The following is a 56657-nucleotide window of genomic DNA, read 5'->3' as shown; positions in this document are numbered from 1 at the left end:
CTACGACATGCGGCGCCTGCCCAAGGCCCGCGTCCTGGTCGGTTCCCCGATCTGCACCGAGGGCAGCCCCGCTGATGGCATCAGCCGCCCCAAGCCCCCGCCCACACCGGGACAGCTGGACCTGCTGGAAGAAGGACCCATCCAGGACGCCGCCTGGGAGCGCACCCGGGCCACCGCCTACGACATCCTGCGCGCTGCCGAGGTCCACAACTTCGACGCCGTCGTGTGCGAGAACGTCCCCCGGTTCGCCACCGCCTGGCCGCTGTTCTCCTGGTGGCTGCACGCCTGGGAAATCCTCGGCTTCCGCCACCAGATCGTGTCCGTCACCGCCGCCCACATCGGCGCCGCCGACAACCCCCACGCCCCGCAGTGGCGGGACCGCATCTTCATCGTCTTCACCCGCCGAGAGCTTCGCGCACCGAACCTCGACGTCCGCCCGCCCGCCTGGTGCACCGGCTGCGAACAAGACGTCCTCGCCGTCCAGTCCTGGCGCAACGGACGGAAGATCGGCAAATACCGGCAGCAGTACGACTTCCGCTGCCCCAACACCGGCTGCCGCCACCAGATCGTCGAACCGTACGTACGCCCCGCAGCCGGTGCGATCAACTGGACCGACCCCGGAATCCGGATCGGCGACCGCCCCACCCGGGGCATGAAGCCCCTCGCCGCCTCGACCCTGCGCAAGATCCGTCTCGGGCTGGACAAGCACCGGGTGCCGTCCGTGGTCACGGTCAACCACGCCGACCAGGGCGACGGCCGTGCCTTCCCCGCCTCGGCGGCGCCGCTGCCCACCCGCACCGTGCGGATCGGCGACGCAATCGCCATCCCGCCCCTGCTCGTCCCCACCGGTGGCAGTTGGAACACCGACGCTGCCGCCGTCACCGTGCCGATGCGGACCCGCACCACTCGCGAGAGCGAAGCCCTCTTGGTGCCCGGCCCGTTCATCACCGAGCACCGCGGCGGCGGCTCCACCACCCGGAGCGTCGGTGACCCGCTGGCCGCGATCACCGCCGGGGGAAATCACCACGGGCTGGTCATCCCCTACCGCAGGGGCGGCCCGACCACCACCGCGGTACCGCTGCACACCATCGCCACCCGCGAATCGGCCGGCTTAGTCCTCGGCACGGACAGCACCCCCCAGCCGATTGATGTGGAGGACTGCTACTTCCGCATGCTGTCCGCCCGCGAGCACCTGCGCGCCCGGCGCTTCACTGACGACTACACCGTCCTCGGCCACGGAGGCGAGCAGACCAAGCAGGCCGGAAACGCCGTACCCGCCAACGTCGCCCAGTGGATCGCCTCCGCCCTCCTGGAGGTCCTCTGATGCCCCAGATTCCTGAACTGGTCCCCGCGCCCGAGGTCCTGGCGCTGACCGTGTGGCAGCCCTGGGCGAGCGCCATCGCCTACGGCACCAAGCGGATCGAGAACCGCACCTGGCCCACCGACCACCGCGGCCTGGTCCTCATCCACGCCGGCCGCACCCTCGACCCGAACGCCCACGATGCCCCGCTGGCACGGCCGTTCCTGCGCCGCCCCTTCCCCCGGGGCGCGATCGTCGCCGTCGCCCGCCTCGAGGACTGCCACACCGATGACGGCTGGTGCACCCTCTGGTCCGCCCGCGGCCGCTACCACTGGCGACTGACCCAAGTCACCCCGCTCCGGACGCCGCTGTCCTGGCCCGGTGCCCGTGGTCTGTGGACCCCGCCGCCCGGCCTGCTCACCGCACCTCTCCTCGCCGACGCGATGGAGGCGGCCCGTGGCTGACACGCTCGATCCGACCACCCTGGGCGACCTGCTCAGGGTGGCCTCGGCCCCCGACTTCGACCGCTGGCAAGACCAGATCAAGAAGACCGGCGGATGCTCCCAGCCCATCCACCTCACCGGCTGGTCCCTCACCCGCGACAAGACCACCGGCCAGGTCCTGCACACCTACTCCACCCAGGACGAACCCGGCGGCCGGCTCCGTATCGCCTGCGGCAACCGCCGCGCCTCCCGATGCCAGCCCTGCGCCTACCTCTACGCCGGAGACGCCTACCGCCTCGTCCGGGCGGGCCTGGCCGGCGACGAAGCCATGAACATCCCCACCACGGTCCGCGAACGCCCCCGCGTCTTCACCACCCTCACCGCCCCATCGTTCGGCCGCGTACACAACCGGCCCGACACCGGACGCTGCCGCTGCGGCACCCGCCACCATGAGGACGACCCCGCCCTCGGCACGGCCCTCGACCCAGAGACGTACGACTACGCGGGCGCAGTGCTGTTCAACAACCACGCGGGCGAGCTGTGGCACCGGTTCATCAACCGGCTCCGCCGCGAACTCGCCGCGAGAGCTGGCCTCACGCAGAAGGCGTTCAAGGAATCCGCCCGGCTGTCGTTCAACAAGGTGGCCGAGTTCCAAAAGCGCGGAGCGATCCACTTCCACGCCGTCATCCGCATCGACGGACCCGACGGGCCGGGCAGCCTGCCGCCGCGCTGGGCCACCACCGAACTCCTGACGCGATGCATCGAGACCGCAGCCGCTCACCCCTACGTCACTGCGAAAGTGCCCGCCGCGGAAAACCAGCCCGCGCGCACGCTGTCCTGGGGCAAGAAGCTCGACGTCCAGCCCATCACGGCCTTCGACTCGGATGACATCACCGAACAGAAGGTTGCCGCGTACGTCGCCAAGTACGCCACCAAAGCAGCCGAGGCCACCGGCACGCTCGACCGCCGCATCGGCGAACTCGCGGAACTCGACCAGCACCGCGTACCCGACCACGCACGCCGCCTCATCCGCGCCTGCTGGGACCTCGATGCCCTCTACCCGGACCGGAAGCTGTGGGCCTGGGCGCACATGCTCGGCTTCCGCGGCCACTTCCTCACCAAGTCCCGCCGCTACTCCTCCACCTTCGGCGAGCGGCGTCAAGTCCGTGCCGACTACCGCGCCGAAGAACAACGCCGAACCCTCGGCCTGCCCGAGCCCGACACCACGCTCGTCCTCGCCGACTGGCGCTACGCCGGCCACGGTCTACACCCGGCGAATTCGCCCTCGCCGCCTCCATCGCCGAAGACATCCGCATCAACAGAGAAACCGCCAGAGAAGCCATGCAAGACCAACGAGCACAGGAAGGAGCGCCAGCATGAAAGACCGTCTGCTGACCGTGGGCCAGGCTGCCGAGTTCTTGGGCACCACCGAGAGGTTCCCTCGACGACTCATAGCCGAGCGCCGCATCGTCTTCGTGCGAGTCGGGCGGCATGTGCGCATCCCTGAAAGCGCGTTGGCGAGCTTCGTGAATGCCCACACGGTGCAGCCGATCGTCGTCGATCGCCGACCCTTTGGCGCGGTGGCCTGATGGCGAACAACAAGGGAAAGCGGCGGCGCTTCGGTGCTGTGCGCAAACTGCCCTCAGGACGATTTCAGGCTCGCTACCAGGCCCCGGACGGACTGCTGCGATCGGCACCCGAGACGTTCCCGTCGCAGACCGATGCCAACCGGTGGCTCGTCCGCAAGGAAGCGGAGATCCTCGACGGCCGATGGAAGAACCCGGACGACAAGGTTCTCTTCGGCGTGTACGCCGACGCCTGGTTCAAAGAGCGCGACTACGCGGCGACAACCCGCGAACGCAACGGCAGCGCGCTGCGGCTCCACATCCTGCCGACGTTCGAGAACGTGGTGCTGAGTGAGATCACGACGCCGCAGATCCGCCGCTGGCGTGCCGGGTTGCTCGAGTCCGGTGTCGGTGAGCCGACGGTCGCCAAGGCGTATCAGATCCTCCGAGCCATCATGAACACCGCGGTGGACGACGAGGTGATCCAGCGGAACCCATGCCGGATCAAGGGTGCGGGAGCGGCCAAGACAGCGGAGCGCCCGTTTCTCGACGTCTCCGAGGTCTTTCAGCTTGCCGCCGCCGTCCCGCCCCGCTTCCGGGTGTTCATCCTCCTGGCTGCCTTCACCGGGCTCCGTTTTGGGGAGTTGGCCGGCCTCCAGCGCCATGACATCGACCTCGAACGGCGAACTGTCGCCGTGCGGCGTGCTCTGGCCGAGACAAGGTCGGACGGCATCGTGGTCAAGGGGCCCAAGAGCGCGGCCGGCGTGCGTACCGTGGCTTTCCCGGCCTCGCTGACGTCAGACCTGTCCGCCCATCTCGCCGCGTACGCCGAGTCGGGTCGTACCGGGCTGGTGTTCACCGGGGCACGGGGCGGGCAGCTGCGCCGGAACAACTTCCGTCGCCTGTGGTTGCGTGCGCTGAAGGCGACCGGCCTGGGGGACGTGCACTTCCACGATCTTCGCCACACAGGGAACACCCTCGCCGCGACCGGCGGTGCCACGACGCGTGAACTGATGCAGCGAATGGGGCACTCCTCAGTGCGGGCCGCGCTGATCTACCAGCACCTGGTGAACGGCCGTGACCATGCCATCGCCGACCACGTCGACCGTCAGATCAGGAAGGCCCAAGATCGGGACGGGTGATGTGGACTCGTCGTGGACTCGATCTGGCACGAATCTGGCACGACGCCCATCATCCGCCCCCGTGGCTGAGGAACGAGGAAGGCCCAGGCTCCCGGTTCAGTACCGGTGACCTGGGCCTTTGTCGTGCTTCCTACTGGTGGGCGCGGACGGTTTCGAACCGCCGACATCTGCTTTGTAAGAGCAGCGCTCTACCCCTGAGCTACGCACCCGTGGATGAAGCAACAGCCTACATGCCGCACACCACCCGGCCGCAAACCCCTTCCCCGGCCGGTGCTGGTACGGGGGATAGCCCCACCCCGGACTCGGTGGGCCGCCGCATCCATCCGGTCAGGGTGTGCCCCTAGCCTCGAGGCATCACCGAATCCGCTGGGGGAATGATCACCATGGCCACACAACATCACGGCACCCGCGCCCTTCTCGCCGCCGGGCTCCTCGGCGTCGTCGCGTTCGGGGTCACCGGGTGCGGGCGCGCCGATGCCGATGATGCCCCCGTGGAGCGGAAGTCGTTCGCGTTCAGTGGGGAGACGCTGACCATCGACTCCGATGATTCGGCCATCACTCTCGTCCCCGCCGACGTCAAGGACGTGCAGGTCGCCCGGCAGATCGACGGGTGGGCCGTCTTCGGGGGCGGACCGGAGGCGACCTGGAAGATGAAGGACGGGACCCTCACCCTCCGGGTCGACTGCGACGGCATCTCCAGTGACTGTGCGTCGCGGCACACGGTGAAGGTGCCCCGCGGGGTCGCCGTGAACGTGAACGACGACAACGGGAGCGTGACCGCGAGCGGGTTCGACACCGCACTGAGGATCCGGTCGGACAACGGAACGGTGAGGATCACGGACTCCAGTGGGCCGCTCGAGCTGGACAGTGACAACGGCGAGGTCGTCACCGAGGGTGTGACCGCCAAGCGCGTCGTCGCGACGTCGGACAACGGATCCGTACGTCTCGGGCTCACGGCCGTGCCCGACCGGGTGGAGAGTGCCAGTGACAACGGCGAGATCCTGATCGAGCTGCCCGGCGCCGGCGCGCCGTACGCAGTTTCCGCGAAGAGCGACAACGGCGACATCGATGTGGACGTGCCGACCGACGACAGCAGCGCGCACATCGTCTCCGCCCGCAGCGACAACGGCAAAGTCATCGTGCGAACCGCGAACTGACAACCCGGTGTGTTCGTCCTTACCTGGTGGGAGAATTGACCAGGCAGTACGGACACGGCACGGGAGAGGGATGTGACGGCGAGAGACGCGCGGCCGTACGAAAAGGCACGAGCGAATGCCGTCCGGGGTGTCCAGGGGGTGCGCGATGTCCTCACCCTCGTTCTGCTGCCTCTGCCGCTGATCGTGGCCGCGCTGCCGGCCACCTTCGCCGGCGGTGGGACGCGTCGCTGGTTCGGCGGGCGCGGCGAGAGTCAGCGGGCCGAGGCGCAGGCCGCGAAGGACGCCGCCGCCGCTGCCTTCTACGAGCTGGACACCGCGCAGCGCGATCTGCGGATCTCGATAGAGACGATCACCGCCGTGGACAGTTCACCCGGCGCGCGCCGCGCCGTGGAGGACTTCGCGGCGCTCGGGCTGCGGATCGACGAGGTCAGCCGTGCGTACATCACCGCCGTCGACGCGTACGACCTCGACCGTGTCGATCTCGAGGCGTCCGTCGCCGTACGGGCGCGCGACGAGCTGAGCCGCGCAAAGGACGAGCTGGTACGGGTCAAGGGCGAGCTGGACCGCTTCGAGCAGGGGCTCGGGCCGCTGCTCGACAAGGCCGAGACCCAGCTCGCCCGGCTCGCCCCCGCCGTGGAGCGGGCGCGGCAGGCGCTCCGTTCCGCGAGCGATGCTCTCGATTCAGCGCGCGGCTCCGGTCTGCGGGCGGACGATCTCGCCGCCCGCCTCGCCGCCCTCGGCCCCGAGCTGACCAAGCTCAACGAGGGCGCCGGGCGCCACGGCGTGGCGGAGACCCTGCAACGCGCCGACCGCGTGCTGCGCGACGCCGAAGCCGTACGGACCGAGGCCGAGCGGCTGCCCGAGCGCGCCGCCGAGACCGACAAGCGCCTGGTGTCCCTGCGTACCCGGGCCCAGGCGCTCACCACCCGAGCCGGTTCCGTCGAGCCGGTCCTGTCCGAACTGCGCCGCCGTTTCTCGGCCGCCTGCTGGCAGGATCTGCAGCCCGTCCCCGAGCAGGCGGCGGCGAGCGTCCATCAGGCCGAGGAGAAGCTGAGGGAGGCGGGAAAGGCACGCGACGAGCAGCGCTGGGCGGACGCCACGGCCCTGCTCAGCACGGTCCGGGCACTGCTGAACACCACCGACGAGGCCGTCTCCGCCGCCGGCGACCGGCTGCAGCGCCTCAATGCCGTCGCGAAGGACCCGCAGCAGGAGATCGAACGCACCCGGTTCGCCATCCGCGACGCCCAGCGCCTCGCGATGGCCGGGCGCAACACCCCCGACCCCCGTCACGCCCGGCCGCTGGACGACTCGGTGGCCCGGCTGGACCGGGCCGTCGAAGGGCTGGAGAGCCGGCATCCCGACTACTGGCACTTCCTGACCGAGAACGAGGCCGTGCGGCGTACGGTCGCCCACGTGGTCGAGCAGATCCGTGAGGAGCGGGGCGCGGGCCGCGCCTGAGAAGCAGGAGGGCGGGGCGCCGGCCGGGGGCGTACGGCGTCCCCTCGGCGGGCTTCCGTCGCCGGGCCTTCGTCGGCGCGGCTCCACCCCGGTTGTACGGCTCCGGGAGACGGCGGATCCTGGATGGTGGAGTACGCGTACGTACGAAGGAGGCCGAGATGGCCGCACACGTACTGCACTCGAAGACCGGCCCCATCAGACTCGACGAGCATCTGCCCGTCGATCACAGGCTCAGCCGCTTCTACCGCATCGGTGCGGCGCTGATGGGCCTGGTGCTGGTCGCCTTCGGCATCCTCGGTCTGATCGACCAGATCGGCTTCTTCGACACCCGTGGCGACACCGTCGCCGGCCTGAACACCAACGGCGCGCTGAGCGTCCTGTCCATCTGTGTCGGCGGGCTGCTCTTCGTCGGCATGGTGATCGGCGGCAACTTCGCCTCGACGCTGAACATGGTCCTCGGCATCCTGTTCATCCTCAGCGGCTTCGTGAACCTCGCCCTCCTCGACCGAAGCTTCAACCCGCTCGCGTTCCGCATCCAGAACGTGATGTTCAGCTTCGTGGTGGGCGTGATGCTGATGTTCTTCGGCATGTACGGGAGAGTCAGCGCGACCCTGCCGCACGACAACCCGTACTGGAAGGCCCGCCACCCCGAGCAGGCGGAACGCGAGCAGCGCGCCCGTCGGCGTACCGAACTCGGGGCGATGCGGCCGACGGCCTACCAGCCACCCCCACTCGCCCCGCCCAGCTCCCCGCAGGGGCAAGGGCGCCGCTAGCCTGGGGCGCATGCCTCGTTATGAATTCCGCTGCCGGACCTGCGGCGACACGTTCGAAGTCAACCGGCCGATGGCCGAGTCCTCCGCCCCCGCAAGCTGCCCCGCCGGTCACGACGACACGGTCAAACTGCTGTCGGCCGTCGCCGTGGGCGGTACGAAGTCCGCACCCGCGCCGAGCTCCGGCGGCGGTGGGGGCGGGGGCTGCTGCGGAGGCGGCTGCTGCGGCTGAGCAGCGGCACCGGCGGACGACCAGGGGCTCGGTGCGAGCCGGTCGATGACCGCGCTGCGACAGCACATGCCGTACGTGGGTACGTGTCGGTGGGTGTGCACCCCGAGCAAGCGCCTGCCCCCGCCCGGCGGGCGAAGCACGCTCAGCAGTGCGGCCGCGTCCCGTGATGCACGGGGCGCGGCCGCAGGTGTTCAGCGCTGGGCCGGGGGCGCGACGGGCCCGGCCGGCGATGCCGGGGCGGGGCCGACCGGTGCAGCGGGGCCGGCCGCCGCAGCGGGAACGCCTGCCGTCATGGTGGGAACTCCCGCTCGGCGGCGCGCCTGCTCACCCACCCGGCCGCGCTTCATGCCGCGCCGGAAGTCGCGGCTCGCGTTGCGGAACCGGCGCAGGATCTCCTCGCCCGCCGCGACGCCCTGCTGCGGCAGCGCCTCGATGTGCGGGGCGTGCCAGTCGGCGTCGGCGAGTTCGCCGTGGCCGGGCCGCCAGCCGCGGTGGGCGGCGAGCAGCAGATCGGCGTCGAGGAGGGAGTCCCCCGCGGTGAGGATGTGCTCGGCCCCTACGCGGCGCGCCACTTCGCGCACCGCGGCGCTCTTGGTGAGCGGCTTCGGTACGGCGTAGATCTTGCGGCCCTGCAGTGACACGGTCCAGCCGCGCTCCTCGGCCCAGGCGGTCAGTTCGGTGACCCATCCCTCGGGCAGCAGCTGGCGCTCGACGACGAGATAGGCGAACAGGTCCTCGGCGACCCGCTCCTTGCGCAGCCAGGCCGGATCGGCGGTGGCGGACAGATGGGCGCGGATCTCCTCGAGCGGGGCGCACTCCTGCGCGAGCCGGGCGGCGACCTGGTCGCGCCAGTCCTGGTCGGAGACGCCGTCGACGAGCAGATGCCCGCCGTTGGCGCAGATCGCGAACCGGGACGGGGCCCCGGGCAGGCTGATGCGCTGGTACTGCTTGCGGGTGCGGGTCGTCGTCGGTACGAAGACGGCGTCCTCGCTGACCCGGGACAGCAGTGCGGCCGCCCGCTCGGTCATGTACGACAGGGGCTTGTGCTCGTGCACCTCGACGCAGAGCAGCCGGGGGGCCACGGCGTCGGGCATGGTCAGCGCGAGGGCGGCGTTCGAGTAGATCAGCGTACGGTCGAGGTCGCTGGCAATGAGGACGGTCACTGGTCCGCCACCGCCTTGCCGTCGGCACCGGTGGCGCCGCGCGTGAACCGAGGGTGGATCAACCCGACGCAGCTGTACGGCAGTTCGTCGGCCTCCTCGACCGGGACGCCGCGCTGGTCGGCGAGCAGCCTGATGTGGTCGAGGTCCGCGCCCGCACCGCGCTTGGCGAGGATCTTCCAGGGGACGCGGCGCAGCAGGACTCGGGTGGTCTCGCCGACGCCCGGCTTGACGAGGTTGACGTCGTGGATGCCGTACTCCTCGCTGATGCGCTCCACGGCCGCCCAGCCCTCCCAGGTCGGGGCGCGGTCGGTGGCCAGCAGCTCCTTCACGTCGGCGTCGACGGCGTCCAGGACCTCGTCGAAGCGGGCCTCGACGGTGTCGAGGAAGTGGTTGGACACATCGGCGTCCGCCAGCTCGCGGTAGAACTTCGCGCCGTGGAAGTCGTACGGGCCGACCAGGTCGGCGCGCAGCACCGTGCGCGATATCAGGCCGGAGACGGTGGAGTTGAGGCAGGCGGAGGGGATCAGGAAGTCCTCGCGGGTGCCGTACGTGCTGACGCAGCCGCCGGGGTCGGCGAGGACCGCGATCTCGGGGTCGAAGCCCTGGAACTCCCGCAGCGCGTCGGCCAGTTCGCGGGTGATGGCGCCCTTACCGGTCCAGCCGTCGACGAAGACGACATCGGCCGGGTCGTGGTGGGCGGCCAGCCAGCGCAGGGCGTTGGCGTCGATACCGCGGCCGCGCACGATGGACACGGCGTAGTGCGGCAGGTCGAGGCCGTGCCGGTGCTGGGCCCAGCGGCGCATCAGTACGCCGACGGGGGTCCCGGCGCGGGCCAATGAGACCAGCACGGGGCGGGGCGAACGCTCGGCGAGCACCGTCTCGGTGACGGCACCGACGGCCCGTGCGATCCGAGCGGCGGAGGTGTCCAGCGCGGCGCGGAACAGCTGCTGGTACTCGGCGCTCGGCTGGTACTCGACGGGCAGCGACTCGGCGTAGTGCGCGCCGCCGCTCTGGATCGCCTCCTCGCGCTCCTCGGTCGGGGCTTCGAGCTCGGCCTCGGACAGATCCTGCAGCAGCCAGCCCACCTCGTCCGCCGCATAGGAGGAGAAGTCGGGGCCGCGGAGGGGCTCGGGCAGCATGGAAGCCCTTTCAGGTGCTTCGGGTACGTACGAGGGGACGACAGCGAGCACGACGCGCGGTATGTGCGCGGCGAGCTGGGCGAGCAGGCCGTCGGGGGCGTGCAGCCGGTCGGTGTCGGCGGTGGAGTCGACGACAGCGACGACGGCGTCGAAGCCGGCGCCCGCGACGTTGTAGGCGTAGCGCTCGCCGGGGCCGTCGGCCGGGTCGTCGTGGGCGGGGAAGACCAGCCGGCTGCGTATCGCGTAACCGGGGTCGTCGAGGGCGAGGACGGGTGAGCGGGTGGTGGTGGAGTAGTACACGTCCGCGTCGCCGCGCTGGTGCAGGGAGACGGCGAGACGCAGGGGTGCGTACATGAGCTCCTCGAAGCCGAGGACGAGCACGCGGCGGGGCCGCGCGGCAGCGTCTGCGGCTGCCCCGTCCCGGGCGGCGCCCGGTGCCTGCCTGCCGGACACGCTGTCGTCGGGCACGGATACGCCGCGGGCCGATGCGCCACCGGCCAGGGCGCGGTCCACCGCGGCGTCGCCGCCCGGCGTGCCATCGGCCGGAGCACCGCCGAAAGCCGCCCCGATGTGAACGGCTCCGGCCGGACCGCCGTCGCCGTCGCCCGGTGCGCCGCCGGTGTGAACGGCGTCGGTCGGAACGGCACCGGACGGACCATCGCCCGAAGCCGCGCCCCCGGCGGGAGCAACGCCGAAGGGAGCGCCGTCGGCCGGCGCGTCCGGGGCCTGAACGGCGTCGGCCGACTGCGCGCCCACCGCCTCGGCGAGCCTCGCCGCCATGCCCGGCAGTGCCGCCTCCAGCGCGCTGCGGTGCCCGGGTGTGAATCCGTGCCTGCCGCCGTCCGGGACCCCGGCGGGCCAGTCCAGCTCCACCCGGATGTGGCTCGCCTCCGTGACGGGGTGAGCCGGGACGACGGCGGCCGCCTGCCGCTCGTACCGCGCGACCAGCTCCTGCCCCTTCTCCAGGACACCGTCCGGCAGCCGGACCGTGCCCGTGGCCAGGGCGACCAACTCGATGTCGGCACCGATCTCGCCGGCGAAGGCGGCGAACCGCTCCCGGTCCCGCGCGGAGCGCATGTCGACCAGCGCCACGATCACGTACCGCTTGCGCGGGTGGCGCAGGTGCAGGTCGCGGATGGTGTTCAGCACGGTGTTGCCCGTGGAGAACTCGTCGTCCACGAGGATCAGCGGGCCGTCGCCCGCCAGCAGCTCCGGGTCCTCCGGCAGCAGAAGATGCGAGGTCGCGTGCGAATGGGACTCCTCGAAGCCGCCGGCCGGGGTGACGCCGTCGACCGGGCGGCGGGTGGAGTGCAGATACGGGGCAAGGCCCACTCCGTCCGCCACCGAGTGGCCGAGACCGGTGGCGGTCTCCGCGTACCCGAGGACCACCGCGCGCCGCGACTCGGCCTCGCCGAGCAGCTCACGCACCCGAAAGCCGAGGTCGTAGCCGGCCTGCCAGACGACCTGCGGGTTCTGCGGCACATGCTTGCCCAGCACGTTCGACACGAGCAGATGCGCCCGCTTGGGGTTGCGGCGCAGTGCGAGGCCCAGCAGCTGCGGCAGCTCCCCGTCGCCGTCGAAGGAGACTCCGAGCCTCTCGGCGACCCAGCTGCCCGTCCAGACCACGTCCGTGTTCTTCCTCTCCATCAGTCGGTGAGCCCTGCCGTCAGCAGGTCCACGAAGCCGACGTCCTCCTTGGCGACGCCGAACACCTCGGCGCGGCGCAGGGTGCGCTCCGCCCAGGCGCGGTGGGGCTTCACCTCGTTCATCTTGTTCGTGTAGGCCGAGCGCAGCACCCCGCCGCCGCCCCGCTCGGGCCGCAGGATGTCCTGGGCGTCGCTGAACTCCTCGTGGCTGACCACGGACAGTGCGTGCACCGGCAGCACGTGCGAGGGGTGGATACAGGTCTTGCCGAGCAGTCCGTTGGCCCGGTCGAGTTCGATCTCGCGCAGCAGGCCGTCCAGATCGTGTTCGATCAGGGCGTTGCGCAGCTCCTCGGCCCGTCCTTCGAGGAAGGGGCTGCGGCGCAGCTGTGGCTTGAACATGCGCTCCTGGGCGCGGAAGTACTCCCACACCGGTCCGGTGATGGTGTAGCCGGTGCCGTCGGAGCGGCCGAGGACATTGACGACGTCGGCGATCACGGAGGTGACGATCCGGACGTCGTACGCGGTCATGTCGGGCGTGCGGCGCAGGCCGTAGGCGGAGCAGAAGTCGGTGACACCGAGCCGCAGGGCGAGTACGCGCTCGCGGTACTTGTCGACGGTGTGGGCGATTCCGGTGAGTGTCGCGGTCCTGGTCTCCAGGTAGAGCAGTTCCGGTGACTCCAGGACGGGCATGGCGAACAGCCGGCGCCCGCTGCGGGCCTCCGCGGCGGTGAGCGCCTCCAGGAAGGGCACGCCGCGTTCCTCGGTGAACTTGGGCAGCACGAATCCGGACAGCAGGTCTCGCGCGGGCCCCAGCCGCTTGACCAGGTCGGCGATCTGGTCGGGCTGGCGGACCCGGACGAACAGCAGGGGCACGTCCTCGCCCCGTGCGGTCAGGTCGGTGAACTGCCTGACCAGGTTGGCCTCGGCCGCTTCGACGTCCGCGTCGTCGATGGAGTCCTCGAGGCACAGCACCATGGAGACGACTCCCCGCCCCGCCTGCTTGATCACGTCGTCGGCGAGGCGCGGCCGCGTGGCCGGGCTGTAGAGCGTGGCGCCGAGAGCGGCGGAGAGCGTCTGGGCCGGGGAGTCCGCATCGAACTCGGTCGGCTGCTGGTGGAACAGCCTGTCCCGGACAGCGGGCGGGATGTGCCCGAAATGACGCATGAATTATCCCCCGTACTGCCGTAGCGGCCCTCACAACATGTGGCCGGTAATAGTACGTAAGTGCAGGTGTCAAGAGTTCCCCAAGTTCATGAAATCCAGGTAACTCGTCTGCTTGTCGCCCCCCTCGTGTGCGTGGCGGCCGTGGCATCCGTACCACCGGTACCGGTACCCGCGTTGTCCTGGACACGGTCGGGCAGGCAGGATGACGGGCATGACGCACGCGATGCTGAAGGGCTCGAACGTTCCCCTCGACGCCACGGCCGTACGGGCCGTGCTGCGCTGGACCCCGGGCACCGGGGTCCCCGATGTGGACGCCTCGGCCCTGCTGCTCGGCGGCGACGGGCGCGTGCGCTCCGACGAGGACTTCGTCTTCTACAACCAGCCGCGTCACCCCTCGGGTCTGGTCAGGCGGCTGCCGAAGAAGCGGATCGCCGAGCACCTGACCGACACGGTCGAGGCGGATCTGGCGGCGCTGGATCCGACCGTCGACCAGGTGGTGCTCGCCGCCTCCTCGGACGGTGACACCTTCCAGCATGTCCGAGACCTGCGGATACTGCTCTACGACGCTGCAACGAGCGGCGGGGAGCCGCTGGCCGTCTTCGATGTGAAGCCGGAGACCGGCGAGGAGACCGCGATCATCTGCGGTGAGCTGTACCGGCGCGGCGAGGGCTGGAAGTTCCGCGCCGTCGGCCAGGGCTATCCGACGGGTCTGGTGGGGCTCGCCACCGCCTTCGGCATCTCGGTGGACGAGGCGGAGGCGGCGGCAGAGCCGCCCGCTCAGCCCGAGCCCCAGGCCGCACACCCGCCCGCCCCGGCACAGCCGCCCGCCCCCGGTTACGGGTACCCCGAGGCGGACGCCACCCGGCCCGCGTACGGCTATCCGCACGGCGCCCCGGCGCAGCCGGGGACCGCTCCGGTCCAGCACGGTTACGGCTACGGATACCCGCAGCCGGCCGCGGCGGCGTACGCGCCCGACCCGAACTTCCAGCTGCCCCCGATGGGACCGCAGTTCCTGCGCCGGTGACGGAGCCTGCGCGGCGCCGGGCGGGGGCACCTCAGACACGGCTCTTGTAGCCGCGGCCCCACTGCAGGCCCCACCCGTACAGCCGGTCCAGCTCGGCCTGGAAGCCGTACACGAACTTCACCTCGCGGCGCACGACCAGCTCGCCCTTGATGTTGTCCACGGAGAAGACCGCGCAGGAACGGGCCTGCGGGGCACGCTCGTCGAGCTCGATCTCGACCCGCGGGCCGTTGCTCGGATAGAGCGTGACATGCGCATGCGTGCGGTCGAAGGCGGGCGTCTGGTCGTAGATGTAGACGAAGAACAGCAGCCGCTTGATCGACTCACGGTGGTCGAGATTGACGAAGATCGTCTCGCCGGAGGGGGCGCCGAACCGGTCGTCACCGCTGAGCCGGACATAGGGCGCTTCGTTCAGACTGCCGAAGAAGCTGCCCAGCGGCTGTACGACGCCCTTGCTGCCGTCCGTCATCTCGTACAGACAGCCGAGGTCGAGGTCGACATTGACCACACCCTGGGTGTGGGCCTGGACCACATCGGGCTGGAAGAGCTTCAACGGGTGGCGCAGCAGCCTGCCGCTCTGGCGCGACCGCCCCTCGATGTCGGAGCTGCGCATCCGCCAGGAGAGATTGACGCGCAGGTTTCCGCTCGCCGCGCCTTGCTTGGTGAGCGAGACGGTCGGGCGCCGCTTGGTCAGCTCGATGGAGTTGCTCGCCGCGCTGCCCGAGTCGAACTGCGCCGCCCTCCCCCGCCACAGGTTGTCCCAGAAGGCCATGCCCCACCCCTATTGGTCCGTCGGTCCCCGCGCACAAGCAGCGGGGCGGCCCCGAGGCTCAGGAACCTCGCGACCGCCCCGTTCAGAGCGTTCCTCACCCGGGAGGGTGTCACACCCCGGACGACACTCCGGCTTCGTCGTCCGAGGTCTCAGCTTTTCCCTCGGCTGCCGCGAGTGCCTTGTTGCGCCGCACCGAGGACCAGAAGGACCAGGCGATCAGGGCGACACCGATGAGGCCGGTGACGACCTCGGGGATTTCGTACTGGATGGTGATCAGCAGGATGACCGCGAGCGCACCGATCGCGTAGTGCGCGCCGTGCTCGAGGTAGACGTAGTCGTCGAGGGTGCCCTGCCGGACCAGGTAGACCGTGAGCGACCGGACGTACATGGCGCCGATACCGAGGCCGAGCGCGATGACGACCGGGTCGTTGCTCACGGCGAAGGCACCGATGACGCCGTCGAAGGAGAACGACGCGTCCAGGACTTCCAGGTACATGAACATGAAGAACGCGGCCTTGCCGACGAGCTTGACGGCGGAGACGGGCTTTCCGGCCTTCCTGGCCTCCTCCTCGGCCTCCTGCTCGCGCTCCTCCTCTTCCTCGAGCTTGTCCTCGAAGTAACCGGACAGTCCGCCGACGATCATGTAGGTGATCAGACCCGCGACACCGGAGAGCAGTACGGTCGCCGACTTGTCCGTGTGCACGCCGCCGTACTGGTGGGCGTGGACGGCGAAGGTCATCGAGGTGACCAGCAGGACGATCAGCGCGATGCAGGCGGACAGCATGTCGACCTTGCCGAGCTTGGCCAGCGGCCGCTCCAGCCAGCCGAGCCACTTGATGTCGCGGTCCTCGAAGATGAAGTCGAGGAAGATCATCAGCAGGAAGATGCCACCGAAGGACGCGATGGCCGGGTGGGCGTCGGTGACGAGCTGCTCGTACTTCTCGTGGTCGTTCAGTGCGAGGTCGATCGCCTCGATCGGCCCCAGCGACGCGGTGATCGAGACGATCACGACGGGGAACACGAGGCGCATGCCGAAGACGGCGATCAGGATGCCGATGGTGAGGAAGATCTTCTGCCAGAACTCACTCATCTTCTTCAGCACGCCGGCGTTGACCACCGCGTTGTCGAAGGAGAGCGAGATCTCCAGGACGGACAGGATCGCGACGAGCCCGAAGGCCGTCCACCCCCCGTAGAACACCGCAGCGACCAGGCCGAGCGCAGTGACTGCGAACGACCAGCCGAAGGTTTTCAGTACCACTGGCTACCCAATCGTTGTGTACGGGCCTCCCGCCGGAGCGGGCCTCCCCCGAGCCGCACGCGGCTTGCGCTGCAATCTCCCGGAGGACACCTCCGGCCCCCAGCAGAACCTCTGGGGACCGACTCCCGACTTTGCAGTGCGCCGCACATGGCTTTACGAAACATTGACCCCGAAGTCTAGAGCGATGCCCCGCAGCCCCGACGCGTACCCCTGCCCCACGGCTCGGAACTTCCATTCGCCCCCGTAGCGGTACAGCTCGCCGAAGATCATCGCGGTCTCCGTCGAGGCGTCCTCGCTCAGGTCGTAGCGGGCCAGTTCCTGGCCGTCTGCCTGGTTCACCACGCGGATGAAGGCATTGCTGACCTGGCCGAAGGTCTGGCCGCGGTTGTCGGCGTCGTGGATCGAGACCGGAAAAATGATCTTGTCGCAGTGCGCCGGCACGGCGGGGAGGTCCACGATCAGCGACTCGTCGTCGCCGTCGCCTTCACCGGTGAGATTGTCGCCGGTGTGGGTGACCGATCCGTCCGGGCTCGTCAGCTGGTTGTAGAAGACGAACCAGTCGTCGCCGAGGACGCGCCCGTCCTGGCAGAGCAGCGCGCTGGCGTCGAGATCGAAGGGCGCCCCTGTGGTGGAGCGTGCGTCCCAGCCCAGTCCGATGAGGACCTGGCTGAGATTCGGTGCGGCCTTGGAGAGGGAGACATTGCCTCCCTTGGCGAGCGTGACGCCCATGACGGTGGTCCTCCCCGAAGTGGTGTTACGGACAAGCAGGCGCGTCCGGCGCCGCACACGGGAGTGCGGCGCCGGACACGGTCGTACGGTCGGCGTACGGTCAATTCCGCGGTGCGAAGGCGGATCAGACGTTGACGCCGAAGTCCTGCGCGATGCCGCGCAGGCCCGAGGCGTAACCCTGGCCGATGGCACGGAACTTCCACTCCGCCCCGTTGCGGTACAGCTCGCCGAAGACCATCGCGGTCTCCGTCGAGGCGTCCTCGCTCAGGTCGTAGCGCGCGAGCTCGTTGTTGTCGGCCTGGTTCACCACGCGGATGAACGCGTTGCGCACCTGGCCGAAGGACTGCTGACGGCTCTCGGCCTCGTAGATGGAGACCGGGAAGACGATCTTGTCGACGTCGGCCGGGACGCCGGCCAGGTTGACCTTGATCTGCTCGTCGTCACCCTCGCCCTCACCCGTCAGGTTGTCGCCGGTGTGCTCGACGGAGCCGTCCGGGCTCTTGAGGTTGTTGAAGAAGACGAAGTTGCCGTCGGTGGCGACCTTGCCCTCGGCGTTGGTCAGCAGGGCGCTGGCGTCGAGGTCGAAGTCGGTGCCGGTGGTGGTCCGGACGTCCCAGCCCAGGCCCACGGTGACGGCGGTCAGGCCGGGCGCGGCCTTGGTCAGCGAGACGTTGCCGCCCTTGCTGAGGCTGACTCCCACGAGTCCCTCCATTGGTTTTCAGGGGCAGCGCCCCCGTAGTGCGTTGGCAATCGGATCAACGAATGGATCCTAGTGACCGGTTCCCGGTCAAAACAGGTGTTGCGCGGTGGTTGCCCGATGGATCAGGGCGGTTGCCCGGTGGATCAGAGGGTGTCGAGCGCCTTGACGTACTCGTTCAGGTCGCGGGCGTCCGGCAGAGCGTTGACGACGGTCCAGCGGACCACGCCTTCCTTGTCGATGATGAAGGTGCCGCGCACCGCGCAGCCCTTCTCCTCGTCGAAGACGCCGTAGGCGCGCGAGATCTCGCCGTGCGGCCAGAAGTCCGAGAGCAGCGGGTACTCCAGACCCTCCTGCTCGGCGAAGACCCGCAGGGTGTGGATCGAGTCGTTGGAGACGGCGAGCAGCTGCGTGTCGTCGTTGACGAACGCCGGCAGCTCGTCGCGCAGCGCGCACAGCTCGCCCGTGCACACTCCGGTGAAGGCGAACGGGTAGAAGAGCAGCACCACGTTCTTCTCGCCGCGGAACTCGGAGAGCGCCACGGTGCGGCCGTGGTTGTCCTTCAGCTCGAACTCCGGGGCCTTCGCCCCGACCTCGATCGCCATGGAAAACGCCATCCCTTCGGTAAGCCGATCCGGTGAAGGCCCAGCCTACGCAGAAGGCGCCCGCCGGAGCGCAGAAGGCCCCCGCCGGTCTCCTGTGCCGGCGAGGGCCTCGGTTCTGCTGCTGCGGCTCAGCGCTTCGACTTCGCCGCCTTGGGAGTCACCAGCCTGCTGCCGGACCAGTCCTTGCCGGCGTTGATGCTCTTGGTCTGGGAGAGTCCCGCGGTCTGGGCGGCCTCGTTGATGTCACTGGGCTCGACATAGCCGTCACGGCCTGTCTTCGGAGTCATCAGCCAGACGGCTCCGCCCTCTTCGATCAGACCGATGGCGTCCACCAGTGCGTCCGTGAGATCGCCGTCCTCGTCCCGGAACCACAGCACGACGACGTCTGCGACGTCGTCGTAGTCCTCGTCGACGAGTTCCTGGCCGGTCACGGCCTCGATGCCTTCACGGAGCTCCTGCTCGACGTCGTCGTCGTAGCCGATCTCCTGGACCACCTGTCCGGGCTCGAACCCCAGCCTTGACGCCGGGTTGGTCCGCTCCTCCGCGTGGTCCGCGGTCGCGCTCACGGCTTGCCTCCTGATCGTTTTCGGAAAATGCTGCGGCCGCGCGCGTACGCGCGGCGTTGGCCGTAGTCCACACGGGCGGGGCGGATCGCGCAAGTACCCGGCCGTTCAGACCGCCGAAACGGTGACGTTTGCTGCCGTCTCGGCGCATCTCCAGGCGAGCACGAGGGCTCCGTCGCGTGAGGGATGGGACCTTTCAGCCATCTTTGCGCCATTCCTACCCGTCGGGCCACCCATCGGAACCGAACGGCCGAACGAAACACTTGCGCCCCTTGGGCGTAAGGTTGCGATTTGGCCCTCTCCGGACACGGGCTTCGGACCGGATGCCAGGAAGATCCGGGGTTACCCCTCGGTAGAGATGACGTACGCCTTCCCGCGGTACACGATGGAGGCGGTGCGACACAGCGCAGACATCCCAGTGGCAGATCCACCGAACAGCGAAGGAACAGCGTGGCTTCCGGATCCGATCGCAACCCGATCATCATTGGCGGCCTTCCCAGCCAGGTCCCGGACTTCGATCCAGAAGAGACCAAGGAGTGGCTGGACTCCCTCGACGCCGCCGTCGACGAGCGGGGTCGCGAGCGTGCCCGCTATCTGATGCTCCGCCTGATCGAGCGGGCGCGCGAAAAGCGTGTCGCCGTGCCCGAGATGCGCAGCACGGACTACGTCAACACCATCGCCACCAAGGACGAGCCGTTCTTCCCCGGCAACGAGGACATCGAGCGCCGGATCCTCAACGCGACCCGCTGGAACGCCGCGGTGATGGTCTCCCGCGCACAGCGCCCCGGCATCGGTGTCGGCGGCCACATCGCCACCTTCGCCTCCTCCGCATCGCTCTACGACGTGGGCTTCAACCACTTCTTCCGCGGCAAGGACGAGGGCGACGGCGGCGACCAGATCTTCTTCCAGGGCCACGCCTCGCCCGGTATCTACGCCCGCGCGTTCCTGCTGGACCGGCTGAACGAGACCCAGCTCGACGCGTTCCGCCAGGAGAAGTCCAAGTACCCCAACGGCCTGTCCAGCTATCCGCACCCGCGGCTGATGCCGGACTTCTGGGAGTTCCCGACCGTCTCCATGGGCCTTGGCCCGCTCGGCGCGATCTACCAGGCACGGATGAACCGCTACATGGAGGCGCGCGGCATCGCGGAGACCTCCAAGTCGCATGTCTGGGCGTTCCTCGGCGACGGCGAGATGGACGAGCCCGAGTCGCTCGGCCAGCTGTCCATCGCCGCCCGTGAGGGCCTGGACAACCTGACCTTCGTCGTCAACTGCAACCTGCAGCGCCTCGACGGCCCGGTACGCGGCAACGGCAAGATCATCCAGGAGCTGGAGTCGCAGTTCCGCGGCGCCGGCTGGAATGTCATCAAGCTGGTCTGGGACCGCTCCTGGGATCCGCTGCTGGCGCAGGACCGTGACGGCATCCTGGTCAACAAGCTGAACATCACGCCGGACGGGCAGTTCCAGACGTACGCCACCGAGACCGGCGCGTACATCCGCGAGCACTTCTTCGGCGACGACCACCGGCTGCGCGCCATGGTCGAGAACATGACCGACGACCGGATCCTGCACCTGGGCCGCGGCGGCCACGACCACAGGAAGATCTTCGCTGCCTACTCGGCTGCCCGCGAGCACAAGGGCCAGCCGACCGTGATCCTCGCCCAGACGGTCAAGGGCTGGACCCTGGGGCCGAACTTCGAGGGCCGCAACGCCACGCACCAGATGAAGAAGCTCACGGTCGACGACCTGAAGGGCTTCCGCGACCGGCTGCACCTGCCGATCACCGACAAGCAGCTCGAGGACGGCCTCCCGCCGTACTACCACCCGGGCCGCGACTCGGAGGAGATCCAGTACATGCACGACCGCCGCAAGGGCCTGGGCGGTTACGTCCCGACCCGTGTCGTGCGGTCCCAGCCGCTCGTGCTGCCGGACGACAAGACGTACGCGGCCGTGAAGAAGGGCTCGGGTCAGCAGTCGATCGCCACCACCATGGCGTTCGTCCGCCTGCTCAAGGATCTGATGCGGGACAAGGAGATCGGCAGGCGTTTCGTGCTGATCGCGCCGGACGAGTACCGCACCTTCGGCATGGACTCGTTCTTCCCGAGCGCGAAGATCTACAACCCGCTGGGTCAGCAGTACGAGGCCGTGGACCGCGAGCTGCTGCTCGCCTACAAGGAGTCGCCGACCGGCCAGATGCTGCACGACGGCATCTCCGAGGCAGGCTGCACCGCCTCGCTGATCGCCGCCGGTTCGGCGTACGCCACGCACGGCGAGCCGCTGATCCCCGTCTATGTCTTCTACTCGATGTTCGGCTTCCAGCGCACCGGCGACCAGTTCTGGCAGATGGCCGACCAGCTCTCGCGCGGCTTCGTGCTCGGTGCCACCGCGGGCCGTACGACGCTGACCGGTGAGGGTCTGCAGCACGCGGACGGCCACTCGCAGCTGCTGGCCTCGACCAACCCGGCCTGTGTCGCCTACGACCCGGCGTTCGGCTACGAGATCGCGCACATCGTCAAGGACGGTCTGCGCAGGATGTACGGAGGGGACGCCGAGCACCCGCACGGCGAGGACGTCTTCTACTACCTGACCGTCTACAACGAGCCGATCCAGCACCCGGCCGAGCCGGCCGACGTGGACGTCGAGGGCATCCTCAAGGGCATCCACCGCTACAGGGCGGGCGAGTCCGGTGCGATCCCCGCGCAGATCCTGGCGTCCGGCGTGGCAGTGCCATGGGCGGTGGAGGCCCAGCGGATCCTCGCCGCCGAGTGGAACGTCCGGGCGGACGTCTGGTCGGCGACCTCCTGGAACGAGCTGCGCCGCGAGGCCGTCGAGGTGGAGAAGCACAACCTGCTGCACCCCGAGGAGGATCAGCGCGTCCCGTACGTCACGCAGAAGCTGTCCGGCTCCGACGGCCCGTTCGTCGCGGTCTCGGACTGGATGCGCTCGGTCCCGGACCAGATCTCCCGCTGGGTGCCGGGCACGTACCAGTCGCTGGGCGCGGACGGCTTCGGCTTCGCGGACACCCGCGGCGCTGCCCGGCGCTACTTCCACATCGACGCCGAGTCGATCGTGCTGGCGGTGCTCACCGAACTGGCGCGTGAGGGCAAGGTGGACCGCAGCGTGCTGAAGCAGGCGGTGGACCGCTACCAGCTGCTCGATGTGACGGCGGCGGACCCGGGCGCGGCCGGCGGCGACGCGTAACCCGCCTGCGGTGGGCGCCACCGAGGGCGGCGGGACCGGGCCACCGGACCGCCGCCCTCGGCGCGCCGCTGGGTGAGGGGCCGCCCCTTACGATGCCGGGCATGAAGGAACGAACCGCGCAGATGCGCTGGGAAGCGCGCACCCAGGGACCGCTGCTGTGGCTGGCCGGCGCGTTCGGTCTCGCGTACGCGGTACCGATCGTCACCCCGGACGCCGGCCGCTGGGTGCACACGCTGTGCACGGGCGTCGAGTGGGCGGTGTGGGGCGCGTTCGCCTTCGACTACCTCGTCCGCCTTGCCCTGGCGCCCGGCAAGCGGCTGTTCGTGCGCAGCCATCCGCTGGATCTGCTGGCGGTCCTGCTGCCGCTGGTGCAGCCGCTGCGGCTGCTGCGGGTGGTGGCCACGCTGCTGCTCGTCGGGCGGCGGGCCCGGATGGCCCCGCAGATCACGCTGACGACCTATGTCGGCGGCGCCGTGGTGGGGCTGATGATGTTCGGATCGCTGGCGGTGCTCCGTGTGGAGCGGGACGCGCCGGGCGGAAACATCAAGACACTCGGCGATGCGGTCTGGTGGTCGTTCACCACCATGACGACGGTGGGGTACGGCGACCATGCGCCGACGACCGGGCTCGGGCGGGTGCTCGCCGTAGGGCTGATGCTGTCGGGCATCGCGCTGCTCGGTGTGGTGACGGCGAACATCGCCGCGTGGTTCATCGCGCGCTTCGAGCGGGACGACGCCGAGGAGCGCCGGCAGACGGCGCTCCTCGAGGCCCTGACCACGGAGGTCAAGGCGCTGCGGGCGGAGGTGGCGACGCTCTCCGCGACCGCGGCGACCGCCGGTGCGGCGGACCCGGCGGCCGGGACGGGCCCTGTGCCCGCCCCGGCCGGTGCGTCCGACGACACGGCTGTCCGTGGCTGACGATCACCACATTCCACTGCCGGGGGCGGTGACCCCCGCCAGCCAGACCACGGCCAGGACGGTGTCGATCGCACCCAGAACCAGAGCGGCCAGGGCCGGCACGGGCTGGGCGCCGTTCCAGCGGCGTCCCATGCCGAGCCAGCCGCAGGCGATCGCGATCGGGCCGAGGACGATCCCCAGCACGAAGAATCCCGCGATCGCACAGATCAGCCCGATGATTCCGAGTGCCGCGCGATCCGGCCCGCTCCGAGACCAGTTGAAGCCGCGTGAGCGGGGGTGCCTGCGCGTGGTGTTTCCGAAGCCCGCCATCATCACTCCCTGGGGTCGTCGAATCAGGGCTCGGGCTTTCGGGTACCCCGCCTCAGCGCTCCCAGACCTTGAACGCCCTGACCTGGTACGGGGCTTGCGGCACCCAGGTCCCGCCGCCCGGATAGGTCTCGAACTCCCCGGTCTCGGCGCACTCCTGGGACTGGTAGGCGGTCACCGGCCGCCCGAGGCGGTTGGCCAGCGCCTGGGCGGTGGTGCCGGCCGGGAGCGCGATGCAGGAGTCGATGTCGAGGCCGGACAGTTCATGCACCTGCCGGGCACCCCTGAAGTCCGGTTTCGCCCACAGGCACAGCTGACCGGCCGCGCAGGCACCGAGCCGGGGCGGCGCCGCGGAGGCGGCGGGCGAGGCGGCGGCGAACGCGAGCAGGGCGGTGGCGGCCAGGGCGGCCGCGAGGACGGTCGTACGCATACGGATCAACCCCCGTGTGGTTACGGATCACTTGGCCGCACCCTGACCTGTGGTGACGCGGGTACGGAAGGGGGCCGGGCGTGGATCACCCTGATAGGCGACAGCCCCGACGGGCGGACCCGGCGGGGCTGTCGTATGCACGAGGTTGACGTCAGATGTGGGCCGCGCCCGCACCCGCTTCGGCGTTGGCGCCACGCTTGGTGAGCAGCGCGACCAGGACCGCGACCGCGGCGACGCCCGCGGCCACCAGGCACGCGAGGCCCATGCCCGAAATGAAGGTGTCGTGCCCGACGTCGACCATCTTCTGGGCAATGGCCGGCGGGGTCTGCGGTGGCGGCAGGACCAGGCCCTGCTGTACGCCCTGGGCCGCCTGCTCCATCTGCGCCGGGCTGAGCGGCGGGAGCCCCGCGTCGGCCCAGTTGCCCGCGAGGTCGTTGTCGACCTTGGAGGCCATGACCGCCCCGAGCACCGCCGTGCCGAGGCTGCCGCCGATCTGCATCGCGGCCTGCTGCAGGCCGCCCGCGACGCCGGAGAGCTCCATCGGGGCGTTGCCGACGATGACTTCGGTCGCGCCCACCATGACCGGTGCGAGGCCGAGGCCGAGGAGGGCGAACCAGACGGACATCGCCAGGCTGCCGGTGTCGGTGGTCAGCGTCGACATGCCGTACATCGCGACCGCCGTGAGCACCATGCCGCCGGCCAGCGGGACGCGCGGGCCCGCCTTGGTGATCAGCACGCCGGCGAGCGGGGAACCGACGATCATCATGCCGGTGAGGGGCAGCAGGTGCAGACCGGCTTCGACGGGCGTCATGCCGTGCACGTTCTGCAGGTAGAAGGTGACGAAGAACAGGCCGCCCATGAAGGCGATGGCCATCAGCACCATCAGGACCGTGCCCGCCGACAGCGGCACGGACCGGAACAGCTTCAGCGGGACCAAGGGCTCGTCGACCTTGGTCTCCCAGAAGGCGAAGAGCCCGAAGCAGACGAGGGAGGCGGCGAGGAAGCCCCAGGTCGAGCCCGCGCCCCAGCCCCAGGCCGGTGCCTTGATGAGCGCCCAGACCAGGCAGAACATCGCCGCGGACAGCAGCAGGATGCCCAGGATGTCGAAGGACCTCGGCGCGTTCCGGGCGCGGTGGTCCTTGAGGATCAGCACCCCCAGGACGAGCGCGATGACGCCTACGGGGATGTTGATGAAGAAGACCGACTGCCAGCTCACGTGCTGGACGAGCAGGCCGCCGAGGATCGGGCCGCCGGCCGTGGAGGCTCCGATGACCATGCCCCAGATGCCGATCGCCATGTTCAGCTTCTCGGCGGGGAAGGTGGCGCGCAGCAGGCCGAGCGCGGCGGGCATCAGCAGCGCGCCGAACAGACCCTGCAGCACACGGAAGGTCACGACCAGGGCGATGCTGTCGGACAGCCCGATGGCACCCGAGGCCGCGGCGAATCCGACGACACCGATGAGGAAGGTCTGGCGGTGGCCGAAGCGGTCACCGAGCTTGCCCGCCGTGATCAGCGTCACGGCGAGGGCGAGGAAGTAGCCGTTGGTGATCCACTGCACATCGGCGAAGGTGGCGCCGAGGTCCTGCGCGATGACGGGGTTGGCGATCGCGACGATCGTGCCGTCCAGCGCGACCATCATCACTCCGATGGCCACGGCGAACAGCGTGAGCCAGGGGTGGCCGCGCAGCCCCTTGGCCGGTGCCGGCATGGGGTCCTGAGGATCCCTCGGCGCCTTCTCGACAGCGGTCTGACTAGTCATACGGGGGACAATATGTCAGCGACTGACAGTTGACAAACCGATTCACCCACCGGTAACTGACACATGGCCCAGAGATAGGCTGAGACGTTTCAAAGCATCAGAAAGAGGACGGTGACGTGACGGTCGAGCCGACCGGACTGCGCGCCCGCAAGAAGCAGCGCACCCGTGACGCACTCCTGCGTGCGGCGCTCGAGCTGTTCACCACCCAGGGGTACGAGGAGACCACCGTCGACGAGATCGCCGACGCGGTCGAGGTCTCCCAGCGCACCTTCTTCCGCTACTTCGCCACCAAGGAGGAGGCGGCCTTCGCCGTCCAGGACCTCGCGGAGTCGCACTTCATCACGGCGCTGCGCGAACGGCCCGCCGAGGAAGGCCCGTTCGAGGCGATGCGCGGCGCGGTACTCGGCGCCTGGGACACCATCGGCGAGGCGATCGAGGAGATCGTTCCGGTCGATCTGTACATGCGCAGTTACCGGATGATCGAGTCGACGCCGACGCTGCTCGCCACCCATCTGCGCCGCTCCGCCGAGGTGGAGGAGACGATCGCCCAACTCATCGCCGAGCGTGAGGGACTCGATGTGGAAACGGACCCGCGCCCGCGTGTCGCCGTCGCCGCGTTCAGCGGTGTGATGCGGGTGACCGGGCGGCTGTGGGGGCAGGGGGAGGACGTCGGCATGGAGTCGATCCGGGCGCTCACGGCGGACTACCTCGACCACCTCGGGGCAGCGCTGGCCCAGAACTGGCGTACGACAGCGGCGAGATAAGTCCCGGATAGGGCCGGCCGCCCGGAACCGACCGTTCCGCGCCGGAGCGTACGCCTCAGGCACACGGAACGTGACTCGCTTCCCCGTCATTACGTTCCCCTCACGTGATCTGTCTCACGCTGTCGGCGAGCCCCCGCGCGCGTCTCCTAGGGTGTCCCGCAGTGACTTCCTTCGACTCCTCCCCCACATCGACCGTGTGCCGCGCCCTGCTCGCCCTCGCGGTGGTTTTCGTGATGCTGGCGATGACCGGCTGGACCGCCGTCCGGCACCCCGGCGGCCCGCGCGACACCTTCGCGGCCGAACAGACGGGATGGAACAAGGCCACGGTGAGCGGGCGCGACGTGCCCGACGCCGATGCCCGGCCGCACGAACTGGCGGCGTTCTTCGCCTCGATCGGCGCGGCCGACAGCGCCGAGCTCGCCGACAGGTTCCCCCATGTCGTGGGCAACCTCAACGGCGTACCGGTGACCCTGCGCTACCGCGCCAACCGCAAGGCGCTGGCGGGTTCGCTCGCGGCCGAGCGCAAGCGCGTCGACGACCCCAACCTCACGGCTGCCGGCCACCGCGAGGCGGTCCGCCGGATGGACCGGTTCCACGTGCTGATGAGCAAGGACCGGCAGATCCTCGCCTTCGACCCGGCCGGCCCCGGCCGGGTGGCCGAGGTCCTGGGCGACCTCGACCAGGCGCAGCGCGTCTCGGTGATCGTGCCCGGTGTCGACACCAATCTGCTCACCTTCCAGCGCACCGCCCGCAAGTACTCCGCGCCGGTCGGCATGGCCCAGTCGCTGTACGCGGCACAGCGGGCCGCCGCTCCCCAGGTGCCCACGGCCGTGATCGCCTGGGCCGACTACACCTCGCCCGTGGGGGTCGGCATGGAGTCGGCGATAGGGCGCCTCGCCGAGAACGGCGCGGTGCGGCTGACCGCTCTCACCGAGGCGCTGCCCGCCGGCTCCAGGGTGGCGCTGTTCTGCCACAGCTACGGCTCCGTGGTGTGCGGCGTGGCCGCCCGCGGTCTGCCGGACCGCGTCGAGGACATCGCGGTGGCGGGCAGCCCCGGGATGCGCGCCGAGAACGTCGCCGGGCTGGGTACCGGCGCCAGGGTGTGGGCCATGCGCGACGGCGACGACTGGATCCAGGACGTGCCGCACATGGAGGTCGGCGGGCTGGGGCACGGCGAGGACCCGGTGACGCCGGAGTTCGGCGCGCGGGTCCTGTCCTCGGCCGGTGCCGTCGGCCACACCGGCTACTTCGAGCCGGGTACCGAAAGCGTCGACAACTTCGCCGAGATAGGCGTCGGTTGGTACGCGGGCGTGAGCTGCGCGGGTGGGGATGACGGATGCCGTCACGGTATTTCCGGCATGACCACGGACGGACGCGCGTAGAGCACGGTGCATCGGGCTGATGACCGAGGGGCGACGGACAGGCGTCGTCCGCATACGATGAGGCACATGGGTGATGTGCTGGCGGGTTTTCAAGCCACCTGGGAGTTCGAGACCGACTCCGTGCTCATCCGCTTCGAACGGGGGATCCGCACGCCGAAGCTCTGGGCCGCGCTGCGAGAACGGCGCATCCCGCACGAGGCGTTGGCGGCGGTGACGCTCTCCCCGGGCAAGCGGGGCACGGTCGTCCTGCATGCGGTGCCGAGACCGGGCGCCGACCCGCTGATGGAGGCGGCGGCCGGACAGTTGAAGGAAGGCTGCGACCCGTACCGGCTGGTGCTGCCGGCGGACCGCGAGGTGCTCGCCGAGTACTACGCGGACGAACTGCGGGCCCGGCTCGGGCCGGACGCGGACGGGGCCGCCGAGCAGTACCTGGTGGCCGCGCCCGAGGTCCCGCTGGGGTTCAAGGCGTACGACGGCAAAGCCTCCTTCGACGGCAAGCACGTCGCGTTCCGCTGGTTCTGGACGGGCGCGTCGTCCGCCAAGTGGAAGGCGGGCGACCAGAGTTTCCCCGTGTCCGAGCTGAGCGGGGTGGAGTGGCGCTCGCCCGAGGTCTTCGACGGCTATCTGCGGCTGCTGCGCCGCACGGCGGACTCCGGCGGCGGTCAGCCCGCGCAGGCGGACCAGGACCCGGCCGCGGTGGTGTTCGGTCTCGGGTACGGCCCGGTCCACGAGTCGCTGCCGTTCGCTGCGGCGGTCCTGGAGTCGGTACGCAACACGAGCCCGGCCCCGGCCCTGACCCCGCGCGCCGCCCGCCGCGACCCGGCCGACATCGCCGAGCGGATACGGCACCTGGGGGATCTGCACCTGGCGGGCCTGGTGACGGACGAGGAGTTCAGCCGGAAGAAGGCGGAGCTTCTGGCGGAGCTGTAGCGGGGGTCTCGGACGTGGCCGGGTCCATGGGCGTGATACCCCCGGGCTCGGGTGACCCCGCCCGGGCCGCCCCGGCCTCCTGGACGCCGACCCGCGTGGCAGGTCATCGTTCTCGGCCTCGGCCCGGTCCGGCAGGGCGACAACGCCACCGCCCGCAGCCGCGCAGCGGAACTCCTCACCCAGGATGAGGGGTTCGGCCTGTCCGAGAAGCCCCGCCCCGGTCGCGCGACACCGCGGGCGCCGGCAGCGCTACTCGCGGGCGGCCGACGTGGAGGACATGTCCGGGTAACGGTCGCCGGCGACCTGGCCGGCGATCGGCTCCAGCGCGGCCAGCTCGTCCTCGCTCAGCGTCAGCCGGGTCGCGCCGACGTTCTCCAGCAGACGGCTCGCCTTGCGGGTGCCGGGGATCGGGACCACGGCGAGCGAGTGCACCTGGGCCCGCTGCTGCACCCAGGCCAGGGCGACCTGGCCGACGGTCGCCCCGTGCGCCGCCGCGATCTTGTGGACGGGCTCCAGCAGGGCCGCGTTCGTCCTCGCGTTCTCGCCGGTGAAGCGCGGCTGGTACTGGCGGAAGTCCTCCTGCGGCAGATCCTTGGCAGCGTCGGTGAACGCCCCGGTGAGGAAGCCCCGGCCGAGCGGCGAGTACGGCACGAAGGCGACGCCGAGCTCGGCCGCGGCGCCGACCGCACTGCGCTCCACGTCCCGGCTGAACAGCGACCACTCCGACTGCAGCGCGGCGATCGGGTGCACGGCGTGCGCCTCGCGCAGCTCGGCGCCGGTCACCTCGCTCAGCCCGAGATGCCTGACCTTGCCCTGCCGCACCAGCTCGCCCATCGCGCCGACGGAATCGGCGAGCGGTACGGCCGGGTCGCGGCGGTGCATGTAGTACAGGTCGATGACATCGGTCCTCAGACGACGCAGGCTGTCCTCGACGGCCCGGCGGATGTAGGCCGGGTCGTTGCGAATGCCCCGGTAGTGCGGATCGTCGGTCCGCTCGATGGCGAACTTGGTGGCCAGCGTGATCTCGTCACGGTGCGCGCCCACGAACGGCGCGAGGAACTCCTCGTTGGCGCCCCGCCCGTAGGCGTCGGCCGTGTCGAAGAGCGTGACGCCCTCGGCGAGCGCCACTTCCAGCGTCTGCCGGGCCGCGGCCTCGTCGGTGGCCCCGTAGAACTCGCTCATGCCCATGCAGCCCAGGCCCTGGACACCGACGAGCGGACCACCGGTCCCCAGGCGTACCTGTGCGATCTTGCTGTTGGTCATCGGGCTCAGACCCTCTCCGACGCCCTTCGGGCGTCCGCGTAGTACTCGATCTTGTGGTCCAGTACGGCCAGGGTGTCCTGGAGCTCCGCGATCCGCTCGACGACATCGCGCCGGGTGCTCTGCAACAGCTCCTGGCGGGCCTCGAAGGTGTGCTCGCCCTCCCGGACCAGCTCGGCGTACGTGACCATGTCGGCGACGGGCATCCCGGTCAGGCGGAGCTTGCCGACGAAGGTGAGCCAGTCCAGGTCGCGGTTGGTGAACCGACGCTGCCCGGTGTGCGACCGGTCCACGTGCGGCATCAGCCCGATCCGCTCGTACCAGCGCAGGGTGTGCGCGGTGAGCCCGGTGAAGGCGACGACCTCGCTGATGGTGTAGCGGTCCTGACCGTCGGGGCGCGGATGCGCGCGGGGAACGGCCTTGCAGAGATCCGTCCGTGCCGGGGTGCTCTCGATCACCGTCATGGCATCCACGCTAGAACCTTCGAGTGCACTCCAAGCAAGTGGAAACGTGGCCGCTTCGCCGCCGTGCCAATTGGCCTTCCGGATCACGAGTCTCGCCCGCCGCGCCACGCCTGAGGACGCCGAGGAACTGGTTCGCCTGCGCAAGGTCATGCAGGACTCCTGCCATGGCCCGAACCCCGATGTCAGCTGGCAGCCGGCCGCGGTGGCGACGCTGCGTGCCCGCCTCGACCCGGCGGGCACGCAGACGGCCTACGTGGTCGAACGCTCCGGCCCCGGCGGTGGCCTCGCGGCCTGCGCGGTCGGCACGATCGAGTACCGCCTCGGCGGCCCCGGCAACCCCGAGGGCACGAGCGGCTATGTGTTCAGCGTCGCCACGGACGAGGACATGCGCCGCCGCGGCTGCTCACGCGCGTGCATGAAGGGCCTGCTGGGCTGGTTCCGGGAGCGCGGCGTGCGCAGGATCGACCTGCGCGCCTCGTCGGAGGGCGAGCTGTACACGTCCCTGGGCTTCGTCCGCACACCGGACCCGGCGATGCGGCTGTCGCTGTGACGGGGACGGCGCACTCCACTGTTCGCGGCGTGGCTGAACGGGCCGGTGAGGCCCGTCGGGTCCACCCGCCGTCCCGTGCGCCGCGGGCGAAGAATTAGGCTCGTACGCATGCAGAGCCTGGCGATGATCGAGAACTGGCCCGTGCCGACCGCGGCCGCCGCCGTCGTACGAGCGGACGGCACGGTCGCCGGATCGTACGGCCCGACGGGCCGGCGTTTCCCGCTGGCCTCCGTCACCAAGCCGCTCGCGGCGTACGCGGCGCTGGTGGCCTACGAGGAGGGGGCGATCGAACTCGACGAGCCGGCCGGACCCGAGGGGGCCACGGTGCGGCATCTGCTCGCGCACACCTCAGGGCTCGCCTTCGACGAGCACCGGGTCATGGCCGCGCCCGGCACGCGCCGGCTCTACTCGAACGCGGGCTTCGAGGTGCTCGGGGACCATATCGCCAAGGCGACCGAGATCCCGTTCGCGGACTATCTCCACCAGGCGGTGCTGGAGCCGCTCGGTATGACGGAGACGACGCTCGACGGCTCCCCGGCGAAGGACGGTGTGTCCACCGTCGACGATCTGGTGCGCTTCGCCGCGGAGGTCCAGGCACCGCGGCTGCTCGACGCCCGTACGGTGCTCGATGCCATGTCGGTCGTGCACCCGGGACTGTCGGGGATCCTGCCGGGATACGGGCACCAGAAGCCCAACGACTGGGGTCTCGGCTTCGAGATCCGCGACTCCAAGTCGCCGCACTGGACCGGTGCTTCCTCCTCGCCGCGCACCTTCGGTCACTTCGGCCAGTCCGGCACGTTCCTGTGGATCGACCCGGATGCCCGGGCGGCGTGCGTGGCGCTCACGGACCGGGCCTTCGGGCCATGGGCGATCGAGGCCTGGCCTCGGTTCACCGACGCGGTGCTCGCCGAACTGCGCGGTCCCATCGGGACCTGAGCGGCCCACCGCCCCACCGACCTCAAGAACGAGCGGTCGCGCACCTGCCTGCAGGACCCTTCAGCGGGTGGGTCACCGTTCAGCTCCTGCCGGCATGCTCATTGGCCTCTGCGGAGGTCGTCGATCTGCTTCTCGAAGGCCTTCGTCTCCGCGATCAGGTGGTCGCGTGCGTTCGCCTGCGTCTTGTCGCCCTGGTCCTTGAACGCCTCGGTGAAATGCGCCTGGAGCTGGGTCCACCAGCCGTAGTCCAGCATCGCCCAGGCCTGCGGACACAACGGGGCGCGGGTCTTCGGCAGGTAACCCGCACCGACCAGGGGGCCGTAGTACCTCTTCGGGTCGCTCCCCTCGAGGTAGCAGAGGAAGGTGAAGACCCGTTGCTGGGTGACGGGGTGATCGCTCGAGAACCCCTCCAGCGTCAGCTTGCCCTCCTCGCGGGCGAGTTCGTCGAAAAGGATTGCCGCCGCCAGCGACGGGCCCGGTCCGACCTCGTTGACGGTGTAGAACGACGCGAACCCGTCGGCGGCGACCTCCTCGAGACCGAGATTCGCAAGCAGAAGCTGACGCTGCAGAGCATGGCCCATCTCGTGGCCGAAGATGAACTGCGTCGACAGTGCGGTCAGGTCGTCGGCATTGAACTGGGCCTCGGGCAACACGGCGGGACGCTTGACGGTCTTGACCACGTCACTGAGAACCCCTTCGATCTGGGTCAGGAACACCGGCGGCACGAAGATCGTCCTGCCGTCGGGCTGGGTGACCGCATCCGTAACCCCTGGTGGGACCTTGTCGGTGACTTTCACGACCATGTCATGCGGGAGGGCGACCGACTTGTTCACCCAGTCGGCGACCTGCTCGAGCACGCCGGAACTCCGGATCACCGTCACGGCGTGCCGGTCCTTCGGCTTGATCGCGCTGTCCTCGTAGACGACCGTGACCTTGCCGCTCGCGGCCGCGTTGCCGTCGCCGCCGCACGAGACGACTGCGAAGCCGGCGACGAGCAGCGCCCCCACGAAAGCAGTCCTCGACCTGGCCGAGTACGCACCACCGCTCTCCACCCTGGTCAGCTCCTTTCCTTGGTCAAGGCGTTGGGGCGGGCGGTTGCACCTGCGTGGTCGCCGGAGCCACTTCCCGAGGCCGGAGGCAGGACCCGAACCTGACACGCGGATTATGATCGATGGACTCCATGTCCGCAATCGACCATTTGTGGCCGTTTCCTCCCATTGGTCAGAGCCGGTCGTGATCCCGCACCAGGTGAAGCGCCCCGGGGCGCCGTTTCCGCCGGAGCAGCGATTCCTCGGTTGCCCGATCGAAGATCGAACCCGGGAGCACTCGGCTTGCCGGCGCAGCGCGATGACCACCCGTTCCGGGCGGGGTCCGTTCGGTGGGCGCGGCTAGCTCGGCCGTGCGGTCGGACGCGGCAGGACGCCTAGGTCGATGTCGGCGTCGCAGTTGGCCCGTTCCAGCGGGCCGTCCGTGCCCCGGAGGTGGACCGGCGTGAGCCCCTCGGGGTCCTCGCTGAACGCGATCGTGCAGACCAGCTGGCGCAGCGCGGTGTCGTCGAGGCGGCCGAGCGCGATCGGCACGGTGACCTCGACCCCGCTCGGGTCGGGCGGCGCTGCGCGCAGCGTGGCGCCGGGGGGCAGTTCGGGCAGACCGGTGGTGAGTCCGGCCGCGCGGTCCCGCTCGGCCGGACCCGCGAACAGCACCGAGAGCGTGTCGCCGGTCGACGCCCCCGGGCTCTGCGGATCCTCGAACTCCCCTTCCAGGGAACGGATCACGGGCAACAGCTTCCCGTCCGGAGAGCGGAAGAAGAGCACCATCCCGGTCGAGCTCTGGGGAAAGACCTGGATGGTGGCGGGACCGCCCGCCTCGACGACATCGGTCTCCTGGATACCGCAGCCGGTGAGCACCGGGGCGGCCGCGAGCAGCGCGGCGGCACAGCGCAGTCGTCTCATGGCGTGGCCTCCGTCGCCGCCGTGAGAGGTATCTCGACGGTGAAGACCGCGCCCCGGCCTCCGGGCGCATTCGCAGCCCGGACCGTGCCGCCGTGCAGCCGTACGTTCTCCTGCGTGATCGCGAGTCCCAGTCCGCTGCCCGCCGAGCGGGTACGGGCGGCATCGGCCTTGAAGAAGCGGTCGAAGATGTGCGGCAGCACGTCGTGCCGGATGCCGGGTCCGCTGTCCTCCACCTCGGTGACCAGCACGGCCGCACCGTCCGCGCCCGTCTCGGCGCGCAGCCGTACGGTGACAGGCGCGCCGCCGTGCTTGAGCGCGTTCCCGACGAGATTGGCGACCACGATATCGAAGCGGCGCGGGTCGAGACGCGCGCGGATGCCGTGGGGCAGCTCGGTGCGGATCCGGTCGTCGGTCCAGTGCCGGTTCTGCAGGGTCTTGCGGATCGCCTCGGCGGCGTCGACCTCGTCGGTGTTGAGCTCGGCCGCGCGGGCGTCGAAGCGGGAGATCTCCATCAGATCCTCGACCAGCACGGCGAGCTTCCCGGTCTCGGCGCTGATCAGCCGGACGGCCCTCGCGGTGTCGGGGTCGAGCCGGTCCGCGTCCTCGTCGAGGACCTCGGTGACGGCGAGCATCCCGGCGAGCGGGGTGCGCAGTTCGTGCGAGACGTCCGAGGCGAAACGGCGGGCGCGGGCCTCGGCCTGCCTCAGTTCGTCGACGGAGTGTTCGAGCGCGGCCGCGGACTCGTTGAACGTGCTGGCCAGATCGGCCAGTTCGTCCCTTCCCCGGACCTGGATCCGGGTGTCGAGGCGACCGCTGCCCATGTTGCCCGCGGCCTTGCGCAGTTCGCGGACGGGTCGCAGCACGCTGCGCGAGGCGAGCAGTGCGGGGACCAGCGCCACCGCCAGGGCAGGCAGCGCGCCGTCCCTGGCCGCGGTGACCAGAGCCTCGACATTGGCCTGCTCGTCGGTCATCGGCATCACGGCGAACAGGGTCAGACCGCTGTGCAGGACGCCGTTGGGGCCGACCTTGAAGACGGCGGGCATGCCGATGGTCAGATACGGGACACCGTCCTTGACGACCCGTTCGAAGCTTCCGTGCGGACTCGTGAGTGCGGTGCGGCGCAGCTCGGGGGTGATCACGCCCGAGGTGGGTCTGGTCCCGGAGGAGATCCGCAGCGAGCCGTACTCGGCGAAGACGATCCACGGGTGGGGCTTGCCCTTGCGGGCCATGTCGCGCAGCTCGTCCTGCAGTCCGCGACGATCCAGCGGCAGTTCGACACCGAGCAGCTGGACACGGTCGCGGAACGACGTGACCGCCGTGTCCTGGGCCGTGACCAGCACCGCGTTGCGCGCCTCGCGGTAGGTGAGCGTGGCGGTCGTCGCGGCGCTGACCGCCGCGACCAGCAGGAAGGCGAGCACGAGGCGGGTGCGCAGGCCGAACGCGAGGACACGGCGCGCCGAGCGGGCGCTCGCCCTGCCGCCGCGCGTCGGGCCTGTGCGCGTGCGGCTCGGGGGCGCGTGGCCTGCCGCAGCTGAGTCCGCCCCCGGGACGTCTCCGCCGGCGACGTCCGCGCCCGGGGTGGCCGTGTCCGTGGTGGCCGTGTCGCGCATGCTCGCGGTCATACCGCGGCGGAGCCTCACAGCGGTCCGAAGCGGTAGCCGAAGCCCCGCAGAGTCTGGATGTAGCGGGGGCTGCCGGGCGTGTCCTCGATCTTGTTCCGCAGCCTCCGTACACAGGCGTCGACGAGCCGCGCGTCGGCGTGGTAGCTGTGCTCCCACACATGTTCCAGCAGCTGCTGCCGACTGAACACCTGCTCGGGGGCGGCGCAGAGATGCAGCAGCAGCCTCAGCTCGGAGGGCGCGAGCGTGAGGCGCTGCCCGGACTTGGCGACGGTGAGCCCGGCGCGGTCGATGGCGAGCTCGCCGTGGAACTCGACGGAGGGTCTGCCGCCTCCGGTGTCCTCGATCCGCCGCAGCACGGCCCGGATACGGGCCTCGATCACCTCGGTCCGGGCGGGTTTGACGATGTAGTCGTCGGCACCGGCCTCGAGCCCGACGACGACGTCGAAGTCGTCGCCGCGTGCGGTGAGCATGATGATCGGCAGCTGGCTGGTCTCCCGGACCTTCCGGCAGACCTGGACGCCGTTCATACCGGGCAGCATCAGATCCAGCAGGAGCAGATCGGGCCGGAACTCACCGAGCGCGGCGAGCCCGGCCTCACCCGTGGCGGCCGTCCGTATGTCGTGACCGCGGCGGCGCAGGCCGAGTTCGACCCCCTCCCGTACGGAGGGGTCGTCTTCTATGAGCAGGACGCGAGGCATGTATGGAGTATCCCCAGGTGAGGTTCAGCGGCGGGCGAGACGTCCGCGGACGCCGGTGAGCAGGGCGTCGATTTCGGTGAGCCGCAGCGGGCGGGCGAGGAGCACGAAGGTCAGCGCGAGGGCTGCCGCGCCGCCCGCGGTGGCGGCGGCCGGTCCGGCCCCGGCCGCCCAGCGGGCCGCGGCGTACCCGAGCACGGCGGCCGGGGCGGCGGCGAGCAGCAGCCGGGCCTGGGCTGCCGCGGTCGCCGAACGCCACAGCCGTGGGGCGCGTCCTGACGCCGGTGCGAGCCGCCTGTTGAGGACGTACGCCGTGACCGCCCAGCCCGCCCACAGCGCCAGCGAGTACGCCCCTGCCATGCCCGTCACGGCCCAGCGTGCGGGCAACAGGGCGTACGCCGTCGCGGACAGCGCCGAGTTGAGGCCCGCGATCACCAGGTTGAGCAGGAACGGCGTGCGGGTGTCGGACAGGGCGTAGAACGAGCGGGAGAGGACGTACTGGCCGGAGAAGGCGACGAGTCCGGGTGCGAACGCCACCAGGATGCCCGCCATCACGGCGATGTCGTCGGCGCCGGTTCTGCCGTACTGGAAGACGAGCGCCATCACGGGCTGCGCGAGGGCCGCCAGCGCGCACGCGGCGGGCACCACGATCGCGGCGCTCTTGCGCAGGGCGTACGACACGTCGCGCCGCACGCCCGCCGTGTCGCCGTCCGCCGCGGCGCCGCTCATCCGCGGCAGCAGCGCGGTGACCAGCGACACGGTGACGATGCCGTGCGGTACGGCCCACAGCAGATAGGCGTTGTTGTACGCGCTGAACCCGGCGCCGCCGTCGATGCCCTGGTCCACCGCGTGCCTGCCCGCATCCGTCGCCAGCCTGGTCGTCACCCAGTACGCGAGCTGGTTGGTGAGCACCAGCAGCACCAGCCAGCCGGCCGAACGCAGCGGCCGGGTCAGCCCGCTGCCGCGCCAGTCGAAGCGGGGCCGGAAGCGGAATCGGGCCGCGCGCAGGGCGGGGGCGAGCGCAAGGGCCTGGACGGCGATCCCGGCAGTGGTGCCCCAGCCCAGGAGTGCGGTCTCGCCGGCAGTGAGCGTGCCGCCGTCGCCGGTCACCAGATACAGCCCGAACACGCCGATGACGACGACGTTGTTGAGGACCGGTGTCCACATCATCGCGCCGAACCGGCCGCGGGCGTTCAGTACTTGCCCGAGGAGGGTGAACAGCCCGAGGAAGAAGATCTGCGGCAGGCAGTAGCGGGCGAAGGCGACCGTCATGGTGGCCTGGGGGCCGGGGTAGTCGGTGTACATGTCGATGACGAGCGGCGCGGCCCAGACGGCCGCGGCGGTGATCGCCAGCAGGGCGAGGACGCAGACGGTGAGCAGCCGGTCGGTGTAGGCCGTGCCGCCGTCGTCGTGCTCCTTGGCGGCCTTGACCAGCTCGGGCACGAAGACCGCGTTCAGCGCGCCGCCGAGGAGGAGCATGTAGACCACGGTGGGCACGGTGTTGCCGACCGCGTAGCCGTCGGCGGTGAGCCCGACGCCGAGGGCCGCGGCGACGACCGCGGACCGGACGAACCCGGTGGCACGCGAGACGACGGACCCGGCGGCCATCAGGACACCGCTGCGCAGCACGGACTGCGGGCGGCCCTCGACCGCGGGACCGGCGGCGCCCCGGGGCCCGTCGGCGACGGACCCGCCGTCACCGCCGCGCGGCGCGCCGCCTCCGGCCTCGGCTGCCGCGACCGCCCCGGTCCGGGCAGGCACCTGGCCCGCACCCGGTGCGGCGGTGCCGGACCCCACAGTGCCCTGGGCCACGTCGTACCCGCCGCCGGACCGTGCGCCGTCGCCGTCACGGGGAGGAGCCCCCGCACCGGGGGCCATGGTGGTCACGGCCCCGGCCGCGAAGTGGCTTTCGGCACCCGCCGGTCCGGTGGGTACGGATCCGCCGGCACCGTCCGTGCGGCCGGAACGCGCGCCGCCGCCGCGCGGCGGCGGGCCTTCGGCCGTGGCTGCCGCGACCGCTTCTGCTCGGGCCGGCACCCGGCCCGCAGCAGGTGCGGCGGTGCCGGACCCCGCGGGGTCCTCCGTTCCGGCCGCCCCCGTGACGGCCGGTACACCCGCACCCGCGGGTGCCGCGGCGGGCTGTGCCTCACCGGACACCGCACCACGCTCGCCATCGGCCGCCCCCGTGGCGGCCGATGCGTCCGCGCGTGCGGCCCCGCTCGCGCTCATCGGCGCGCCATGTACGCCTGGAAAGCCCGGTACAGCGTGTGGTTGGCCGTCCCGCCCAATGGTCTCTCCCATTCCCCCAGCGTCTCGACGACCTGTCCTCCGGTGCCGAGCTTCCAGCGCAGCAGTCCGAACGGGCGGTCGTCAGGGTCGAGGGTGGAGGGTACCCCGCGCATGTCGTAGACGTCGGCGCCGAGTGCGTGGGCGTCGAGCAGCATCCGCCACTGCAGGGCGTTGGAGGGGCGGACGTCTCGGCGGTGGTCGGCGGACGCACCGGTCTGGTACCAGACCCGCCGGCCGACCGTGATCATGGTGTGGGCGGCCAGCGTCTCGCCGTCGTGGCGCGCGAGATACAGCTTCATCCGGCCCGGCTCCTCGGCGTTGAGGACCGCGTACTGACGCTCGTAGTACGCGAGCGAGCGGCCGAGCCGGAAACCGTCGCGCTCCTCGGTGATACGCAGCAGCCGGTAGAACTCGGGAAGGTCCGCGGCGCTGCCCACCACCACCTCCACCCCCGCCTTCTGCGCGCGGCGGACGTTGCGCCGCCACTCCTGGTTGAGGCCGGACCACAGGTCGTCGGTGGTGCGTCCGGCGAGCGGCACCTGGAAGACATGGCGAGGCTGCGCGTCACCGTCGCCCCCGCCGCCGTCCTCTCCGCAGCGTTTCCAGCCGCGCGTCCGCAGCCGTTCGGCGACCGTCGTGCCGAGCGGGTCGACCTCGCAGGCAAGGACGTCGGCGAGGCGCCGGCCGGGCCCGGTGAGGGACTTGAGCCGGGCGGCGTCCCAGCGGCGGTACGCGGGCGAGGGGCCGATACGCACGGCGAAGGCGCCCGCCGCCCGCAGATGGCTCAGCAGCGGGTCGAGCCAGCCGTCGATGTCCGGGTCGGCCCAGTCGGCGACCGGCCCTTCGGGGAGGTAGGCGAAAAAGCGGCGGGTGCCCGGGAGTTGCCGCAGCAGCACGAGCGCCACGCCCGTCAGCTTCCCGGCGGCCGGGTCCGCGCCCCAGCCGAGCAGTTGGGCGCGCCAGCCCTCCTTGACCTGGGCCCAGGACGGGCATTGGAGAAAGCCTGCCCCCAGCGCGCCGCCCGCCCGGGAGGCGAGGAACGCGCGGTAGGTCTCGGCGGTGACGGGCTCCAGCAGGGTTTCCCGGCGTCGGTCGTCCTGACCACGGCCGGGTCTCACGAGCAGCGCAGACACGGTGTCAGCCTCTCTGTGGGGAACGCCGAGGATGCTCACAGCCGCGCATGACCGTCCCGCGCGGCGATTGTGACCGGACCATGACCGTTCCTCACCAGTCGCCGTCACATTGCTCTCGCGCCGCTCACCTGCGCTTTCTCCGTCCTAGAGTCGCGATATCCCACCAAACTCCCGACGGAGGTCTTCCGTTGCGTCACATATCTGTGCGCCGTGCGGCCGCGGCGTTCGTACTCGTCCCGCTCGCCGCCTGCTCATCTGTCAGCACCTCCGCGCCGGACGACAAGCCCGGTGGCAGGCCCGCCGGTGACCGGCCCGCGACCGTCACCGTGAGACCCGAAGGGCGGCAGGCGAAGCCGGGCGAACCGGTGGTGGTCACCGCGACCGGCGGCAGGCTCACCGAGGTCACGGTCACCGATGCCAAGGGCCGCGCGCTCACCGGGAAGGTCTCGACCGACGGTGCGCGGTGGACCTCGGACCGCAGGACGGTGCCGGGTGGCGCGTACTCGGTCACGGCGGCGACCCGCACCAAGGACGGCGCCACCGGTACGAGCAAGCACTCCTTCGCCACCGCCGCGGCCGGCAAGGTCAACAAGGTCGACTGGCGTCCGGGTACCGGAAACACCGTGGGCGTCGCCCAGCCGATCTCCCTGGTCTTCGACAACCCGGTGAAGAACAAGGCAGAGGTGGAGAAGCAGCTGAAGGTCACCACCTCGGAGAACACCGAGGGGTCATGGGGCTGGATGCGGGACTGGTCCGGCCGGGACCGGGTGGACTGGCGGCCCAAGGAGTACTGGAAGCCCGGCACCGAGGTCACCCTCGACGCGCAGCTGAACGGCACCGACTCGGGAGCGGCCGGCGGCTGGTTCGTACGCGACTACTCGACCACCTTCACCATCGGTGCGCGTCAGATCGTCAAGGTCGACCTCGACCGCCATCAGCTGACCCTGGAGCGCGACGGCAAGGCTGTACGGAAGATCCCGGTCTCGGGCGGCACCCCCGGCGGCGACAAGCGCTCCTGGCGCGGGACCGCGGTGCTGATGGCGAAGGAGGGCACGATCAACATGAACTCCGAGACGGTGGGCCTCGGTGACGCCTACGACAAGATGGTCGAGCACTCGATGCGCCTGACCTGGTCCGGGATGTACGCGCACGCGGCGCCGTGGAACGCCAAGTGGTTCGGCAAGGCGAACATGAGCTCGGGCTGCATCGGCATGAGCGACGCCGACGCCGCGTGGTTCTACGGCCAGGTGCGGGTCGGCGACCCGTTCGAGATCAAGGGCGCGGAAACCAAGGGCACGGTCGCCCCGGGGAACGGCTTCGGCGACTGGAACCTGTCGTGGGCCGACTGGCAGGCGACGAGTGCCCTGCGCTGAGGGGCCTCAGGAGACGGCGGGCGAGCTCAGCCCGTGAGCTCCCACAGCAGAACCTCCGCGGCCTCGGCGCCGGTGAGTTCCAGGCCCTCGGCACCGGTGATCCGCACGGCGTCACCGGCACCCAACCCGTGCTCGGACAGCCGCACTCGGCCGCGTACGACATGCAGGTACACCAGCGGCGCGTCCGGCACGGCGGTGCGTTCGCCGGCGGCGAGGCGGCGGACGTGGAGCATGGCGCCGGCCTGCGGGAGGGCGTACGGGGTGGAGTCGGCGATGCCGCGCACGATCTCGTACGCCGGCTCGCCGCCCGGCTCCAGCGGGGCGAGCCACATCTGCACGAACACCAGCGGCAGCTCGCCGTCGTTGCGCTCGACGTGCCGCACCCCGCCCGCCGAGCTGAGCCGCTGGACGTCCCCGGGCCGTACGACGGTGGCATGGCCGGCCGAGTCGCGGTGGGTGAGCTCGCCCTCGACGACCCAGGTGACGATCTCGGTGTGGCTGTGCGGATGCTCGTCGAACCCGGCGCCGGGTGCGAGCCGCTCCTCGTTGCACGCGAGGATCGCGCCGAAGCGGAGGTTGTCCGGGTCGTAGTGCCGCCCGAAGGAGAAGGCGTGCAGGGACTCGATGCCCGAGGCCGAGTCCCCGCCGCGGTAGCGCTCATCGGCGCGCCGAACGGAAATCACGCCTCCACCGTAGCCGGGCCGCCGCAGCACCCGACTCGATGGAAGAGAACCCCTGCACTCCGCCCAGGCGTCCTGATAAGGCACTCTTGTCCCCGTGCCCGTACCTGCAGCGAATCCTCCCCATCCGCACAATGCGACCCTGCGCCGGCTGGAGCAGTCGTCCGGCCGGCTGGCCGCGAACGCCATCGCCCGCATGGACGAGACGCTGCCCTGGTACCGGGCCATGCCCCCGGAGAACCGGTCGTGGATCGGCCTGGTCGCCCAGGCCGGTATCGCCGCGTTCACCGAGTGGTTCCGGCACCCTGAGACCCCGCAGGCGATCTCGACCGATGTCTTCGGCACCGCTCCGCGGGAGCTGACCCGGGCGATCACCCTGCGCCAGACCGTGGAGATGGTGCGCACCACCATCGAGGTCATGGAGGCCGCGATCGACGAGGTCGCCGCACCCGGCGACGAGTCGGTGCTACGTGAGGCGCTGCTGGTGTACGCACGGGAGATCGCGTTCGCCACCGCGCAGGTGTACGCGCAGGCCGCAGAGGCACGCGGCGCGTGGGACGCCCGTCTCGAGTCGCTCGTGGTGAACGCGGTGCTGTCCGGCGAGGCGGACGAGGGCGCCGTCTCGCGCGCCGCCGCGCTCGGGTGGAACTCCCCGGAGCATGTGTGTGTGATCCTCGGCACCGCCCCGGACGGGGACAGCGAGCTGACGGTGGAGGCGATCCGCCGGGCCTCGCGGCACGCCAAGCTCCAGGTGCTCACCGGCGTGCTCGGCGACCGGCTGGTGGTCATCGCGGGCGGCAGCGACAATCCGCTCCATGTGGCGAAGGCGCTGATCGGACCGTATGCGGCGGGCCCGGTCGTCGCAGGTCCCATCGTTCCCGACCTGCTCGCCGCGACCCGGTCCGCACAGGCCGCGGCAGCCGGACTCAAGGCCTGCTCGGCGTGGCAGGACGCGCCGCGGCCGGTTCTCGCGGATGATCTGCTTCCGGAGCGTGCTATCGCGGCGGACCCCGCTGCGCGCGAGCAGCTGGTGGAGGAGATCTACAGACCGCTGGAGGAGGCGGGCTCGGCGCTGCTGGAGACCCTCAGTGTCTATCTGGAGCAGGCGAGCAGTCTCGAAGGCGCGGCGCGGATGCTCTTCGTGCATCCCAACACCGTGCGCTACCGGCTGCGACGTGTGACCGACGTCACCGGATGGTCGCCCTCGGACGTTCGCTCTGCGTTCACGCTGCGGATCGCACTCATCCTCGGGCGTCTGGCCGACGGGGATGCCCAGTCCTAAACTTTTGTCGGACACCAACAATTCCCCTGACGGTTCTTCGTCCCTGTCCCCACGGGCGTTTGGAGCCGTCCACAAGAGAGAGTGTGAGGGTGCTCGTACTCGTCGCTCCCGGCCAAGGCGCTCAGACGCCCGGCTTCCTGACTCCCTGGCTCGACCTCCCCGGCGCCGCCGACCGCATTGCGGCCTGGTCCGACGCGATCGGGCTCGACCTCGCCCACTACGGGACCAAGGCCGACGCGGACGAGATCCGCGACACGGCCGTCGCGCAGCCGCTGCTGGTGGCCGCCGGTCTGCTGTCGGCCGCCGCCCTCGGCGAGGTGGCTCCCGGTGCGGTCGCCGGTCACAGCGTCGGTGAGATCACCGCCGCCGCGCTCGCGGGTGTCCTCGACGACACCGCCGCGCTGCGTTTCGTCCGCACCCGGGGACTTGCGATGGCCGAGGCCGCCGCGGTCACCGAGACGGGTATGTCCGCGGTGCTCGGCGGCGACCCGGACCAGGTGGTGGCCCACCTCGAGAAGCTCGGCCTGACTGCGGCGAACGTCAACGGCGCGGGTCAGATCGTCGCCGCCGGAACCGCCGAGCAGCTCGCCGCGCTCGCCGAGGACAAGCCGGAGAAGGCGCGGGTGATCGCCCTGAAGGTGGCCGGCGCGTTCCACACGCACCACATGGCGCCCGCGGTCGCGACCCTGGAGGGCGCCGCGACGACCCTCACGGTGTCCGACCCGGCCGTCCCCTATGTCTCGAACAGGGACGGGCAGATCGTCGCCGACGGCGCCGACGTCATCTCCCGTCTGGTCGGCCAGGTCGCCAACCCGGTCCGCTGGGACCTGTGCATGGAGACCTTCAAGGAGCAGGGCGTCACCGCCCTGATCGAGGTCTGCCCCGGCGCCACCCTCACCGGTCTCGCCAAGCGTGCGCTGCCGGGTGTGCGGACGCTGGCGCTGAAGACCCCGGACGACCTCGACGCGGCCCGCACGCTGCTCGCCGAGACCGGTGCATCTGCCGCTGACGCGGCGGGTGCCTGACAAGGAGCCGTAGAGCATGGCCAAGATCAAGCCCAGTCAGGGCGCGCCGTACGCACGCATTCTGGGAGTCGGCGGCTACCGCCCGACCCGGGTGGTGCCCAACGAGGTGATCCTCGAGACGATCGACTCGTCCGACGAGTGGATCCGCTCGCGTTCGGGCATCGCGACGCGCCACTGGGCCTCCGACGAGGAGACCGTGTGCGCGATGTCGGTGGAGGCGTCCGGCAAGGCGATCGCCGACGCCGGGATCACCCCGGAGCAGATCGGCGGCGTGATCGTCTCCACCGTGTCGCACTTCAAGCAGACCCCGGCCGTCGCCACGGAGATCGCGGACAAGATCGGCGCGGTGAAGCCGGCGGCGTTCGACATCTCGGCGGGCTGCGCGGGCTTCGGCTACGGCCTGACCCTGGCCAAGGGCATGGTGGTCGAAGGCTCGGCGGAGTACGTCCTCGTCATCGGCGTGGAGCGGCTCAGTGACCTGACCGACCTGGAGGACCGCGCGACGGCCTTCCTGTTCGGGGACGGCGCGGGCGCTGTCGTCGTCGGCCCGGCGAAGGAGCCGATGATCGGCCCGACCGTCTGGGGCTCGGAGGGCGACAAGTCCGAGACGATCAAGCAGACCGTTCCGTGGTCGGACTACCGCACCGGTGATGTCGCGAAGTTCCCTGCCATCACGCAGGAGGGCCAAGCGGTGTTCCGCTGGGCCGTGTTCGAGATGGCGAAGGTCGCCCAGCAGGCGCTGGACGCGGCCGGGATCACCTCGGACGACCTGGACGTCTTCATCCCGCACCAGGCAAACATGCGGATCATCGACTCGATGGTGAAGACTCTGAAGCTGCCGGAGCATGTCACGGTCGCCCGCGATGTGGAAACCACCGGCAACACGTCGGCCGCCTCGATCCCGCTCGCGATGGAGCGGCTTCTGGCGACCGGTCAGGCGAAGAGCGGTGACACCGCGCTCGTCATCGGCTTCGGGGCGGGTCTCGTCTACGCCGCGACGGTCGTTACCCTCCCCTAGGCACCGTACGGATCTTCCGGACGGCTGCTGCCACACCCTCAGATACACACCGAAGGAGCGCCAACATGGCCGCCACGCAGGAAGAGATCGTCGCCGGTCTCGCCGACATCGTCAACGAGATCGCCGGTATCCCGGTCGAGGACGTCCAGCTGGACAAGTCCTTCACCGACGACCTGGACGTCGACTCGCTGTCCATGGTCGAGGTCGTCGTCGCCGCCGAAGAGCGCTTCGACGTCAAGATCCCGGACGAGGACGTCAAGAACCTGAAGACCGTCGGCGACGCCGCGGACTACATCGCGAAGCACCAGGTCGGCAAGTAACACCTCCGGCCCGAGTCGCGCTCGTCGCCACCCTCGGTGGCGCCGTGCACATTCCGCACCCCCTATACGTGGAGAAAGAATTCCTGTGAACTCGACCAATCGCACCGTGGTCGTCACCGGTATCGGCGCAACCACACCGCTGGGTGGCGACAGCGCATCGACTTGGGAAGGTCTGCTCGCCGGACGTTCCGGAGTGAAGCCCCTGGAGGGCGAGCGCTTCGCCGAACTGCCGGTCCGTATCGCCGCACCCGCGGCGGTCGACCCGGGCGAGGTCCTGCCGCGCCCGCTCGCCCGCAAGCTGGACCGCTCGGCCCAGTTCGCGGTCATCGCGGCGCGCGAGGCGTGGGCCGACGCCGGTTTCACCGCTGCGGCGGGCGAGGACGACCAGGTCGCGCCCGCGCGGCTGGGTGCGGTGATCGCGTCCGGTATCGGCGGTGTGACGACGCTGCTCGACCAGTACGACGTGCTGAAGGACAAGGGCGTACGCCGTGTCTCCCCGCACACCGTCCCCATGCTCATGCCGAACGGTCCGTCCGCCAACGTCGGCCTCGAGGTGAACGCCCAGGCGGGCGTGCACACCCCGGTCTCGGCGTGCGCGTCGGGCGCGGAGGCGATCGGCTACGCGGTGGAGATGATCCGCACCGGCCGCGCCGATGTGGTCGTCGCCGGCGGCACCGAGGCGGCCATCCACCCGCTGCCCATCGCGGCGTTCGCCAACATGATGGCGATGTCCAAGAACAACGACGAGCCCGAGAAGGCCTCGCGTCCGTACGACACCGCCCGGGACGGCTTCGTCCTCGGCGAGGGCGCGGGCGTGGTGATCCTGGAGTCGGCGGAGCACGCGTCGGCGCGTGGTGCGAAGGTCTACTGCGAGGTGCTGGGCCAGGGCCTGTCCGCGGACAGCCACCACATCGCGCAGCCGGAGCCGACGGGCCGCGGTATCGCCGCGGCGCTGCGCAACCTGCTGGACACCACGGACCTCAAGCCCGCCGAGGTGGTGCACCTCAACGCACACGCCACGTCGACGCCGCAGGGTGACGTCGCCGAGATCAAGGCGCTGCGCAGCGTCCTGGGTGACGACCTCGACCATGTGGCGGTCTCCGCCACGAAGTCGATGACGGGTCATCTGCTGGGCGGCGCGGGCGGCATCGAGACGGTGGCGACGGTGCTGGCGCTGCACCACCGCACGGCTCCGCCCACGATCAACGTCGACGACCTGGACGAGACGGTCGACGCGGACATCGTCCGCGCCGAGCCCCGTCCCCTCCCTGAGGGCACGATCGCGGCGATCAACAACTCGTTCGGCTTCGGCGGCCACAACGTGGTGCTGGCGTTCCGCACGGTCTGACGCCTGTCCGACGCACGAAAGCGGGTCCGGTTCCCCTGCGGGAGCCGGACCCGCTTCGTGCGGGCGGGGCGAACACGCTCGCGCCAGGCCCTGTCCGGGGCGATCTTGTCGTGCGCGCGACGACAGCTGCGGCACCTCGCTGTGTTGTCCCAGTCGCCCGCGTACGTCCGGTACGCGGGCGATCTCCCCCGGCCTCCGGCCGGGCGGTGCCCCTAGCGTTGCGATGCGTCCCCTCGGCCCTGGCAGGCCTGGGGAGACCCCACACCTCGGCCCTGGCAGGCCTGGAGAGACCCCACACCTCGGCCCTGGCAGGCCTGGAGAGACCCCACACCTCGGCCCTGGCAGGCCCGGGGAGACCCCACGCCTCGGCCCTGGCAGGCCTGGAGAGACCCCACGCCTCGGCCCTGGCAGGCCTGGAGAGACCCCACACCTCGGCCCTGGCAGGCCCGGGGAGACCCCACACCTCGGCCCTGGCAGGCCTGGAGAGACCCCACGCCTCGACCCTGGCGGGCCTGGGGAGACCCCACGCATCTGACGCCGCAGGCTGACCTCGAAGATCGCCCGGACAGGGCCTAGGCGACTTGGGCGGCCGCCCAGGCCTCCGGAGCACCCAAGTCCGCGTAGAGACGGGCGCGTTGGGCGGGAGCGAGAGTGGTGGAGAGCGCGGCGAGCGTACGGCCCGCCTCGGTGCCGGGGCCGTCGGCGAGCGTGGCACCCACTATGGCGGCCCGGTCCGCGGGAGGGAGCGACGGGAGCATACGGCGCAGATCGGCGAGGGCCTCCTCGGGCGTACGGGAGGCGCGGAAGGCACCGAACACGGCGCCCAGTTCGTCGTCGCCGCAGCGCTCCCACAGGGCGGGCATCGCGACGGTCTCCTCGGTGTGCAGGTGCGCGAGATAGGCGCTGATCAGCTCGTTCAGCGCCAGATAGAGCGCGTGCCCTGCCGAGGGGCGTGACGCCGGCGGCTCCTTCGGCAGGGCCCGCGCCCGCTCGTCGAGTGCGGCGAGTGCCGCGTCGAGCCGTACATGCTCGCCGTCCAGCGCGTCGGCCGCCCGCGGCGCCCGGTCCCGCAGCAGCGGGTGGACATAGGTGTCCTCGTGGTCGGCGTGTTCGCGGAGCTCCTGTGTCATGGCCAGGCAGCGCTGCGTGAGCTCCTCCATGACGCTCTGCTCGGCGTGGTCCGCGGCACCGACCTCGACCGCGAGTGCGAAGAGACGGGCGCGCTGCCCCATGTGAACGTTCCGGTACAGATCGACCCTGGTCATGGTGTTTCTCCTGACGGTTCACCCCCGACTAGAATGACAACACCTTCACATACAGACAACATGTTGTCAAAGGAGTCCCCATGCCCGGAGGCCATTCCGACGCCGCGCCGGACGAGATGGCACTGCTGGTGGCCGATGTGTTCGAGGCCGCGGGAGCGTTGCGGCGGCTGGGCGAGCGGACCGCGCAGACCGAAGGACTCACCCAGGCCCGGTGGCAGGTCCTGAGCGTCATGTCGGAGGAGGCACTCACCGTGCCGCAGGCCGCCCGCCGTCTCGGCGTGTCCCGGCAGAACGTGCAGCGTGTGGCCAACGACCTCGTGGAGCTCGGGCACGCCGCGTACACCGACAACCCCGACCACAAGGGATCACCCCTGCTGGCACTCACACCCGGTGGGCGCAACGTCCTCGCGAAGGTCACCGAGCGGGCCACCGAGCGGCACCGCACGCTCGTCCAGGCGCTGCCCGAGCGGGAGATCGCGGCCGCGCGCGGCTTTCTGCGCCGGCTGCTCACGGAACTGGACCGGCAGGAACAGGGGGACGAGGGAAAGCGCTAGACGACCTGGTGGAGCCAGCGGACCGGGGCACCCTCGCCCGCGTACCGGAAGGGCTCCAGTTCGTCGTCCCACGGCTTGCCGAGCAGCCTGGCGATCTCGGCCTCCAGGTCCGTCCCGCCCTGGGATGCGCGGCCCAGCGCCGCGCGCAGGCGGTCCTCGGGGATCAGGATGTCGCCGTGGATACCGGTGACCGCATGGAAGATGCCCAGGTCGGGCGTCGCGCTGTAGCGCTCACCCTCCGCCGTGGCACACGGCTCGGCCGTGACCTCGAAGCGCAGCAGATGCCAGCCTCGTAGCGCCGAGGCGAGCTTGGCGGCCGTGCCGACCGCGCCCTGCCAGGAGAACTCGGCTCTCCAGGTGCCGGGTGATGCCGGCTGACGGATCCAGTCGAGCTGGACCCGCACGCCGAGCACTCCCGCGATCGCCCACTCGACGTGCGGGCACAGCGCGCGAGGTGCGGAGTGAACGTACAGAACGCCACGTGTCGTCACCGGGACCTCCAGTGTGGGACGAGGATCGCCTTCCCAGCGGTCTCAGTAAACAGCATCATGCGCCAATCCCTACAAAAGGGACAGGATGTGACGCGATGTAATTTACTGGGGCCGATGGGCGAAGTGCAGCCTCTGGGTCGACAGGGGAAAAGCTACCGTGCGAGAACCCCCGAGGGTTGACGTACTGTCGGTCCTGAGCCCGTACGCACGAAGCTTTCACTCGCCAGGACGTCACAGGGCGTCAGATGCCGTTGATACGGAGGGGATCGGGGCATGCGGCAGAGCAGTCGGACGCACCGCTCACGCACAGTAACCGCAGTCATGACGGCCACCGCGCTTCTCGCGGCCGGCGGCGCGCTGGCCGGGTGCGACGCCACACCGTCCACCGACGGGCGGCGCTCGGGGGCGCCCACACGGCCCGCGCCGAGACCCACACCGGTGTGGGACCGCAGCCCGAACTCACTCGCCGCGGTCGGCGACTCGATCACCCGCGGCTTCGACGCCTGCATGGTGTTCGCGGACTGCCCCGAGGTCTCCTGGGCCACGGGCACCGACAACACCGTACGGAGCCTGGCGCTGCGCCTGCTCGGTGAGCGGGCGGTGACCACGCACAGCTGGAACTTCGCACGCTCCGGGGCCCACGTGGCCGAGCTTCCCGAGCAGATGACCCGGGCCGCCGCCAAGAAGCCGGAGTTGGTCACGGTGATGGTGGGCGCCAACGACGCCTGCGCCGACACGGTCGACCGGATGACCCCGGTGGACGATTTCCGGACGTCCTTCGTCACGTCGCTCGCCCGTCTGCGCCAAGGCGCCCCCAAGGCCCATGTCTACGTCTCGAGCGTGCCGGACCTCAAGCGCCTGTGGTCGACCGGCCGGAGTGATCCGCTGGGCAGCCAGATCTGGCGGCTGGGCATCTGCGCCACCATGCTGGGCGACGCCAACGACCTGAGCACCACGGCGCAGGAGCGGCGCGAGAGCGTCCACCAGCGGGTCATGGCGTACAACAAGGTGCTCAAGGACGTGTGCGGCAAGGATCTGCGCTGCCGCTACGACGGCGGGGCGGTCTTCAACTACCGCTTCGAGGGGGAGCAGTTGAGCCGCTGGGACTGGTTCCACCCGAGCCGGGACGGACAGCAGCGGCTGGCCGAGATCGCCTACCGCAACGTCACGGCCACCCGGCCGCCTGCCTAGGTCTTACGAGTCTGTGACACCCCTGCGACTCCTGGGGTACACGGGGTCGACGTGTTGCCAGAGTGAGCCGCCAACGGGGGCCCTCGTCCTGCATACGGGCGTCGGGTCGGACCCATCAGAGAGCGAGCACACGTCATGAACCAGCGGCACAAGGTGAACCGCACTCGGCGAAAGGCACTCATCGCAGTGGCCGGCCTGGTGCTGGGAGGCGGCGGTCTGGTGGCCGTCAACGCGGCGGCCAACGCCGGGAGCGCCGACGCCCGGCGCGCCGGGGGCATCGTCTGTCCCTCGGTCCAGGACCGGCTGCCCGAGGTACCCGAGGAGGCACGCGACGAGGTGCACCGGAACCTGGACGCGTTGCGGCAGGACATCAGGGCGGCCGACGCCCGGTGGGCCTCGGGGAAGGCGGGGTCCTCCCGTACCGTCCTCGATTCCCTGTGGTCCAAACGCTCGGCCGCGCTGGAGCGGATCGAGGTGGCCGTCGAGCGGGCGGGGGCCGAGCGGCCACGGAACCTGCAGAGCCTCTCGCAGTGCACGCTCGCCGCAGGAGACACACAGGTGAAGGCGGGAGGCGATCAGCAGCAGGGGGCCGGTCAGCCGTCCCCGGGCGCACCAGGTCCCGGGCAGGCCCCCGCAGGTGAGCAGGGACAGGCCGCCGGCAACGGCCCCGTGCCCGAGGACTTCGTGGACATCACCGCCGTCCGGCCCAACGTCCGGCCCGTACGCAACGGCCGTTCGGCCTCGCGGGGCACCTTCCGGTCGCGGTGCGGTGTCAACGCCCAGGGACAGTTCAACTCCGACAACGTCATCGTCGCCCCCGGGGTGACCAACGGTGCCCACCACACCCACGACTACGTGGGCGCGACCGGCGTCGACGGCTTCACCACCAACGAGTCGCTGGCGGCCGCCCGGACCACCTGTACCAACGGTGACCGGTCCACCTACTACTGGCCCGTGCTGCGCGACCGCGGCGGCGTCCAGGAGTCCGACGCCGACCAGCAGGGCGGCGGTGCGGAGGGCAACATCGGCAGGATCCTCACGCCCGCGTCCGTATCACTGGAGTTCACCGGCAATCCGCGGTCCAAGGTGATCGCGATGCCCCGGTTCCTGCGCATCATCACCGGTGACGCCAAGGCCAACGCGAACGGCGGCGCGAACGCCAACGCCCGGTTCACCTGCACCGGCTTCGAGAACCGGGTGGAGCTGAAGGACAAGTACCCGATCTGCCCCCAGGGCAGCAGGCTGATGCGCGTGTCCAAGTTCCAGAGCTGCTGGGACGGCAAGAACACCGACAGCGCCGACCACCGCTCCCATGTCGCCTTCGCCGATGCCACGGGCAGGTGCCCCGCCGGGTTCCGGCCGATCCCGCAGCTCGTCCAGCGTGTCACCTACAACGGCCTCGCGGGCAGTACCGGCTTCGCCGTCGACAGCTTCCCCGAGTCGTTCCACAAACCGGTCACCGACCACGGCGACTTCATCAACGCCATGTCGAACTCGCTGATGAAGCAGGCGGTGAACTGCATCAACACCGGCCGCCGCTGCGGCTGACCGCTCCCGCACCCAGGCCATTCGCCCGGCCCGGCCCTGGTCGCGCGCAGGGGCCCGACGACATACTTCCGGCACTCCGACGGAAGGACTCTTGTGCTCCGAATACGCACGTCCCACACCCCCCTCCGCACCTTCGGCGTCACCGTGCTCGCCGCCACGGCGCTCTGTCTGACCGCACCTTCCCCCGCCGCCGCTCAGCCGGCGGCGGCCCAGCCGCTCACCGCCGAGGAGCAGCGGCTGGAGCGTGCCGTCCCCCAGGAGATACTGCGCCGCAGCGGATTCGGCACCGTGGCGCCGGAATTCACGCGGGCGCTGGCCGCCGTGCACTCGTACCGGCAGACCGAGCTGACTGTCCGGCACCATTCAGGTGCGCTGTGGGAGAGGGCCGTGGACCGGGCACAGGGCCGAGGACCCGCGGCGGGTGATCTGAGCCGGGACGACGACCGACCGCTGTACTGGGCGCGGCTCGGGATGACGGCCGCACTGCGGCAGTGGCAGCCGGAGTTCGCGTTGACGGACGCGCAGCGGGCCCGGCTGCTGGACCGGCTCGAGCGCTCTTCGCGGGGCCAGGACTCGATGCGCCTTCCGGCGGGCAAGGGGATCAAGCGCATCGTGATGACCGGGTTCGACCCGTTCACGCTGGACCGCGACATCCGGATCAGCAATCCGTCGGGGGCGGCCGCGCTGGCACTGGACGGCACCTGGATCCGTACCGCCGACGGCACGACGGCCCGTATCGAGACCGCCGTCTTCCCCGTCCGCTGGCAGGACTTCGCCGACGGCACGGTCGAGCGGACGCTGCGCCCGCAACTGCCGAAGGTCGATGTGTTCACGACGGTCAGCCAGGGGCGGGTGGGCAGGTTCGACATCGAACGCACGAACGGCGCATGGCGGGGCGGATTCCCCGACAACGACAACATCTCGCGCACGGAGACGGTGCCGGTGAGCGATCCCGCGTCGCAGCCGCAGTGGACCACGACGACACTGCCGTACGCGGCGATCGTCGCGGCCCCGACGGGTCGCTTCCCGGTGTTCGACAACACCCAGGTGACGGAGGTCCCGGCGGGCGGGACGGACCCGGTGGTCCGCGCGAACGGTCCGACTCCCGGCTCCACGGCCCGCTCGGGCGGCGGCGGCGACTACCTCTCGAACGAGATCGCGTACCGCGCCACCCTGCTGCGGGACAGGCTGGGCGCGACCGTCCCCGGCGGCCACGTGCACACCCCGGTCCTGCAGTTCGGGACGGGGAACGCGACGGAGGTCACGGATCCGGAGTTCGTACGGAACCGCCTGGACATCGTCGCCCAGGTGCGGGAGATCATCCGGGTGGCCGCGTCCTTCGGCTGACCGGAAGCCACGACGGCCCGCACCACACCGGTCAAGGCCCTGGTCCATCACCCTTGTGACACTGATCCCGCCGGGGGCGACCCGGCGGGATCACTGCCGGGCGATGATGGACGCATGAAGATAGCCGCAGCGCAGTTCACGTCCGTACCCGGCGCCGTCGGGGCCAATGTCCGCGCCATGGCGGACCTGATCCGGTCGGCGGCCGCACAGGGGGCCCGGCTCGTCGTGTTCGCCGAACTGGCGGTCACGGGGTACGAGGTGGGGCTGATCGCCAAGGACGCGGGGCTCACGCTCACCGAGGACGATCCGCGTCTCGAACCGGTACGTCAGGCCTGCCGTACCGGAGGCATCGCTGCCGTGCTCGGCTGTCCGGTGAGCACGGAGTCGGGGCGGCCCGCCATCACCGCGCTGGTGATCGGCCCGGACGGCGCCCTGCTCACCCGCTACGACAAGGTGCATCTGCACGGCGTGGAGAACGACGTCTTCGCGGCGGGCGACAAGGACGGCCGCTTCACGCTCGACGGCACCCGCTTCGCGCTGGCCGTCTGCTACGACAACCGCTTCCCGGAACTCGCCGAGCGGGCCGCGGCGGACGGCTGCCGGGTGTACGTGGCGAGTTCCGTGCTCACAGCGGAGAACGACTCGTTCGAGACGGTCTACCCGGTGCGGGCCCGCGAGAACGGCCTGTATGTCGTGCTCGCCAATGCCGTGGGCGTCAGCCCGATAGGGGACTGCCCGGGCGACAGCGGTGTCTGGGGCCCGGACGGCGACCTGCTCGCCACCGCCGGCCCGGCCGCGCCCGGCCTCGCGATCACGGAGATCCGGACGCCGTAGGGCCGTCAGCCCTTGTCGAAGGTGTACGGAGCCGGGGCCCGGTCGTCGGGCGCCGGCTCCGGCCCGACCAGGTCCCGCGCCATCAGCGTCGCCCCCGCAACGGCCCCCGGCATGAGGAACACTGCGACGACTGGGACCAGGAAGGCGACGACGAGCGGCACCCCGAAGCCGAGGGTCATCAGCCGCCTGCCGCGCAGCAGCGCGAGGCGGTCCTTCAGTTCGATGCCGCGGCGTTGGAGGGCGACGGCCGTGAGCTCCTCGGCGAGGAAGAACCCGGAGACGCAGAAGCCGATGACCGGTATCACGGTCTGGCCGATGACCGGGATGAAGCCGAGCGCGAAGAGCACCACGCCGTACATCGCGACGCGCAGCACCACCCGCAGGGAGTCCCGCGCGGAGATCCACAGCTCACGCCAGAGCGGCAGTCCGGACTCGGGGACGTCACCGCCCTCGGTACGGTCGACGTGCTCGGAGAGCGACTCGTAGAAGGGCTGGCCGATCAGGAGCGTCACCGCGGTGAAGGTGATCACGGCGAGGAACAGCCCGAAGCCGAAGACGAAGACGGTCAGCGTGCCGCGCACGAGGCCCTGCCACGGGGACGACCAGTCGTCGGCGAACGGCGTGGCCCAGGCGGTGAAGTCGTCGGCGCCGTAGGCGAGCCCGAAGAGCGCTGCGGCATACAGCACCAGGGTCACCAGTCCGGGCAGCAGCCCGAAGCCGAACCACCGGCCGTGCCGGCCGACCCAGCGCTGGCCCTTCATCAGATAGCCGAAGCCCACCCCGAGATCACGCATGCCACCCACCCTATCCGGGCCGTCCGCGGACCGGCTCGCCCCCCGTTCGGCCCAGGCCGGGGGGCGCTACCGGCGCGCGACCGAAGGACCTCTTGTTGCCGGGGAGTTGACGCGATAGACCGTGCAGGGCTGATCGTTTGACCGAGCCGTCCGCCGCCGAACCGCCTCACCGTCCACGGAGGTCGTCCACATGGGGATTCCCCGACCCGCATCCGCTGCTGTCGCCGCGCTCGCCGGTGCGCTGCTGCTCGTAGCCGCGCCGGCGAACGCGCTCACCGGCGCGACCGGCCGCGACAGCCCGCATCCCGTACGCGACGGGAGCGGGCGCGACACCGAGGCCGCCGGGGCGCCCCTGGCAGCCACCACCCACGCGCTCACCGCGCGGGCCCCCGTGCTCGGCAAGAACCGCGGATACCCGCGCCGGACCACGCTCACGGTTCCGCCGGTGAACCCCGCAGACAAGTCGATCAAGCTCGGTCTGGCGCCGTACCACTCGCTCGCGCCGCGGCTCAACGCCCTGCAGCGTCTCGGCGACCGGGTCAGCGTGGAGGTCGCCGGGCACTCGGCCGGCGGGCACGAGCTGTATCTGGTCACCGTCACCGCGCCGGAGAGCGCCGCGCAGGCACGTGAGCAGGAGCGGATGCGGGAACGGATCGAGAACGAGCCTGCTGCCGCTGCCGGGGACCGTCGGATCAAGGCCGCGTACAAAACGCCCGTCTTCATCAACAACAACATCCACGGCAACGAGTGGGAGGGCACGGACGCTGCCCTGAAGCTCATCGAGGAGCTGGCGAGGGCGAAGGACGCGAGGACCGCAGCGCTGCTCGGCACGAGCCGTGTCCATCTCAATGTGACGGCCAATCCGGACGGCCGGATCGCGGGCACCCGCGCCAACGCGAACGGCTTCGACCTGAACCGCGACTTCATCACCGCGACCCAGCCCGAGGCGCGCGCCATCCGGCGGATCGCCATCGACAAGCAGCCGGCCGTGATGCTGGATCTGCACGGATACGTCAATGGCACGCTGATCGAGCCGACGACCCCGCCGCACGGCGAGAACTACGAGTACGACCTCTTCCTGAAGAACGCGTACGCCAACGCGCTGGGTATGGAGAAGGCCGTCAACGGGCTCGGCTACACCCCGGACAAGGACGGCGTGCGGCCCGCTGTGATCCCCTTCCGGGACGAGCAGGAGGGCTGGGACGACTGGCCGCCCGTCTTCACTCCGCAGTACATGCCGTTCCAGGGCGCGGTGGCCTCGCACACGATCGAGTTCCCGATGGCCGTCAACAACAGCGCGTACACCACGCTGCCCGTGGACGAGCTGCGCCGCCGGGCAGCCATCAACACCGCTGTCGCGGGCGCGGCGATGCGGGCGACGCTCGACTACACGTACACCCACCGCACTTCGGTGATCGCCGATCAGATAGAGACCTTCCGGCGCGGAGCGGCGGGTGAGGCGCAGCGGCCGGTGTCGACGGAGACGGTGCCCGGGGTGCCGGGCATCGGCCCGGAGGATGTGTACACGACCGCCTTTCCGCGGGCGTATGTGATCCCGGCGGGCAGGGGTCAGCGCAGCGCGACGGCGGCGGCCCGGCTGGTGGACCACCTGGTCGCCAACGACGTGAGGGTGGAGCGGGCGCGCACGGGCTTCTCGCTCGCGGGCCGCCGCTACGCGGCCGGTTCGTACATCGTCGACATGCGCCAGCCCAAGCGGGGGCTCGCGAATGTGATCCTCGACGCCGGCCGTGACATCAGCGCGGACGTCTCCACGATGTACGACATCTCGGGCTGGAGCCTCGGGCTGCTGTGGGGTGCGCGCGTGGACCGGGCGGACTCGGGCACGCCGCGCGTACCGACCCGCACGGTCCATGCGGCATCGGCGACCGGGTACGTCGCCCCGTTCGGTGACCTGCGGCTGCGCCTGGACGATCCCAAGGAGCTCGCCGCGCTCAACTCCCTGCTGGCGCAGGGGGTCCGGGTGCGGCGCGCGGCGGACGGCTCGGTGGTGGTGCCCGGTTCGGCCCGAGGTGCGGCGCGGGTGCTCGCGGACCGGCTCGGGGTCGCGTTCCCTGCCACGAGGGCCGAGGGGACGACCGCACTGCGGCGGACGAAGGTGGCTGCCGCGGTGACCTCCGGTGAGCTGTTCGCACTGCGCGAGATGGGCTTCGACGTG

General features: G+C 70.6%; 52 protein-coding genes, 1 tRNA gene and 1 pseudogene (2 of these 54 cut by a window edge). 29 read left to right on the top strand and 25 right to left on the bottom strand.

Annotated elements, in window-relative coordinates:
- From ABZ208_RS19100 to ABZ208_RS19080, 5 genes and pseudogenes are all read left to right on the top strand, one after another.
- Nucleotides 1–1324, top strand: the 3' portion of a protein-coding gene (locus ABZ208_RS19100; RefSeq protein WP_356910616.1) for a DNA cytosine methyltransferase. It extends 188 nt beyond the left edge of the window; only the last 1324 of its 1512 coding nucleotides appear in the window; the start codon falls outside the window, past its left edge; it ends in the stop codon at nt 1322–1324.
- On the top strand, nt 1324–1764 hold the full coding sequence (locus tag ABZ208_RS19095) for an ASCH domain-containing protein (RefSeq protein WP_356910615.1): 441 nt from the start codon (nt 1324–1326) through the stop codon (nt 1762–1764). Before ABZ208_RS19100 ends, ABZ208_RS19095 begins: the two co-directional genes overlap by 1 nt.
- Nucleotides 1757–3123, top strand: a pseudogene (gene repSA, locus ABZ208_RS19090) (replication initiator protein RepSA). Before ABZ208_RS19095 ends, repSA begins: the two are co-directional and overlap by 8 nt.
- Complete coding sequence (locus ABZ208_RS19085) at nt 3120–3332, top strand: excisionase family DNA-binding protein (RefSeq protein WP_356910614.1); 213 nt, start codon at nt 3120–3122, stop codon at nt 3330–3332. Before repSA ends, ABZ208_RS19085 begins: the two are co-directional and overlap by 4 nt.
- Nucleotides 3332–4450, top strand: coding sequence for a tyrosine-type recombinase/integrase (locus tag ABZ208_RS19080; protein ID WP_356910613.1), 1119 nt, complete (start codon nt 3332–3334; stop codon nt 4448–4450). Before ABZ208_RS19085 ends, ABZ208_RS19080 begins: the two co-directional genes overlap by 1 nt.
- A 134-nt stretch (nt 4451–4584) precedes the next feature.
- Here the strand turns inward: ABZ208_RS19080 and ABZ208_RS19075 are convergent.
- Nucleotides 4585–4659, bottom strand: a tRNA-Val gene (locus ABZ208_RS19075).
- Nucleotides 4660–4824: 165 nt separating this feature from the next.
- Here ABZ208_RS19075 and ABZ208_RS19070 point away from each other — a divergent pair.
- The 4 genes from ABZ208_RS19070 to ABZ208_RS19055 all read left to right on the top strand — a co-directional run bounded on the left by ABZ208_RS19070 (nt 4825) and on the right by ABZ208_RS19055 (nt 8067).
- On the top strand, nt 4825–5607 hold the full coding sequence (locus ABZ208_RS19070) for a DUF4097 family beta strand repeat-containing protein (protein ID WP_356910612.1): 783 nt from the start codon (nt 4825–4827) through the stop codon (nt 5605–5607).
- Between the two features lie 72 nt (nt 5608–5679).
- Entirely contained in the window at nt 5680–7065 is a 1386-nt protein-coding gene (locus tag ABZ208_RS19065; protein ID WP_356910611.1) for a hypothetical protein, read from the top strand.
- A gap of 158 nt (nt 7066–7223) precedes the next feature.
- Nucleotides 7224–7838: a DUF4383 domain-containing protein gene (locus ABZ208_RS19060; RefSeq protein WP_356910610.1), complete on the top strand. Its 615-nt coding sequence runs from the start codon at nt 7224–7226 to the stop codon at nt 7836–7838.
- A gap of 10 nt (nt 7839–7848) precedes the next feature.
- Nucleotides 7849–8067 (top strand): zinc ribbon domain-containing protein, encoded by a 219-nt coding sequence (locus tag ABZ208_RS19055; RefSeq protein ID WP_356910609.1) that lies wholly within the window; start codon nt 7849–7851, stop codon nt 8065–8067.
- Nucleotides 8068–8258: 191 nt separating this feature from the next.
- Here the strand turns inward: ABZ208_RS19055 and ABZ208_RS19050 are convergent, their stop codons facing one another.
- Genes ABZ208_RS19050 through ABZ208_RS19040 form a run of 3 tightly spaced genes read right to left on the bottom strand, consistent with a single transcriptional unit; the run spans nt 8259 to nt 13179 of the window.
- Nucleotides 8259–9230 (bottom strand): HAD family hydrolase, encoded by a 972-nt coding sequence (locus tag ABZ208_RS19050; protein WP_356910608.1) that lies wholly within the window; start codon nt 9228–9230, stop codon nt 8259–8261.
- On the bottom strand, nt 9227–12016 hold the full coding sequence (locus ABZ208_RS19045; RefSeq protein ID WP_356910607.1) for a phosphoribosyltransferase: 2790 nt from the start codon (nt 12014–12016) through the stop codon (nt 9227–9229). Before ABZ208_RS19045 ends, ABZ208_RS19050 begins: the two co-directional genes overlap by 4 nt.
- The gene (locus ABZ208_RS19040; protein WP_356910606.1) at nt 12016–13179 is read right to left on the bottom strand and encodes an HpcH/HpaI aldolase/citrate lyase family protein; all 1164 of its coding nucleotides are present in this window, start codon (nt 13177–13179) and stop codon (nt 12016–12018) included. Before ABZ208_RS19040 ends, ABZ208_RS19045 begins: the two co-directional genes overlap by 1 nt.
- A 202-nt stretch (nt 13180–13381) precedes the next feature.
- Between ABZ208_RS19040 and ABZ208_RS19035 the strand changes: the two genes are divergently transcribed.
- Nucleotides 13382–14203, top strand: a complete 822-nt coding sequence (locus tag ABZ208_RS19035) for a TerD family protein (protein ID WP_356910605.1) — start codon at nt 13382–13384, stop codon at nt 14201–14203.
- 31 nt (nt 14204–14234) lie between these two features.
- On the opposite strand, the gene ABZ208_RS19030 is transcribed toward ABZ208_RS19035, so the two are convergent.
- The 6 genes from ABZ208_RS19030 to ABZ208_RS19005 all read right to left on the bottom strand — a co-directional run bounded on the left by ABZ208_RS19030 (nt 14235) and on the right by ABZ208_RS19005 (nt 18827).
- Nucleotides 14235–14972: a Tellurium resistance gene (locus ABZ208_RS19030; RefSeq protein WP_328401000.1), complete on the bottom strand. Its 738-nt coding sequence runs from the start codon at nt 14970–14972 to the stop codon at nt 14235–14237.
- Nucleotides 14973–15081: 109 nt separating this feature from the next.
- The gene (locus tag ABZ208_RS19025) at nt 15082–16230 is read right to left on the bottom strand and encodes a DUF475 domain-containing protein (protein WP_356910604.1); all 1149 of its coding nucleotides are present in this window, start codon (nt 16228–16230) and stop codon (nt 15082–15084) included.
- A gap of 153 nt (nt 16231–16383) precedes the next feature.
- Complete coding sequence (locus tag ABZ208_RS19020) at nt 16384–16959, bottom strand: TerD family protein (RefSeq protein WP_328400996.1); 576 nt, start codon at nt 16957–16959, stop codon at nt 16384–16386.
- A gap of 124 nt (nt 16960–17083) precedes the next feature.
- Nucleotides 17084–17659, bottom strand: coding sequence for a TerD family protein (locus tag ABZ208_RS19015; RefSeq protein ID WP_328400994.1), 576 nt, complete (start codon nt 17657–17659; stop codon nt 17084–17086).
- Between the two features lie 143 nt (nt 17660–17802).
- Nucleotides 17803–18261, bottom strand: a complete 459-nt coding sequence (locus ABZ208_RS19010; protein WP_328400992.1) for a peroxiredoxin — start codon at nt 18259–18261, stop codon at nt 17803–17805.
- A 128-nt stretch (nt 18262–18389) separates the two neighbouring features.
- Nucleotides 18390–18827, bottom strand: a complete 438-nt coding sequence (locus ABZ208_RS19005; protein WP_328400990.1) for a DUF3052 domain-containing protein — start codon at nt 18825–18827, stop codon at nt 18390–18392.
- 447 nt (nt 18828–19274) lie between these two features.
- On the opposite strand from ABZ208_RS19005, the gene aceE reads away from it, so the two are divergent.
- Both aceE and ABZ208_RS18995 read left to right on the top strand, forming a co-directional pair.
- Nucleotides 19275–22022 carry a pyruvate dehydrogenase (acetyl-transferring), homodimeric type gene (aceE, locus tag ABZ208_RS19000; protein WP_356910603.1) on the top strand — a complete coding sequence of 916 codons (2748 nt, stop codon included), beginning with the start codon at nt 19275–19277 and terminating at the stop codon, nt 22020–22022.
- A gap of 101 nt (nt 22023–22123) precedes the next feature.
- Nucleotides 22124–22939, top strand: coding sequence for an ion channel (locus ABZ208_RS18995; RefSeq protein ID WP_356910602.1), 816 nt, complete (start codon nt 22124–22126; stop codon nt 22937–22939).
- A 3-nt stretch (nt 22940–22942) separates the two neighbouring features.
- Here ABZ208_RS18995 and ABZ208_RS18990 read toward each other — a convergent pair whose 3' ends face one another.
- The 3 genes from ABZ208_RS18990 to ABZ208_RS18980 all read right to left on the bottom strand — a co-directional run bounded on the left by ABZ208_RS18990 (nt 22943) and on the right by ABZ208_RS18980 (nt 25434).
- Entirely contained in the window at nt 22943–23251 is a 309-nt protein-coding gene (locus tag ABZ208_RS18990; protein WP_328400984.1) for a small hydrophobic protein, read from the bottom strand.
- A 49-nt stretch (nt 23252–23300) separates the two neighbouring features.
- Nucleotides 23301–23675, bottom strand: coding sequence for a peptidase inhibitor family I36 protein (locus ABZ208_RS18985; protein WP_356910601.1), 375 nt, complete (start codon nt 23673–23675; stop codon nt 23301–23303).
- Nucleotides 23676–23826: 151 nt separating this feature from the next.
- Nucleotides 23827–25434: an MFS transporter gene (locus tag ABZ208_RS18980; RefSeq protein WP_356910600.1), complete on the bottom strand. Its 1608-nt coding sequence runs from the start codon at nt 25432–25434 to the stop codon at nt 23827–23829.
- Nucleotides 25435–25550: 116 nt separating this feature from the next.
- Here ABZ208_RS18980 and ABZ208_RS18975 point away from each other — a divergent pair, with 116 nt between their 5' ends.
- The 3 genes from ABZ208_RS18975 to ABZ208_RS18965 all read left to right on the top strand — a co-directional run bounded on the left by ABZ208_RS18975 (nt 25551) and on the right by ABZ208_RS18965 (nt 28510).
- Nucleotides 25551–26198 carry a TetR family transcriptional regulator gene (locus tag ABZ208_RS18975; RefSeq protein WP_356910599.1) on the top strand — a complete coding sequence of 216 codons (648 nt, stop codon included), beginning with the start codon at nt 25551–25553 and terminating at the stop codon, nt 26196–26198.
- Nucleotides 26199–26359: 161 nt separating this feature from the next.
- Nucleotides 26360–27580 carry an alpha/beta hydrolase gene (locus tag ABZ208_RS18970; RefSeq protein ID WP_356910598.1) on the top strand — a complete coding sequence of 407 codons (1221 nt, stop codon included), beginning with the start codon at nt 26360–26362 and terminating at the stop codon, nt 27578–27580.
- Between the two features lie 66 nt (nt 27581–27646).
- Nucleotides 27647–28510, top strand: a complete 864-nt coding sequence (locus ABZ208_RS18965) for a DUF4429 domain-containing protein (protein ID WP_356910597.1) — start codon at nt 27647–27649, stop codon at nt 28508–28510.
- Nucleotides 28511–28759: 249 nt separating this feature from the next.
- Here the strand turns inward: ABZ208_RS18965 and ABZ208_RS18960 are convergent, their stop codons facing one another.
- Complete coding sequence (locus ABZ208_RS18960) at nt 28760–29773, bottom strand: aldo/keto reductase (RefSeq protein ID WP_356910596.1); 1014 nt, start codon at nt 29771–29773, stop codon at nt 28760–28762.
- Nucleotides 29774–29778: 5 nt separating this feature from the next.
- Entirely contained in the window at nt 29779–30234 is a 456-nt protein-coding gene (locus ABZ208_RS18955) for a MerR family transcriptional regulator (protein ID WP_328400970.1), read from the bottom strand.
- A 46-nt stretch (nt 30235–30280) separates the two neighbouring features.
- On the opposite strand from ABZ208_RS18955, the gene ABZ208_RS18950 reads away from it, so the two are divergent.
- Nucleotides 30281–30784 carry a GNAT family N-acetyltransferase gene (locus ABZ208_RS18950; protein WP_356910595.1) on the top strand — a complete coding sequence of 168 codons (504 nt, stop codon included), beginning with the start codon at nt 30281–30283 and terminating at the stop codon, nt 30782–30784.
- Nucleotides 30785–30892: 108 nt separating this feature from the next.
- Nucleotides 30893–31720 carry a serine hydrolase domain-containing protein gene (locus tag ABZ208_RS18945; RefSeq protein ID WP_356910594.1) on the top strand — a complete coding sequence of 276 codons (828 nt, stop codon included), beginning with the start codon at nt 30893–30895 and terminating at the stop codon, nt 31718–31720.
- A 98-nt stretch (nt 31721–31818) separates the two neighbouring features.
- Here ABZ208_RS18945 and ABZ208_RS18940 read toward each other — a convergent pair whose 3' ends face one another.
- From ABZ208_RS18940 to ABZ208_RS18915, 6 genes are all read right to left on the bottom strand, one after another.
- Nucleotides 31819–32772: a DUF4344 domain-containing metallopeptidase gene (locus tag ABZ208_RS18940; RefSeq protein ID WP_356910593.1), complete on the bottom strand. Its 954-nt coding sequence runs from the start codon at nt 32770–32772 to the stop codon at nt 31819–31821.
- Nucleotides 32773–33108: 336 nt separating this feature from the next.
- Nucleotides 33109–33672 (bottom strand): hypothetical protein, encoded by a 564-nt coding sequence (locus tag ABZ208_RS18935; protein ID WP_356910592.1) that lies wholly within the window; start codon nt 33670–33672, stop codon nt 33109–33111.
- Nucleotides 33669–35282, bottom strand: a complete 1614-nt coding sequence (locus ABZ208_RS18930) for a HAMP domain-containing sensor histidine kinase (RefSeq protein ID WP_356910591.1) — start codon at nt 35280–35282, stop codon at nt 33669–33671. The genes ABZ208_RS18935 and ABZ208_RS18930 overlap by 4 nt, the downstream gene beginning before the upstream one ends.
- Before the next feature lie 26 nt (nt 35283–35308).
- Complete coding sequence (locus ABZ208_RS18925) at nt 35309–35992, bottom strand: response regulator transcription factor (RefSeq protein ID WP_356910590.1); 684 nt, start codon at nt 35990–35992, stop codon at nt 35309–35311.
- A gap of 24 nt (nt 35993–36016) precedes the next feature.
- Entirely contained in the window at nt 36017–37618 is a 1602-nt protein-coding gene (gene murJ, locus ABZ208_RS18920) for a murein biosynthesis integral membrane protein MurJ (protein WP_356910651.1), read from the bottom strand.
- A 596-nt stretch (nt 37619–38214) separates the two neighbouring features.
- On the bottom strand, nt 38215–39402 hold the full coding sequence (locus tag ABZ208_RS18915; RefSeq protein ID WP_356910649.1) for a peptidoglycan bridge formation glycyltransferase FemA/FemB family protein: 1188 nt from the start codon (nt 39400–39402) through the stop codon (nt 38215–38217).
- Nucleotides 39403–39599: 197 nt separating this feature from the next.
- Between ABZ208_RS18915 and ABZ208_RS18910 the strand changes: the two genes are divergently transcribed.
- Nucleotides 39600–40784, top strand: a complete 1185-nt coding sequence (locus ABZ208_RS18910) for an Ig-like domain-containing protein (RefSeq protein WP_356910589.1) — start codon at nt 39600–39602, stop codon at nt 40782–40784.
- Between the two features lie 26 nt (nt 40785–40810).
- Here the strand turns inward: ABZ208_RS18910 and ABZ208_RS18905 are convergent, their stop codons facing one another.
- Nucleotides 40811–41464 carry a pirin family protein gene (locus ABZ208_RS18905; protein ID WP_356910648.1) on the bottom strand — a complete coding sequence of 218 codons (654 nt, stop codon included), beginning with the start codon at nt 41462–41464 and terminating at the stop codon, nt 40811–40813.
- Between the two features lie 97 nt (nt 41465–41561).
- Between ABZ208_RS18905 and ABZ208_RS18900 the strand changes: the two genes are divergently transcribed.
- The 5 genes from ABZ208_RS18900 to fabF all read left to right on the top strand — a co-directional run bounded on the left by ABZ208_RS18900 (nt 41562) and on the right by fabF (nt 46457).
- Nucleotides 41562–42746: a helix-turn-helix domain-containing protein gene (locus tag ABZ208_RS18900; RefSeq protein ID WP_328400954.1), complete on the top strand. Its 1185-nt coding sequence runs from the start codon at nt 41562–41564 to the stop codon at nt 42744–42746.
- An 89-nt stretch (nt 42747–42835) separates the two neighbouring features.
- Nucleotides 42836–43771: an ACP S-malonyltransferase gene (locus ABZ208_RS18895; RefSeq protein ID WP_356910588.1), complete on the top strand. Its 936-nt coding sequence runs from the start codon at nt 42836–42838 to the stop codon at nt 43769–43771.
- 16 nt (nt 43772–43787) lie between these two features.
- Nucleotides 43788–44789: a ketoacyl-ACP synthase III gene (locus ABZ208_RS18890; RefSeq protein ID WP_328400950.1), complete on the top strand. Its 1002-nt coding sequence runs from the start codon at nt 43788–43790 to the stop codon at nt 44787–44789.
- A 65-nt stretch (nt 44790–44854) separates the two neighbouring features.
- Nucleotides 44855–45109, top strand: a complete 255-nt coding sequence (locus ABZ208_RS18885) for an acyl carrier protein (protein ID WP_328400948.1) — start codon at nt 44855–44857, stop codon at nt 45107–45109.
- A gap of 85 nt (nt 45110–45194) precedes the next feature.
- The gene (gene fabF / locus ABZ208_RS18880; protein WP_356910587.1) at nt 45195–46457 is read left to right on the top strand and encodes a beta-ketoacyl-ACP synthase II; all 1263 of its coding nucleotides are present in this window, start codon (nt 45195–45197) and stop codon (nt 46455–46457) included.
- A gap of 572 nt (nt 46458–47029) precedes the next feature.
- Here fabF and ABZ208_RS18875 read toward each other — a convergent pair.
- On the bottom strand, nt 47030–47722 hold the full coding sequence (locus ABZ208_RS18875) for a hemerythrin domain-containing protein (RefSeq protein WP_356910586.1): 693 nt from the start codon (nt 47720–47722) through the stop codon (nt 47030–47032).
- Between the two features lie 80 nt (nt 47723–47802).
- Between ABZ208_RS18875 and ABZ208_RS18870 the strand changes: the two genes are divergently transcribed.
- Nucleotides 47803–48276 (top strand): MarR family transcriptional regulator, encoded by a 474-nt coding sequence (locus ABZ208_RS18870; protein WP_356910585.1) that lies wholly within the window; start codon nt 47803–47805, stop codon nt 48274–48276.
- Here the strand turns inward: ABZ208_RS18870 and ABZ208_RS18865 are convergent.
- Nucleotides 48273–48767, bottom strand: coding sequence for a DUF3145 domain-containing protein (locus ABZ208_RS18865; RefSeq protein WP_356910584.1), 495 nt, complete (start codon nt 48765–48767; stop codon nt 48273–48275). The genes ABZ208_RS18870 and ABZ208_RS18865 overlap by 4 nt on opposite strands.
- Nucleotides 48768–49088: 321 nt before the next feature.
- Between ABZ208_RS18865 and ABZ208_RS18860 the strand changes: the two genes are divergently transcribed.
- From ABZ208_RS18860 to ABZ208_RS18845, 4 genes are all read left to right on the top strand, one after another.
- Complete coding sequence (locus tag ABZ208_RS18860) at nt 49089–49958, top strand: SGNH/GDSL hydrolase family protein (RefSeq protein ID WP_356910583.1); 870 nt, start codon at nt 49089–49091, stop codon at nt 49956–49958.
- Nucleotides 49959–50093: 135 nt separating this feature from the next.
- Nucleotides 50094–51506 carry a DUF1996 domain-containing protein gene (locus tag ABZ208_RS18855; RefSeq protein ID WP_356910582.1) on the top strand — a complete coding sequence of 471 codons (1413 nt, stop codon included), beginning with the start codon at nt 50094–50096 and terminating at the stop codon, nt 51504–51506.
- Nucleotides 51507–51674: 168 nt separating this feature from the next.
- The gene (locus ABZ208_RS18850) at nt 51675–52853 is read left to right on the top strand and encodes a pyroglutamyl peptidase (RefSeq protein ID WP_356910647.1); all 1179 of its coding nucleotides are present in this window, start codon (nt 51675–51677) and stop codon (nt 52851–52853) included.
- A 114-nt stretch (nt 52854–52967) separates the two neighbouring features.
- Complete coding sequence (locus tag ABZ208_RS18845) at nt 52968–53687, top strand: carbon-nitrogen hydrolase family protein (protein ID WP_356910581.1); 720 nt, start codon at nt 52968–52970, stop codon at nt 53685–53687.
- Nucleotides 53688–53692: 5 nt separating this feature from the next.
- On the opposite strand, the gene ABZ208_RS18840 is transcribed toward ABZ208_RS18845, so the two are convergent.
- Nucleotides 53693–54481: an EI24 domain-containing protein gene (locus ABZ208_RS18840; RefSeq protein ID WP_356910580.1), complete on the bottom strand. Its 789-nt coding sequence runs from the start codon at nt 54479–54481 to the stop codon at nt 53693–53695.
- A 190-nt stretch (nt 54482–54671) separates the two neighbouring features.
- On the opposite strand from ABZ208_RS18840, the gene ABZ208_RS18835 reads away from it, so the two are divergent.
- Nucleotides 54672–56657, top strand: partial view of a M14 family zinc carboxypeptidase gene (locus tag ABZ208_RS18835; protein WP_356910579.1) — the 5' portion only. 567 nt of this gene lie beyond the right edge of the window; the window shows 1986 of its 2553 coding nt (coding positions 1–1986); it begins with the start codon at nt 54672–54674; its stop codon lies off the right edge, out of view.

Origin of the sequence: Streptomyces sp. NPDC006208, from assembly GCF_040613775.1 — a bacterium.
Lineage (GTDB): Bacteria > Actinomycetota > Actinomycetes > Streptomycetales > Streptomycetaceae > Streptomyces.
The sequence above is the reverse complement of the archived record's forward strand: the minus strand, read 5'-3'. Positions and strand labels throughout refer to the sequence as shown.

Bases quoted from the DNA above. Each gene is read 5' to 3' on its own strand.
- ABZ208_RS19095 (WP_356910615.1), top strand. From the start codon at position 1,324: ATGCCCCAGATTCCTGAACTGGTCCCCGCGCCCGAGGTCCTGGCGCTG.
- ABZ208_RS19085 (WP_356910614.1), top strand. From the start codon at position 3,120: ATGAAAGACCGTCTGCTGACCGTGGGCCAGGCTGCCGAGTTCTTGGGC.
- ABZ208_RS19080 (WP_356910613.1), top strand. From the start codon at position 3,332: ATGGCGAACAACAAGGGAAAGCGGCGGCGCTTCGGTGCTGTGCGCAAA.
- ABZ208_RS19070 (WP_356910612.1), top strand. From the start codon at position 4,825: ATGATCACCATGGCCACACAACATCACGGCACCCGCGCCCTTCTCGCC.
- ABZ208_RS19060 (WP_356910610.1), top strand. From the start codon at position 7,224: ATGGCCGCACACGTACTGCACTCGAAGACCGGCCCCATCAGACTCGAC.
- ABZ208_RS19055 (WP_356910609.1), top strand. From the start codon at position 7,849: ATGCCTCGTTATGAATTCCGCTGCCGGACCTGCGGCGACACGTTCGAA.
- ABZ208_RS19045 (WP_356910607.1), bottom strand. From the start codon at position 12,016: ATGGAGAGGAAGAACACGGACGTGGTCTGGACGGGCAGCTGGGTCGCC.
- ABZ208_RS19040 (WP_356910606.1), bottom strand. From the start codon at position 13,179: ATGCGTCATTTCGGGCACATCCCGCCCGCTGTCCGGGACAGGCTGTTC.
- ABZ208_RS19035 (WP_356910605.1), top strand. From the start codon at position 13,382: ATGACGGGCATGACGCACGCGATGCTGAAGGGCTCGAACGTTCCCCTC.
- ABZ208_RS19030 (WP_328401000.1), bottom strand. From the start codon at position 14,972: ATGGCCTTCTGGGACAACCTGTGGCGGGGGAGGGCGGCGCAGTTCGAC.
- ABZ208_RS19020 (WP_328400996.1), bottom strand. From the start codon at position 16,959: ATGGGCGTCACGCTCGCCAAGGGAGGCAATGTCTCCCTCTCCAAGGCC.
- ABZ208_RS19010 (WP_328400992.1), bottom strand. From the start codon at position 18,261: ATGGCGATCGAGGTCGGGGCGAAGGCCCCGGAGTTCGAGCTGAAGGAC.
- ABZ208_RS18995 (WP_356910602.1), top strand. From the start codon at position 22,124: ATGAAGGAACGAACCGCGCAGATGCGCTGGGAAGCGCGCACCCAGGGA.
- ABZ208_RS18990 (WP_328400984.1), bottom strand. From the start codon at position 23,251: ATGATGGCGGGCTTCGGAAACACCACGCGCAGGCACCCCCGCTCACGC.
- ABZ208_RS18985 (WP_356910601.1), bottom strand. From the start codon at position 23,675: ATGCGTACGACCGTCCTCGCGGCCGCCCTGGCCGCCACCGCCCTGCTC.
- ABZ208_RS18980 (WP_356910600.1), bottom strand. From the start codon at position 25,434: ATGACTAGTCAGACCGCTGTCGAGAAGGCGCCGAGGGATCCTCAGGAC.
- ABZ208_RS18965 (WP_356910597.1), top strand. From the start codon at position 27,647: ATGGGTGATGTGCTGGCGGGTTTTCAAGCCACCTGGGAGTTCGAGACC.
- ABZ208_RS18960 (WP_356910596.1), bottom strand. From the start codon at position 29,773: ATGACCAACAGCAAGATCGCACAGGTACGCCTGGGGACCGGTGGTCCG.
- ABZ208_RS18955 (WP_328400970.1), bottom strand. From the start codon at position 30,234: ATGACGGTGATCGAGAGCACCCCGGCACGGACGGATCTCTGCAAGGCC.
- ABZ208_RS18945 (WP_356910594.1), top strand. From the start codon at position 30,893: ATGCAGAGCCTGGCGATGATCGAGAACTGGCCCGTGCCGACCGCGGCC.
- ABZ208_RS18935 (WP_356910592.1), bottom strand. From the start codon at position 33,672: ATGAGACGACTGCGCTGTGCCGCCGCGCTGCTCGCGGCCGCCCCGGTG.
- ABZ208_RS18930 (WP_356910591.1), bottom strand. From the start codon at position 35,282: ATGCGCGACACGGCCACCACGGACACGGCCACCCCGGGCGCGGACGTC.
- ABZ208_RS18925 (WP_356910590.1), bottom strand. From the start codon at position 35,992: ATGCCTCGCGTCCTGCTCATAGAAGACGACCCCTCCGTACGGGAGGGG.
- ABZ208_RS18890 (WP_328400950.1), top strand. From the start codon at position 43,788: ATGGCCAAGATCAAGCCCAGTCAGGGCGCGCCGTACGCACGCATTCTG.
- ABZ208_RS18885 (WP_328400948.1), top strand. From the start codon at position 44,855: ATGGCCGCCACGCAGGAAGAGATCGTCGCCGGTCTCGCCGACATCGTC.
- ABZ208_RS18875 (WP_356910586.1), bottom strand. From the start codon at position 47,722: ATGACCAGGGTCGATCTGTACCGGAACGTTCACATGGGGCAGCGCGCC.
- ABZ208_RS18870 (WP_356910585.1), top strand. From the start codon at position 47,803: ATGCCCGGAGGCCATTCCGACGCCGCGCCGGACGAGATGGCACTGCTG.
- ABZ208_RS18860 (WP_356910583.1), top strand. From the start codon at position 49,089: ATGACGGCCACCGCGCTTCTCGCGGCCGGCGGCGCGCTGGCCGGGTGC.
- ABZ208_RS18855 (WP_356910582.1), top strand. From the start codon at position 50,094: ATGAACCAGCGGCACAAGGTGAACCGCACTCGGCGAAAGGCACTCATC.
- ABZ208_RS18845 (WP_356910581.1), top strand. From the start codon at position 52,968: ATGAAGATAGCCGCAGCGCAGTTCACGTCCGTACCCGGCGCCGTCGGG.
- ABZ208_RS18840 (WP_356910580.1), bottom strand. From the start codon at position 54,481: ATGCGTGATCTCGGGGTGGGCTTCGGCTATCTGATGAAGGGCCAGCGC.